55 protein-coding genes (1 of these 55 cut by a window edge) are annotated in these 57,508 nt (G+C 53.4%); 42 read left to right on the top strand and 13 right to left on the bottom strand.

Features of this window, described 5'->3' with window-relative positions:
- From Q4579_RS08445 to metF, 3 genes are all read left to right on the top strand, one after another.
- Positions 1 to 438, top strand: partial view of an O-succinylhomoserine (thiol)-lyase gene (locus Q4579_RS08445; RefSeq protein WP_303563214.1) — the end only. Its footprint begins 732 nt before the window's first position; 438 of the gene's 1,170 nt are visible here — the last part of the coding sequence; the start codon falls outside the window, past its left edge; the stop codon is at positions 436 to 438.
- Positions 435 to 2,840, top strand: coding sequence for a bifunctional aspartate kinase/homoserine dehydrogenase II (locus Q4579_RS08440; RefSeq protein ID WP_303563212.1), 2,406 nt, complete (start codon positions 435 to 437; stop codon positions 2,838 to 2,840). Before Q4579_RS08445 ends, Q4579_RS08440 begins: the two co-directional genes overlap by 4 nt.
- Positions 2,841 to 3,123: 283 nt before the next feature.
- Complete coding sequence (gene metF / locus Q4579_RS08435; protein WP_303563211.1) at positions 3,124 to 4,026, top strand: methylenetetrahydrofolate reductase; 903 nt, start codon at positions 3,124 to 3,126, stop codon at positions 4,024 to 4,026.
- 108 nt (positions 4,027 to 4,134) lie between these two features.
- Here the strand turns inward: metF and Q4579_RS08430 are convergent, their stop codons facing one another.
- Both Q4579_RS08430 and ppc read right to left on the bottom strand, forming a co-directional pair.
- Positions 4,135 to 4,707 (bottom strand): PadR family transcriptional regulator, encoded by a 573-nt coding sequence (locus Q4579_RS08430; protein ID WP_303563210.1) that lies wholly within the window; start codon positions 4,705 to 4,707, stop codon positions 4,135 to 4,137.
- A 364-nt stretch (positions 4,708 to 5,071) separates the two neighbouring features.
- Complete coding sequence (gene ppc, locus Q4579_RS08425) at positions 5,072 to 7,702, bottom strand: phosphoenolpyruvate carboxylase (protein ID WP_303563208.1); 2,631 nt, start codon at positions 7,700 to 7,702, stop codon at positions 5,072 to 5,074.
- A gap of 553 nt (positions 7,703 to 8,255) precedes the next feature.
- Here ppc and argC point away from each other — a divergent pair.
- The 4 genes from argC to argH all read left to right on the top strand — a co-directional run bounded on the left by argC (position 8,256) and on the right by argH (position 13,373).
- Entirely contained in the window at positions 8,256 to 9,269 is a 1,014-nt protein-coding gene (gene argC, locus Q4579_RS08420; RefSeq protein WP_303563206.1) for an N-acetyl-gamma-glutamyl-phosphate reductase, read from the top strand.
- Positions 9,270 to 9,295: 26 nt separating this feature from the next.
- The gene (argB, locus tag Q4579_RS08415) at positions 9,296 to 10,075 is read left to right on the top strand and encodes an acetylglutamate kinase (RefSeq protein WP_303563204.1); all 780 of its coding nucleotides are present in this window, start codon (positions 9,296 to 9,298) and stop codon (positions 10,073 to 10,075) included.
- Positions 10,076 to 10,218: 143 nt separating this feature from the next.
- Positions 10,219 to 11,427, top strand: a complete 1,209-nt coding sequence (locus Q4579_RS08410; RefSeq protein ID WP_303563201.1) for an argininosuccinate synthase — start codon at positions 10,219 to 10,221, stop codon at positions 11,425 to 11,427.
- A gap of 71 nt (positions 11,428 to 11,498) precedes the next feature.
- Positions 11,499 to 13,373 (top strand): argininosuccinate lyase, encoded by a 1,875-nt coding sequence (gene argH, locus Q4579_RS08405; protein ID WP_303563199.1) that lies wholly within the window; start codon positions 11,499 to 11,501, stop codon positions 13,371 to 13,373.
- 93 nt (positions 13,374 to 13,466) lie between these two features.
- On the opposite strand, the gene Q4579_RS08400 is transcribed toward argH, so the two are convergent.
- Together Q4579_RS08400 and Q4579_RS08395 are read right to left on the bottom strand one after the other, a co-directional pair.
- Positions 13,467 to 14,918, bottom strand: coding sequence for a dihydrolipoyl dehydrogenase (locus tag Q4579_RS08400; protein ID WP_303563198.1), 1,452 nt, complete (start codon positions 14,916 to 14,918; stop codon positions 13,467 to 13,469).
- Positions 14,919 to 14,995: 77 nt separating this feature from the next.
- Positions 14,996 to 15,724, bottom strand: a complete 729-nt coding sequence (locus Q4579_RS08395; RefSeq protein ID WP_303563196.1) for a glutathione peroxidase — start codon at positions 15,722 to 15,724, stop codon at positions 14,996 to 14,998.
- Positions 15,725 to 15,886: 162 nt separating this feature from the next.
- On the opposite strand from Q4579_RS08395, the gene oxyR reads away from it, so the two are divergent.
- Positions 15,887 to 16,786, top strand: a complete 900-nt coding sequence (gene oxyR, locus Q4579_RS08390) for a DNA-binding transcriptional regulator OxyR (protein WP_303563194.1) — start codon at positions 15,887 to 15,889, stop codon at positions 16,784 to 16,786.
- Positions 16,787 to 16,877: 91 nt separating this feature from the next.
- Here oxyR and Q4579_RS08385 read toward each other — a convergent pair whose 3' ends face one another.
- Positions 16,878 to 19,424 (bottom strand): penicillin-binding protein 1A, encoded by a 2,547-nt coding sequence (locus Q4579_RS08385; RefSeq protein WP_303563192.1) that lies wholly within the window; start codon positions 19,422 to 19,424, stop codon positions 16,878 to 16,880.
- Between the two features lie 143 nt (positions 19,425 to 19,567).
- On the opposite strand from Q4579_RS08385, the gene pilM reads away from it, so the two are divergent.
- The 9 genes from pilM (at position 19,568) to Q4579_RS08340 (ending at position 27,890) form a co-directional block, all read left to right on the top strand.
- A complete protein-coding gene (gene pilM / locus Q4579_RS08380) occupies positions 19,568 to 20,518 on the top strand; it encodes a type IV pilus biogenesis protein PilM (RefSeq protein ID WP_303563190.1) in 951 nt (316 codons plus the stop codon).
- Positions 20,518 to 21,075, top strand: a complete 558-nt coding sequence (locus tag Q4579_RS08375) for a PilN domain-containing protein (RefSeq protein ID WP_303563188.1) — start codon at positions 20,518 to 20,520, stop codon at positions 21,073 to 21,075. Before pilM ends, Q4579_RS08375 begins: the two co-directional genes overlap by 1 nt.
- Positions 21,068 to 21,703 (top strand): type 4a pilus biogenesis protein PilO, encoded by a 636-nt coding sequence (locus Q4579_RS08370; RefSeq protein ID WP_303563187.1) that lies wholly within the window; start codon positions 21,068 to 21,070, stop codon positions 21,701 to 21,703. Before Q4579_RS08375 ends, Q4579_RS08370 begins: the two co-directional genes overlap by 8 nt.
- Positions 21,694 to 22,125, top strand: a complete 432-nt coding sequence (locus Q4579_RS08365; protein WP_303563186.1) for a hypothetical protein — start codon at positions 21,694 to 21,696, stop codon at positions 22,123 to 22,125. The genes Q4579_RS08370 and Q4579_RS08365 overlap by 10 nt, the downstream gene beginning before the upstream one ends.
- Before the next feature lie 26 nt (positions 22,126 to 22,151).
- Positions 22,152 to 23,489 carry a type IV pilus secretin PilQ gene (locus Q4579_RS08360; protein ID WP_303563185.1) on the top strand — a complete coding sequence of 446 codons (1,338 nt, stop codon included), beginning with the start codon at positions 22,152 to 22,154 and terminating at the stop codon, positions 23,487 to 23,489.
- A 206-nt stretch (positions 23,490 to 23,695) separates the two neighbouring features.
- Entirely contained in the window at positions 23,696 to 24,214 is a 519-nt protein-coding gene (gene aroK / locus Q4579_RS08355; RefSeq protein WP_211646453.1) for a shikimate kinase AroK, read from the top strand.
- Between the two features lie 20 nt (positions 24,215 to 24,234).
- Positions 24,235 to 25,308, top strand: a complete 1,074-nt coding sequence (gene aroB, locus Q4579_RS08350; protein WP_303563184.1) for a 3-dehydroquinate synthase — start codon at positions 24,235 to 24,237, stop codon at positions 25,306 to 25,308.
- A 15-nt stretch (positions 25,309 to 25,323) separates the two neighbouring features.
- Positions 25,324 to 26,928, top strand: coding sequence for an AAA family ATPase (locus Q4579_RS08345; protein ID WP_303563183.1), 1,605 nt, complete (start codon positions 25,324 to 25,326; stop codon positions 26,926 to 26,928).
- Positions 26,929 to 27,062: 134 nt separating this feature from the next.
- The gene (locus Q4579_RS08340; protein WP_211646450.1) at positions 27,063 to 27,890 is read left to right on the top strand and encodes a Dam family site-specific DNA-(adenine-N6)-methyltransferase; all 828 of its coding nucleotides are present in this window, start codon (positions 27,063 to 27,065) and stop codon (positions 27,888 to 27,890) included.
- On the opposite strand, the gene Q4579_RS08335 is transcribed toward Q4579_RS08340, so the two are convergent.
- Positions 27,868 to 28,065 carry a DUF2970 domain-containing protein gene (locus Q4579_RS08335; RefSeq protein ID WP_303563181.1) on the bottom strand — a complete coding sequence of 66 codons (198 nt, stop codon included), beginning with the start codon at positions 28,063 to 28,065 and terminating at the stop codon, positions 27,868 to 27,870. The two genes, Q4579_RS08340 and Q4579_RS08335, sit on opposite strands and share 23 nt — an antisense overlap.
- A gap of 361 nt (positions 28,066 to 28,426) precedes the next feature.
- On the opposite strand from Q4579_RS08335, the gene rpe reads away from it, so the two are divergent.
- The 9 genes from rpe to Q4579_RS08290 all read left to right on the top strand — a co-directional run bounded on the left by rpe (position 28,427) and on the right by Q4579_RS08290 (position 39,217).
- A complete protein-coding gene (gene rpe, locus Q4579_RS08330) occupies positions 28,427 to 29,104 on the top strand; it encodes a ribulose-phosphate 3-epimerase (RefSeq protein WP_303563180.1) in 678 nt (225 codons plus the stop codon).
- Positions 29,105 to 29,106: 2 nt separating this feature from the next.
- A complete protein-coding gene (locus tag Q4579_RS08325; protein WP_303563372.1) occupies positions 29,107 to 29,784 on the top strand; it encodes a phosphoglycolate phosphatase in 678 nt (225 codons plus the stop codon).
- Positions 29,785 to 29,873: 89 nt separating this feature from the next.
- Entirely contained in the window at positions 29,874 to 30,878 is a 1,005-nt protein-coding gene (gene trpS, locus Q4579_RS08320) for a tryptophan--tRNA ligase (RefSeq protein ID WP_303563178.1), read from the top strand.
- A 236-nt stretch (positions 30,879 to 31,114) separates the two neighbouring features.
- Positions 31,115 to 33,463: an ExeM/NucH family extracellular endonuclease gene (locus Q4579_RS08315; RefSeq protein WP_303563176.1), complete on the top strand. Its 2,349-nt coding sequence runs from the start codon at positions 31,115 to 31,117 to the stop codon at positions 33,461 to 33,463.
- Between the two features lie 108 nt (positions 33,464 to 33,571).
- The gene (locus Q4579_RS08310; protein ID WP_303563175.1) at positions 33,572 to 34,162 is read left to right on the top strand and encodes an aminodeoxychorismate/anthranilate synthase component II; all 591 of its coding nucleotides are present in this window, start codon (positions 33,572 to 33,574) and stop codon (positions 34,160 to 34,162) included.
- A 378-nt stretch (positions 34,163 to 34,540) separates the two neighbouring features.
- The gene (locus Q4579_RS08305) at positions 34,541 to 35,758 is read left to right on the top strand and encodes an aspartate aminotransferase family protein (RefSeq protein WP_211646444.1); all 1,218 of its coding nucleotides are present in this window, start codon (positions 34,541 to 34,543) and stop codon (positions 35,756 to 35,758) included.
- Between the two features lie 139 nt (positions 35,759 to 35,897).
- Positions 35,898 to 36,914 (top strand): arginine N-succinyltransferase, encoded by a 1,017-nt coding sequence (gene astA, locus Q4579_RS08300; protein ID WP_211646443.1) that lies wholly within the window; start codon positions 35,898 to 35,900, stop codon positions 36,912 to 36,914.
- A gap of 17 nt (positions 36,915 to 36,931) precedes the next feature.
- Positions 36,932 to 38,389 (top strand): succinylglutamate-semialdehyde dehydrogenase, encoded by a 1,458-nt coding sequence (gene astD / locus Q4579_RS08295; protein WP_211646442.1) that lies wholly within the window; start codon positions 36,932 to 36,934, stop codon positions 38,387 to 38,389.
- 33 nt (positions 38,390 to 38,422) lie between these two features.
- Positions 38,423 to 39,217: a DUF1338 domain-containing protein gene (locus tag Q4579_RS08290; protein WP_303563172.1), complete on the top strand. Its 795-nt coding sequence runs from the start codon at positions 38,423 to 38,425 to the stop codon at positions 39,215 to 39,217.
- Between the two features lie 79 nt (positions 39,218 to 39,296).
- Here the strand turns inward: Q4579_RS08290 and Q4579_RS08285 are convergent, their stop codons facing one another.
- A complete protein-coding gene (locus Q4579_RS08285) occupies positions 39,297 to 39,506 on the bottom strand; it encodes a hypothetical protein (RefSeq protein ID WP_303563170.1) in 210 nt (69 codons plus the stop codon).
- A gap of 207 nt (positions 39,507 to 39,713) precedes the next feature.
- On the bottom strand, positions 39,714 to 40,346 hold the full coding sequence (crp, locus tag Q4579_RS08280; RefSeq protein ID WP_027250650.1) for a cAMP-activated global transcriptional regulator CRP: 633 nt from the start codon (positions 40,344 to 40,346) through the stop codon (positions 39,714 to 39,716).
- A gap of 274 nt (positions 40,347 to 40,620) precedes the next feature.
- Between crp and Q4579_RS08275 the strand changes: the two genes are divergently transcribed.
- From Q4579_RS08275 to Q4579_RS08265, 3 genes are all read left to right on the top strand, one after another.
- Positions 40,621 to 41,025, top strand: a complete 405-nt coding sequence (locus tag Q4579_RS08275; protein WP_211646439.1) for an OsmC family protein — start codon at positions 40,621 to 40,623, stop codon at positions 41,023 to 41,025.
- Positions 41,026 to 41,057: 32 nt separating this feature from the next.
- Positions 41,058 to 41,279, top strand: coding sequence for a YheU family protein (locus Q4579_RS08270; protein ID WP_303563168.1), 222 nt, complete (start codon positions 41,058 to 41,060; stop codon positions 41,277 to 41,279).
- 125 nt (positions 41,280 to 41,404) lie between these two features.
- Positions 41,405 to 42,274, top strand: coding sequence for a phosphoribulokinase (locus Q4579_RS08265; RefSeq protein WP_211646437.1), 870 nt, complete (start codon positions 41,405 to 41,407; stop codon positions 42,272 to 42,274).
- 59 nt (positions 42,275 to 42,333) lie between these two features.
- Here Q4579_RS08265 and Q4579_RS08260 read toward each other — a convergent pair whose 3' ends face one another.
- From Q4579_RS08260 to Q4579_RS08250, 3 genes are all read right to left on the bottom strand, one after another.
- Positions 42,334 to 43,311 (bottom strand): hydrolase, encoded by a 978-nt coding sequence (locus tag Q4579_RS08260; protein ID WP_303563167.1) that lies wholly within the window; start codon positions 43,309 to 43,311, stop codon positions 42,334 to 42,336.
- A gap of 209 nt (positions 43,312 to 43,520) precedes the next feature.
- The gene (locus Q4579_RS08255) at positions 43,521 to 44,006 is read right to left on the bottom strand and encodes a TIGR02444 family protein (protein WP_303563165.1); all 486 of its coding nucleotides are present in this window, start codon (positions 44,004 to 44,006) and stop codon (positions 43,521 to 43,523) included.
- Positions 43,993 to 45,921, bottom strand: coding sequence for an ABC transporter ATP-binding protein (locus Q4579_RS08250; RefSeq protein ID WP_303563163.1), 1,929 nt, complete (start codon positions 45,919 to 45,921; stop codon positions 43,993 to 43,995). Before Q4579_RS08250 ends, Q4579_RS08255 begins: the two co-directional genes overlap by 14 nt.
- A 248-nt stretch (positions 45,922 to 46,169) precedes the next feature.
- Here Q4579_RS08250 and kefG point away from each other — a divergent pair, with 248 nt between their 5' ends.
- From kefG to slyD, 4 genes are all read left to right on the top strand, one after another.
- The gene (kefG, locus tag Q4579_RS08245; RefSeq protein ID WP_303563161.1) at positions 46,170 to 46,739 is read left to right on the top strand and encodes a glutathione-regulated potassium-efflux system ancillary protein KefG; all 570 of its coding nucleotides are present in this window, start codon (positions 46,170 to 46,172) and stop codon (positions 46,737 to 46,739) included.
- Positions 46,729 to 48,534 (top strand): glutathione-regulated potassium-efflux system protein KefB, encoded by a 1,806-nt coding sequence (gene kefB, locus Q4579_RS08240; RefSeq protein ID WP_303563159.1) that lies wholly within the window; start codon positions 46,729 to 46,731, stop codon positions 48,532 to 48,534. The genes kefG and kefB overlap by 11 nt, the downstream gene beginning before the upstream one ends.
- A gap of 46 nt (positions 48,535 to 48,580) precedes the next feature.
- Complete coding sequence (locus Q4579_RS08235; protein WP_303563157.1) at positions 48,581 to 48,790, top strand: YheV family putative zinc ribbon protein; 210 nt, start codon at positions 48,581 to 48,583, stop codon at positions 48,788 to 48,790.
- Between the two features lie 91 nt (positions 48,791 to 48,881).
- The gene (gene slyD, locus Q4579_RS08230; protein ID WP_211646428.1) at positions 48,882 to 49,403 is read left to right on the top strand and encodes a peptidylprolyl isomerase; all 522 of its coding nucleotides are present in this window, start codon (positions 48,882 to 48,884) and stop codon (positions 49,401 to 49,403) included.
- A gap of 57 nt (positions 49,404 to 49,460) precedes the next feature.
- Here the strand turns inward: slyD and Q4579_RS08225 are convergent, their stop codons facing one another.
- Together Q4579_RS08225 and Q4579_RS08220 are read right to left on the bottom strand one after the other, a co-directional pair.
- Entirely contained in the window at positions 49,461 to 49,685 is a 225-nt protein-coding gene (locus tag Q4579_RS08225) for a SlyX family protein (RefSeq protein WP_303563156.1), read from the bottom strand.
- Complete coding sequence (locus tag Q4579_RS08220; RefSeq protein ID WP_303563154.1) at positions 49,682 to 50,683, bottom strand: hypothetical protein; 1,002 nt, start codon at positions 50,681 to 50,683, stop codon at positions 49,682 to 49,684. Before Q4579_RS08220 ends, Q4579_RS08225 begins: the two co-directional genes overlap by 4 nt.
- Positions 50,684 to 50,877: 194 nt before the next feature.
- On the opposite strand from Q4579_RS08220, the gene fkpA reads away from it, so the two are divergent.
- The 9 genes from fkpA to Q4579_RS08175 all read left to right on the top strand — a co-directional run.
- The gene (gene fkpA / locus Q4579_RS08215) at positions 50,878 to 51,696 is read left to right on the top strand and encodes an FKBP-type peptidyl-prolyl cis-trans isomerase (RefSeq protein ID WP_303563371.1); all 819 of its coding nucleotides are present in this window, start codon (positions 50,878 to 50,880) and stop codon (positions 51,694 to 51,696) included.
- 223 nt (positions 51,697 to 51,919) lie between these two features.
- Positions 51,920 to 52,642 (top strand): transcriptional regulator, encoded by a 723-nt coding sequence (locus tag Q4579_RS08210; RefSeq protein WP_211650032.1) that lies wholly within the window; start codon positions 51,920 to 51,922, stop codon positions 52,640 to 52,642.
- On the top strand, positions 52,639 to 53,031 hold the full coding sequence (gene tusD / locus Q4579_RS08205) for a sulfurtransferase complex subunit TusD (protein WP_303563153.1): 393 nt from the start codon (positions 52,639 to 52,641) through the stop codon (positions 53,029 to 53,031). The genes Q4579_RS08210 and tusD overlap by 4 nt, the downstream gene beginning before the upstream one ends.
- 16 nt (positions 53,032 to 53,047) lie before the next feature.
- Positions 53,048 to 53,401 (top strand): sulfurtransferase complex subunit TusC, encoded by a 354-nt coding sequence (tusC, locus tag Q4579_RS08200; RefSeq protein WP_303563151.1) that lies wholly within the window; start codon positions 53,048 to 53,050, stop codon positions 53,399 to 53,401.
- A gap of 21 nt (positions 53,402 to 53,422) precedes the next feature.
- Positions 53,423 to 53,713, top strand: a complete 291-nt coding sequence (gene tusB, locus Q4579_RS08195) for a sulfurtransferase complex subunit TusB (RefSeq protein ID WP_303563149.1) — start codon at positions 53,423 to 53,425, stop codon at positions 53,711 to 53,713.
- Between the two features lie 176 nt (positions 53,714 to 53,889).
- A complete protein-coding gene (gene rpsL, locus Q4579_RS08190) occupies positions 53,890 to 54,264 on the top strand; it encodes a 30S ribosomal protein S12 (RefSeq protein WP_004399892.1) in 375 nt (124 codons plus the stop codon).
- Positions 54,265 to 54,362: 98 nt separating this feature from the next.
- Positions 54,363 to 54,833 (top strand): 30S ribosomal protein S7, encoded by a 471-nt coding sequence (gene rpsG / locus Q4579_RS08185; RefSeq protein ID WP_211646422.1) that lies wholly within the window; start codon positions 54,363 to 54,365, stop codon positions 54,831 to 54,833.
- Between the two features lie 87 nt (positions 54,834 to 54,920).
- Complete coding sequence (gene fusA / locus Q4579_RS08180; RefSeq protein WP_303563147.1) at positions 54,921 to 57,017, top strand: elongation factor G; 2,097 nt, start codon at positions 54,921 to 54,923, stop codon at positions 57,015 to 57,017.
- Between the two features lie 105 nt (positions 57,018 to 57,122).
- Positions 57,123 to 57,508, top strand: a 386-nt coding sequence (locus tag Q4579_RS08175; protein WP_303563146.1) for a GTP-binding protein, incomplete at its 3' end; no start/stop codon positions are given.

The raw sequence follows: 57,508 nt of genomic DNA, 5'->3' as shown, positions 1-57,508 counted from the left end.
GGTGTCCGGACGCTGGTACCGCGGATGCGTTTACATGAAGAAAATTCAGCCCGCCTGCTGGCTTATCTGCAAACCCAGCCGCTGGTCGGACAAATTTATCATCCAAGCCTGGCGGATCATCCCGGTCATGACATTGCCGCAAAACAGCAGCAAGGGTTTGGCTCCATGCTGAGCTTTGAGCTGGCAGGGGACATGAAACAACTGGAAGTTTTTGTGGCGACCCTGAAGTTGTTTTCACTGGCTGAATCGCTGGGGGGAACAGAAAGTCTGATCGCGCACCCGGCCAGCATGACCCACAGAGCGATGTCGGACGAGGCACAACTGGCCGCTGGATTGCTGCCATCGCTGCTGCGTTTGTCGGTCGGGCTGGAAGATGCGGATGATCTGATCGCCGATCTGGATCAGGCGTTTGCCAAAGCGGCGGAGGCCGGTGCATGAGTCTTGAGCGTCAGTTACATAAATTCGGAGGCAGCAGTCTGGCGGATGCCGGTTGTTACCGGAATGTCGTCAATATCCTGCAGCAATATTCTCAGTCCGACGATCTGATTGTTGTATCAGCGGCGGGTAAAACAACGAACCGTCTGATTCAGTGGCTGGCCCAGCTGCCCAAGGATGGGCGTCTGGCGCATGAGAGTTTGCAGGATCTGCGGAATTTTCAGCAGCACCTGATTGAAGAGTTACTGGATGAAACGGCTGCCGATGACTTACTGACGTCTTTGCATCTTGAATTCAGTGAACTGGGGCAACTGACGGATCGCGACCTGACCCCGGCCCGGCAGGCATGGGTGCTGGGTCATGGTGAACTGTGGTCTTCCCGCTTGCTGGCTGCGCTCCTGACTCAGAAAGGCTTGGCCGCTCGTGCCGTGGATTCTCGTGTGTTTCTGCGGGCAGAGCGTGCCACACAGCCAGAAGTGGATCGCGGACGTTCATTGCCGTTATTGCAGAATGAACTGGCCCAGCACAGCGGTCACCGACTGGTGATCACCGGCTTTATGGCCAGTAATCAGGCCCGGGAAACGGTCTTGCTGGGCCGGAATGGCTCAGACTATTCCGCGACGGTGATTGGAGCACTGGCCGGGGTCAGCCGCGTGACAATCTGGAGTGATGTGGCCGGGGTATACAGTGCCGACCCGCGTATTGTCAGCGATGCCTGCTTGTTACCTTTGCTGCGGCTGGATGAAGCCGATGAGCTGGCTCGCCTGGCAGCACCGGTACTGCACAGTCGTACTCTTCAGCCTGTGGCACAAAGTGCCATTGACCTGACGCTGCGCTGTAGTCTGCAACCGGAATCCGGCTCCACACGGGTGGAACGGGTGCTGGCCTCTGGACGGGGGGCCAAGATTGTGACCTCGCTGGATGAAGTCTGCCTGTTGGAACTGTCGGTGACCCGGGCTCAGAATCTGCAGCAGATTGAAACTGAACTGAGTACGCTGTTGCCCCAGGCACAGGTGCAACCCCTGGCGCAGAGTGTCGAGGCGGACAAAGGGCAGATCCTGCTGGCATATACGGCGGAAATGGCGAATGGGGTGTTGTCTCTGCTCCAGGACAGCGGCTTGCATGCTGAAATCCGTCTGCGTGATGGTTTCACCATGGTCGCGGCAGTCGGTGCCGGCGTGGTGAATAATCCGGTGCACTGCCACGGTTTCCAGCAGCAGCTGAAAGGGCAGCCGGTGGAGTTTATTTCGGAAGCCGAATCGGGGCTGAGTCTGGTTGCGGTATTGCGGCAGGCGGATATTCCGGCGCTGGTTCAGCAAATTCATCAGAGCCTGTTTCAGGCTCAGAAACGGATCGGGATGCTGTTGTGCGGCCACGGCAATATCGGCAGCCGCTGGCTGGAGTTATTCGATGAAGAAAAGGTCGCGCTGGAAAAACGCCACGGGATGAGTTTTACCCTGATCGGGGTGGCTGACAGTCGTCGCTACTGGTTTGATCTAAAAGGTATTTCGCCGTCACAGGCACTGACGCAGTTTGACGTGGAAGCGGTCCCGGGAAGTGACTGGCTGCCACTGCTGACACAGCATGATTATGATGAGCTGGTGGTTCTGGATGTGACGGCCAGTCAGACACTGGCCGCACGCTACGCTGATTTTGCCGGTCATGGCCTGCATCTGATCACCGCCAACAAAGTGGCGGGGTCTGCACCGGGCGAGACTTATCGCGCTGTGGTGGATGCCTTTGAAAAGAGCAGCCGCCACTGGTTGTACAATGCCACCGTCGGGGCCGGGCTGCCGGTGAACCATACGGTGAAAGATCTACGGGACAGCGGGGACACCATCCTGGCTGTGTCGGGGATTTTCTCTGGCACTTTGTCCTGGTTGTTTCAGCAGTTCGATGGCAGCCTGCCATTCAGTCAGTTGCTGGAACAGGCATGGCAGCAAGGGTTGACGGAGCCGGATCCAAGGCACGATCTGGATGGCAGTGATGTCATGCGAAAACTGGTCATTCTGGCCAGAGAATCCGGCCTGGCATTAGAGCCGGAGCAAGTGAAGGTTGAATCGCTGGTGCCGGATGAACTGGCGGATCTGACGCTGGATGCGTTTTTCGAACAGAGCCAGATCCTCGATGAGCGGCTGCAATCGCGTTTGAGTAAAGCCCAGCGTGAAGGGAAAGTACTGCGCTATGTGGCGCGTCTGGATAAAAACGGCCAGGCCGTGGTCGGGCTGGATGCACTGGAGCCAGAGCATGCACTGGCGAATTTGCTGCCCTGCGACAATATCTTTGCGATTGAAAGTCGCTGGTATCGCGAGAACCCGTTGGTCATTCGCGGGCCGGGGGCTGGGCGTGATGTCACCGCAGGCGCTTTGCTGTCTGATCTGAATCGGTTGGCGAACCTGTTCTAAAATTTTCAGGTGATGAGATAGAACCAAAGGGCAGTATTCAACTGCCCTTTGTTGTTTTGAACTGAAGTGCTCAGGCCCCAGATGTCGCAGGCTGGTCGGGCGAATTTGCCTTCAGCGGCTGAACTTGAATAAACTGGGATTTGATGTTGAGAAAAATTCATGTTGGTTCAGTTGACATTAAATTGGTTACAAGACATCCTGTAGACATATAGACGTCTAAATGGTTATCTGGCGTCAGCGTTTTCAGGGAAGGCCACAGGCCGTTAGCAGGAAGGTTTCAATTATGGGTTATTCTTACGCCAGTCACTTAGATGCTTTAAACCAGAATATCGCCGATCTGAACGGTGCGATTAATGTGTCTTTTGAATTTTTCCCGCCAAGCACACCCGCCATGGAAGAAACGCTGTGGACTTCGATTCATCGCCTGAAAAACCTGAAGCCAAAGTTTGTTTCTGTGACTTATGGTGCGAACTCTGGTGAACGGGACCGGACGCACTCCATCATTAAAGACATCAAAGATCAGACGGGTCTGGTCGCTGCCCCGCATCTGACCTGTATTGATGCCAGCCGCGACGAGCTGCGCTCGATCGCCCGTGACTACTGGAAGAACGGGATCCGTAATATCGTTGCCCTGCGTGGCGACCTGCCGCCACAGGGTGGCAGACCGGACATGTTCGCGGTGGATCTGGTTCAGTTGCTGCGTGAAGAGGCTGATTTTGATATTTCTGTTGCCGCATACCCGGAAGTGCACCCGGAAGCGAAAAGCGCTCAGGCTGATTTGATTAACCTGAAGCGGAAAGTGGATGCAGGCGCGAGCCGTGCGATTACGCAGTTCTTTTTTGATGTCGAAAGCTACCTGCGTTTCCGCGATCGCTGTGTGGCTGCCGGAATTGATGTCGAGATTGTCCCTGGGATCTTGCCCGTGGTGAACATGAAGCAGGCCAAGCGATTTGCTTTAGCAAACAATGTGAAAATTCCCAACTGGATGGAGAAGCAGTATCAGGGGCTGGATGATGATTTGCTGAGCCGCCAGATGGTAGGGGCTAGTAATGCCATTGACATGGTCCGCGTCCTGAGTCGGGAAGGGGTGAAGGATTTCCACTTCTATACGCTGAACCGTGCTGAGTTGACCTACGCGATTTGCCACACCTTAGGTGTGCGTGCAGGCGATGAAGCCACCGCTTAAGCATCAATCGGATGGAAAAGAAAAAGCCGCATCATGAATGCGGCTTTTTTGTCTCTGTGGCCAGTTGGCAACGGTGCACGGATTTCCGGGATGGAAACCCGTGTTCGGTTACTCAGCGCTGAGTGACACTGCGCTGTCTGGGCCGTCGAGATCTTTCAGTTCAGTCAGCACTTCTTCTGCCCAGTCGATCCAAGCCTGACGGTTGTGGATACCACGGCGCAGGGTCAGACGATCCAGACGGGACTGGCGGTCCAACGCTTTGTAATTTGCAAAATGAACTTTTTCCAGTTCATGGTAGTGGTTCATCAGCGTGTGAGATTCTTCAATCAACGCTTCCAGTTGCTGTTGCATTGGCACTGAGTTGTGCACGCCGCAGACCAGCAGTTTGGCAGAGAATTCATCACGGATGGTTGGATTACGGGCTGGCTCCTGGAACCACTCAAAGAGTGCTTCTCGGCCCAGATCCGTAATGGAATAAACTTTACGGTCTGGTTTGCCTTCCTGAGGTTCGAGTTTACAGGTGACTTGATTGTTGGTGGCCATTTTGTTCAGCTCACGATAGACCTGCTGATGACTGGCTTTCCAGAAATAGCCGATACTGTGAGAGAACTCTTTTGTAATGTCGTAGCCGGTCGCGTCGCGCGAACTCAGCACGGTCAAAATGACGTGTGGTAGTGACATCTCTTCTATCCGTTAAAATACTTCAAAAAAATAAATCGACTGGGGTTACGTTACCCTGACGCTCTGAGGCGCTTTTATAATCGTATTGTTGCAGTGCCCAGTCGAGATCACATAGGATATCATCAATTGATTGACTGCAACCAGCAGAAGCATAAATATTCTGTGGTGAACAGTGAGCAATTAGTTATCTTGTGACGCCTGTCCAACTATTAGGACCTTGTGCATAGCAAAAAGTTTCCCTCAAAGTTGGTTCACTGCACTTCTATTGACCTTAGTTGAAATAAAAAATTTCAGGATGTCTTAAATACGAACATGAGAAACAGGCCACCTTGCGGTGGCCTGTTTGAGGAGATGTAGCGGGGGATTAACCTGTGTTACGCATCCCGGCGGCAATACCGGCAATTGTGACCATCAGGGCTTCTTCCAGCATTGGCGAGACTGTTTCCTGCTGCCGGGTCCGGTGTAAAAGCTCAGCCTGAAGCATGTTCAGCGGTTCAACATAGACGTTACGCAGACGGATGGATTCAGCGCCCCAGGGGTCCTGCTCCATCAGGTGATCGCTGTTCTCAACATTCAGAACTACCTTGATATCGCGCTGTAACTGGTCACGTAATTCTTGTCCCAGTGGCCAAAGATGCGCATCCGTCAGACGCTGATCATAGTATTCTGCGATCGGAATATTGGTTTTGCTATACACCATTTCCAGCATACCCAGTCGGGTTGAGAAGAATGGCCATTCATGACACATTTCGTCCAGCAGCTCGGCTTTCCCCTGATCGATGACATGCTGAATCGCTTTACCGGCCCCCAGCCAGGCGGGCAGCAGCAAGCGGTTTTGGCTCCAGGCAAAGATCCATGGAATCGCACGCAGGCTTTCGACGCCGCCTTGCGGATTCCGTTTTGAAGGTCGTGAGCCCAGTGGCAGTTTGCCCAGCTCCATTTCTGGCGTGGCTGCGCGGAAATAAGGCACAAAAGATTCATGGCCGCGAACCACCGAGCGGTAAGCCTCGCAGGACACATCAGACAGTTCATCCATCACATCACGCCATGCCTGCTTGGGTGCCGGGGGTGGCAGCAGGTTGGCTTCGAGAATGGCACTGGCGTAGAGATTCAGGCTGTTGACCGCCACATCCGGCAAGCCCAGCTTAAATCGGATCATTTCACCTTGTTCCGTGACACGCAGGCCGCCTTTGAGGCTGCGTGGCGGCTGAGACAGCAGAGCTGCGTGTGCCGGGGCACCGCCACGACCGATACTGCCGCCGCGACCGTGGAACAGGGTCAGTTCAACACCGGCGTCATCACAGACATTCACCAGCGCTTCCATGGCGCGGTACTGCGCCCAGCCTGCAGCAGTGACCCCTGCGTCTTTGGCGGAATCAGAATAGCCAATCATGACCATCTGGTGGTTCTGGATAAAGCCGCGATACCAGTCGATATTCATCAACTGCGTGATCACGGATTCGGCATTGTTCAGATCGTCCAGGGTTTCAAACAGCGGGCAGACATCAAGTCGGAAGGTGCAACCGGCTTCTTTCAGCAGGAGGTGCACCGCCAGCACATCGGATGCTGTGCGCGCCATGGAGATCACATAAGCGCCCAGCGCCTGACGCGGCTGCTGTGCAATGACACGACAGGTGTCCAGGACTTCCTGCACAGGTTCTGACGGTTCCCAATCGCGTGGCAGCAATGGCCGTTTTGAGGCCAGCTCGCGAACCAGAAACGCGACTTTGTCCTGCTCGCTCCACTGATCGTAATCACCCAATCCCAGATAACGGGTCAGTTCAGAGATCGCATTGGAATGACGGGTACTTTCCTGGCGGATATCAAGCCGGACCAGATGGACACCAAAGCATTGCACCCGGCGCAGCGTATCCAGCAGCAGGCCGTCGGCAATAATATTCATGCCGCATTCATGCAGCGAGCGGTAGCAGGCGTGCAGGGGTTGCCAGAGTTGTTCAACGTCCTCAAGAATGGCCAGCTTCGGCACATCTAGCCCTTTGATTTGTGCATCCAGCACATCCCGGGTCTGGGTCAGCAGGGTGCGCAGGCCTTTGACAATTTCACGGTAAGGTTCGTGCGCACCGTTCGCCAGTTCGCGGACTTCGTCGTTACATTCAACCATCGACAGTTCGCTCACCAGTTCCTGAATGTCGTTCAGGTACAGGTCTGCTGCTTTCCAGCGAGACAGGAGCAGAACTTCGCGGGTAATCGTCGATGTAACGAACGGGTTGCCGTCACGGTCACCGCCCATCCAGGAAGAGAATTTCACCGGTGCGGCATCAAGCGGCAGGCTTTCGCCCAGATGCTGGTGGAGTTTTTCATCAAACTGGCGCAGGAATTCCGGGACGGCTTCCCATAAAGAATTTTCGACCACAGCAAAGCCCCATTTGGCTTCATCCAGCGGGCTCGGACGTTGTTTTCGGATGACATCTGAATGCCAGGCTTGGGCGATCAGTTGTTCCAGACGGCGCTCTGCTTTTTGGCGCTCGCGGTGTGAGAGTTCGGTCAACTCCAGTTTGGACAGGCATTTGTTGATTTGCACCAGCTTGTGAATCATGGTGCGACGGGCAATTTCCGTCGGGTGAGCCGTCAGAACTAATTCAATATTGAGTTCACGCACGGCTTGCAGCGAGTCCAGTTCTCCGATTTTTTCATCATTGAGCTTGGCAAAGAGCGCGTCCATTTCATCCGGATTGCAGACCAGCTCTTCGCAATGGCGGGAAATGGTGTGGTACTGCTCGGCGATGTTGGTCAGATTCAGGAACTGGCTGAACGCGTGGGTGACGGGCAGCAATTGATCATCCGGCAGATTCTGCAGTTCGGTGATCAGCTTTTCCCGGTCATCACTGTTTCCGGCGCAGGCTGATTTTGACAGCTTGCGGATGGTTTCCACTTTGTCCAACAGCTCACTGCCATGGGCGTCCTTGATTGTGTTACCCAGCAAGTGGCCAAGCATACTGACATTGCTTTTTAACGCACTGTACTTTTCGTTCATATCGCATCCATATCGTAATTTTGTTACATCCAATCGCCAAGGCGTAACCCACAATCTAGCCTCCATTGGGGCGAAAGGTCAATAAGTCGGCTCTTTTTTGGCCAAAATCCACCCCTGAAGTTATGAATATGCAGGGAAAGCGTCTTAGTCCTGTAATTTACTTTCTATATCTTTACAGCCAGAGCGTGCGCTGAAACCGGGTTGAAGTCACGAAGGATACTTTTTTATTCGCCTTCTCTTGACACAAAATGCCAGAAAAGGTAAATATAAAAATTCAAAATAAATGAATAAAAATATCAATTCTGGCATTGGTGATGAATGACCAGTCAGCATTGTACAGAAACGCCGCTTTATCTTTAGACCAGAGGCAACAAGCAACCTTATGAACCAGGCAATGAACCACAAGCAGTATTCCTTCCGACGACGCTGAGTCTTGATTGCCTGGTGCCTCTGGCACCCTTCTTATTGCGCCTGCCCGGCGCCACGCACTGAAACATACAGCAGTTATATTTTCTAGATAGTGAATTTCACCACGATGACAACGGGATCCCACATGCTGAATACATCAATTATTGGGGCCAGCGGCTATACCGGTGCGGAACTGGCGGCCATGGTCCAGAAGCATCCGCAACTCCATTTGGCGGGTTTATATGTCTCTGAAAACAGTCTGGATGCCGGCAAACCTATCAGCGAATTACACGGGCAATTACGGGGCCAGGTGGACTTACCGCTTCAGCCGTTGGCGGATGTTGCTGCCGTTGCCAAATCTTCCGATATCGTCCTGTTAGCGACGGCACATGAGGTCAGTCATGATCTGGCGCCTATTTTCCTCGAGGCCGGTTGTCAGGTCTTTGATCTGTCCGGTGCTTTCCGGGTGAAAGGCGATGATTTTTATCCCCGGTACTACGGATTTACCCATCAGCATCCGCAATGGCTGGATAAAGCCGTTTATGGTCTGGCGGAGTGGCAGGCCGACGCCATCGCCAAGGCGCAGCTGGTGGCTGTCCCGGGGTGTTATCCGACGGCTTCCCAACTGGCATTGAAACCGCTGCTGGTGGCGGGTCTGGTAGATACGCAGCAATGGCCGGTGATCAATGCCGTCAGTGGCGCATCCGGTGCAGGTCGCAAAGCGACAATGGTGAATACGTTCTGCGAAGTCAGTTTGATGGCTTACGGTGTATTTACGCACCGGCATTTGCCGGAAATAGCAACGCACCTGGGCACAGATGTCATTTTTACCCCGCATCTGGGGAATTTTAAGCGCGGTATTCTGGCGACAATTACCGTCAAACTGGCGGAGGGGGTCACCCCGGAAGATGTCACGCAGGCCATGACAACTGCGTATCACCAACCCACAGAGCAGGCGGTGCGCTTACTGGGTAATCAGGCGGCACGTTTACAGGATGTGGTGAATACATGCTTTTGTGACATTGGCTGGCAGGTGCAAGGGCAGCATGTGATTCTGACGGCTGCGATTGACAATTTACTGAAAGGTGCGTCGTCTCAGGCGATGCAGTGCATAAATATTCGCAATGGCTTTGCGCCGTTAACTGCGTTGGTTGGCTAAGTTTGGCTGTTGAGAGGAGACCCACAATGGAACAGTCGCCGTTAGTGATCAAATTAGGGGGGGCTGTGCTGTCGTGCAGCGACACCCTGGAGAAAGTCTTTGGTGCCATCAGTGCCTATCAGGCGAAAGCAAACCGACCCCTGCTGTTGGTCCATGGTGGCGGTTATCTGGTTGATGACCTGATGAAACAACTGAATCTGCCGACTGTGAAAAAGCAGGGACTGAGGGTCACCCCGGAGGATCAAATCGGTGTGATCGCGGGTGCGCTGGCAGGGACGGCGAATAAGATGCTGCAGGGGCAGGCGCTCAAGTCGGGCGTGAATGCAGTGGGTCTGAGCCTGGCTGATGGCGGCTTATGTCTGGTGACTGAGCTGGATCCTGAGCTGGGTGCGGTCGGTAAGGCTGCGCCGGGCAACAGTGCGCTGGTTGCCAGCATCATGGCGGCGGGTTATCTGCCGATTATCAGCTCCATTGGCCTGACCGCTGACGGTGCACTGATGAACGTGAATGCCGATCAGGCGGCGGTAGCTGTCGCGGCAGCACTGGATGCGGAGCTGGTGTTGCTGTCCGATGTCAGCGGCGTGCTGGATGGCAAAGGTCATCTGATTGATTCGCTGAGTGAAGCTAAAGCCGACTCACTGATTCAGCAGGCGGTGATCACCGACGGCATGATCGTCAAAGTGAAAGCCGCATTTGAGGCTGCGAAAGGATTGGGCCGTCCGGTTGAGATTGCGGGCTGGCGGTATCCGGAAAAGCTTCAGGCGCTGTTTGAGGGAGCACAAATCGGGACCCGATTTGTGCTCTGAACCCGCAGAATTGCATCCGGACGCTGGCGCAAAAGCTGGGTTCGGATATAAAAAATGAACCGTTTTATTTTTATCGTTTGAACATCATGATTGATATCGCCTGACCGGGATGACCGTCGAGCAGGCAACGAAGGAGAGTAACAATGAGCAAGGTAAATAAAGTCGTATTAGCTTATTCCGGCGGTCTGGATACATCGGCCATCATCCCATGGCTGAAAGAGAACTATGACTGTGAAGTGGTCGCGTTTGTGGCGGATGTGGGTCAGGGTGAAGCCGAGCTGGAAGGCATTGAAGAAAAAGCACTGGCGTCCGGGGCTTCCGCTTGTTACATCGCCGACCTGAAAGAAGAGATGGTCAAAGACTACATCTATCCAAGCCTGAAAACCGGCGCGGTCTACGAAGGTAAATACCTGCTGGGTACATCCATGGCGCGTCCGATCATTGCCAAGGCTCAGGTTGAATGTGCACTGGAAGTGGGCGCGGATGCTCTGTGTCACGGTTGTACCGGGAAAGGGAACGACCAGGTGCGTTTTGAAAGTGCTTATGCCGCACTGGCGCCTCAACTGACGGTGATCGCCCCTTGGCGTGAGTGGGATCTGCGCAGCCGTGAAGCGCTGCTGGATTATCTGGCGGAGCGTCAGATTCCGACCACAGCAACCCTGGAAAAAATTTACTCCCGTGACGCCAATGCCTGGCACATTTCCACCGAAGGCGGCGTGCTGGAAAATACCTGGAATCAGTCCAATGAACTGTGCTGGGTCTGGACGAAAGATCCTGAAGAGGCACCCAACATGGCTGAACTGGTTTCAGTCGTCATTGAAAAAGGCGAAATTGTCGCGGTGGACGGCAAGGCCATGACACCGTATGAAGCGCTGGTGTATCTGAACCAGAAGGGTGCTGAGCATGGGGTTGGCCGGATCGATATCGTGGAAAACCGTCTGGTGGGCATCAAGTCCCGCGGCTGTTATGAAACACCGGGCGGCACCATCATGATGGAAGCCCTGCGTGCCGTCGAACAACTGGTGCTGGACAAGGATTCCTTTGAGTTCCGTGAAAGCATCGCACTGAAAGCTTCGCATCTGATTTACGATGGCCGCTGGTTTACACCGCTGTGCCGTTCGTTACTGGCTGCCGCAGATGAGCTGGCGCAGGATGTGAATGGTGAAGTGGTGCTGAAACTCTACAAAGGTCAGGTGACTGCGGTACAGAAGCGTTCACCGAACAGCCTGTACTCCGAAGAGTTTGCAACCTTTGGTGAAGATGAAGTGTACGATCACAGCCATGCGGGTGGCTTTATCCGCCTGTACTCGCTGGCCAGCCGTATCCGTGCACTGAACGAACAGAAAAAATAAATAACACAGCGCAAAGCGCATTACGAAAAGACATGTGAGCAACATCGGTCGTACAGGAAAGGAGAAGTACCATGGCACTATGGGGCGGACGTTTTAGTCAGGCAGCAGATACTCGGTTCAAGCAGTTTAATGATTCCCTGCGATTTGATTACCGCCTGGCGGAGCAGGACATCGTTGGCTCGGTGGCCTGGTCAAAAGCGCTGCGTCAGGTCGGGGTACTGACCGAGATGGAACAGCAGAAACTGGAACTGGCACTGAATGAGCTGAAACTTGCCGTGATGGAGGATCCGCAGCAGATCCTTCAGTCCGATGCTGAAGACATTCACAGTTGGGTAGAGCAGCAACTGATTCACCGGGTGGGCGATCTGGGTAAGAAATTACACACAGGCCGCTCCCGGAATGATCAGGTGGCGACTGACCTCAAGCTATGGTGCCGTCAGCAGGGACATCAGCTGCTGATGATGCTGGACCACCTGCAAAGCCAACTGACGACCGTTGCCCGCGAGCATCAGACCACGGTGCTGCCGGGCTACACGCACCTGCAACGGGCGCAACCTGTGACCTTTGCGCACTGGTGTCTGGCCTATGTGGAAATGTTTGAGCGGGATCATTCCCGTCTGAGTGATGCGCTGCAGCGGCTGGACACTTGTCCGCTGGGCTCGGGGGCGTTGGCCGGTACGGCTTATCCGATTGACCGGGAAGCGCTGGCCCACAGTCTGGGTTTCCACCGGGCAACCCGCAACAGTCTGGATTCGGTGTCGGACCGGGATCATGTCATGGAACTGCTGTCGACGGCGTCGATTTCCATGCTGCACCTGTCGCGGCTGGCAGAAGATATGATCTTCTATAACTCCGGTGAGTCGAACTTCATTGAACTGGCGGATACGGTTACATCGGGTTCTTCCCTGATGCCCCAGAAAAAGAATCCGGATGCCCTGGAACTGATCCGGGGCAAATGTGGTCGGGTGTACGGCTCGCTGGCCGGGATGATGATGACGGTCAAAGCTTTGCCGCTGGCCTACAACAAAGACATGCAGGAAGACAAAGAAGGGTTGTTCGATGCACTGGACACCTGGCATGAATGCATGGAAATGGCAGCGCTGTGCTTTGACGGCATCAAGGTCAATAAAGACCGGACGCTGGAAGCGGCAATGCAGGGCTATTCGAATGCCACCGAGCTGGCTGATTATCTGGTGGCGAAAGGCATTCCGTTCCGGGAAGCGCACCATATTGTCGGCGTGGCAGTAGTCGCGGCGATAGAAAGAGGCTGTGCGCTGGAAGAGTTATCGCTGGATGAGATGAAAGCCTTCTCGCCGGTGATTGACGCAGATGTGTATCCGATTCTGACCATTGAATCCTGTCTGGAAAAACGCTGCGCGCTGGGCGGTGTGGCACCAAATCAGGTCGACCATGCCATTGCTCAGACGGAGAAGCGCCTGTCGAAACGTCATGCGCCGGGGGTGAAAGTACGGGGGGCTCGTCTGACCGATCTGGATGCCATTGAAGGGATGGTGGCTTACTGGGCTGGGCTGGGTGAGAACCTGCCCCGTCCGCGGAACGAACTGGTGCGGGACATTGGCTCCTTTGCGGTTGCGGAGACGCAGGGGATCGTGACCGGTTGCGCGTCACTGTATGTTTATGATTCTGGCCTGGCTGAAATCCGCTCACTGGGGATCGAGGCCGGCTGGCAGCATCAGGGGCAGGGGAAGGCACTGGTACTTCATCTGCTTGAAAAAGCGAATCAGATGGCGATCAAGCGCGTCTTTGTGCTGACTCGAGTGCCGGAGTTCTTTATGAAGCAGGACTTTATTCCGACGTCAAAAGCCCTGTTGCCGGAAAAAGTAATGAAAGACTGCGATATGTGTCCGCGTCAGCATGCCTGTGATGAAGTGGCGCTGGAAGTCCGGCTGGATCAGCAGATGATTCCCAGTGTGAATGTGGCCTAACGACGGCAGGTTCAAAGATAAAAAAAGCGCCGGAGATCCGGCGCTTTTGCTTTCCCGTTGAGATTGGATGTTGCAGTGTCGTTGTGAGCTCGGTTAACAGCCCGGACCACAGTCCAGACAGTGTTTGATCATTTCCGGACCCAGATGCAGCTTGGCGTTTAAATCGCGCAGTGCGGTCCGCACCCCTTCTTCGATCACCGGATGGTAGAACGGCATGTCCAGCATCTGAGCAATCGTCATTTGATTCTGATGCGCCCAGCTGAGCAGGTGAGCCAGATGTTCCGCACTCGGGCCAATCATTTCAGCGCCGAGGTAGCGGCCGGTGCCATGCTCGCCATAGAGATTCAGGATCCCCTGATTGCGCAGCATCACCCGGGAGCGCCCCTGATTTTCAAAAGAAACCGTCCCGACTTCGTAGCAGCCACAGTTGCCTAAGCGCTGGTTAATCTCGCGGCGGCTTTCACCGACCATCGCAATTTGTGGTTCTGTAAAGACCACAGAAATCTTCGAGCGGCGGAGTCCGGCACGTATATCCGGGAATCGGCCAGCATTGTCACCGGCAATCCGACCCTGATCGGCGGCTTCGTGCAGTAAAGGCAACTGGTTGCTTGCATCTCCGGCAATAAAAATCGTATCGACCGAGGTTTGCAGCGTGAAGTGGTCCGCAACCGGCACACCCCGAGCATCCAGCGTGACACTGGTATTTTCAATGGCCAGTTTGTCGATGTTCGGACGGCGTCCGGTTGCTGCCAGCACATAGCTGAAATACTGGGTTTCCAGCACGCCGGATTTGTTGATGAACTGAATTTCAACTTCATCGCCGACACGCTTCATGCTCTCGACTTTGACATCGGCATCCAGATACAGCTCGTCGTTGAAGGTCTTATTGGCATACGACATGACTTCTTCATCGGTCAGCGGGCCAACCTGACCGCCCAGCCCAAAGATTTTCACGTCAACACCAAGACGGTGCAGGGCCTGTCCCAGCTCCAGTCCGATCACGCCTGGGCCAAACACAGCAACAGATGGCGGTAAGTCGTCCCATTCAAAGACATCATCATTGATGATCAGGCGGTCGCCCAGTTCATGCCACACCGCCGGGTAGGCCGGTCGAGAGCCGGTGGCAATGACGATCCGCTTCGCTTCAATACGGGTATGGCCGTCAACATCGAGGGTAGTGTCGTTCACGAATGTTGCGTAGCCGCTGATTTTATCTTCCGACGGAATTTCATCGACGCTTTCCAGCACGAAACCGACAAAGCGATCACGTTCGCGTTTCACGCGGTCCATGACTTCACGGCCGTTGATCTGAATCTCACCCTGAGGGTAAATGCCAAAGGCGGGGGCTTTTTCAATGTTGTGGACGCTTTCAGCAGCGGCAATCAAGAGTTTTGATGGCATGCAGCCCACGCGGGCACAGGTGGTACCGTAAGGGCCACCTTCAATCATGACAACACTGTCGGTGTGGGCTTTTGCTGCACGGTAGGCACCCAGGCCAGCCGTACCACCACCAATCACAGCAACATCAACAGTCAGGGTTTTCATTATCTTTCTCCAACGACAATCAGTTCTCAGGGCGGAATTTGGGGAGGAGCAGGGTGGTGTTCACCCTGCCGGTGGTCTTAAGCCAGGTAAGCTTCCAGCTCTTCGCTGCCACCAATGTGTTTTCCGCCAATAAATATCTGTGGCACAGTGCTCCGGCCAGAAATGGCGCGCAGGCTCACTGTCGTTGCATCTTTGCCCAGGACCACTTCTTCGAACTGAAGACCTTGGTCGATCAGGTTCTGTTTCGCTTTGACACAGAAAGGACAGCCAGGTTTTGTGAAAACTGTGATCGACTCCTGCAGTTTGTAGTCAGGGGCGATGTAGTTCAGCATGGTATCGGCATCAGAGACGTTGAACGGGTCGCCCGGCTCATCGTTTTCAATAAACATCTTAGAAACCACACCGTTTTTCACCAGCATGCTGTAGCGCCATGAACGGTCTCCGAAGCCCAGATCGTTTTTCTGAACCAGCATGCCCATGCCTTTGGTGAACTCGCCGTTTCCATCCGGGATGAAGGTGATGTTTTCTGCTTCCTGATCGGATTTCCAGGCATTCATCACAAAGGTGTCGTTGACGGAGACACACAGGATGTCGTCCACACCGTGGGCAGCGAACACGGAAGCCAGCTCGTTGTAACGTGGCAGATGGCTTGACGAGCAGGTTGGGGTAAATGCACCCGGCAGGCTGAACACCACAACGGTTTTATTGCTGAACAGTTCATCTGTGGTTACATCAACCCACTGATCGCCTTGACGGGTACGGAATGTAACTTGCGGGATGGTCATGCCTTCTTTCGATGTAAACATGTTGCGCTCCTGTTGGAAGTTTGGAATTTCAATATTATGTGGGACTTTTTTGTCTTGCCCCTGTCGATGTATGTAGTATGCGAAATACCAATTGATAGCTCCAATCGTTTGCTGTTATCTTATCAATCGTCAAATCCTATTAAATGTGACAGAGAGTGATACATGAACATCCGTGATCTCGAATATCTTGTGGCGTTGTCTGAACACCGGCATTTTCGTAAAGCAGCGGAAGCGTGCTTTGTCAGTCAGCCGACACTGAGTGGGCAGATCCGTAAGCTGGAAACTGAGCTGGGCGTTTCTTTGCTCGAGCGGACCAGCCGTAAGGTACTGTTTACGGATGTTGGATTAAATCTGGTGAATCAGGCGAAAAAGGTATTGCACGAGGTGAAGGTGCTGTCCGAGATGGCCAGCCAGCAAGGGGAAAGTATGTCCGGGCCTTTGCATATCGGTTTTATTCCAACGGTCGGGCCTTACCTGCTGCCACTCATCATTCCGGCGCTGAAGGCTGCGTTTCCTCAGCTCGAGCTGTTTTTGCATGAAGCGCAGACACAGGTGCTGGTGCAACAGCTGGATGAAGGGAAGCTGGACTGTATTATTCTCGCGGCGGTGAAAGAAAGTGAGCATTTTAAAGAACTGTCGCTGTACCACGAGCCGATGGTTCTGGCCGTGCCGGAAGGGCACCCGTGGTCTGGCCGGCCTGAGTTACCCATGAATGAGTTGAACGGACAAACTTTGCTGATGCTGGGTGACGGTCACTGTTTGCGGGATCAGGCGATGGGCTTTTGTTTTGCTGCCGGAGCGAAAGAAGACGGCAGTTTTAAGGCCACCAGTCTTGAGACCCTACGCAACATGGTGGCAGCCGGGAGTGGCATTACTTTACTGCCAAAGCTGGCAACCCCGAATACGAGCAAACGGGATGGCGTGTGTTATATCAAAGCCTGCGAGCCGGAACCTAGTCGGTTGATCACGCTGGCCTACCGCCCGGGCTCACCGCTGAGAGGTCGCTATGAACAGCTGGCTGAGCAGATCCGGCGGAGTATTACGGCGTATCTGGCGCCTTAAAAAGGCTGGCATTTCGGAAAAATCCCGGAGCTTTGCAGCACAAAAAAAGCGCGCCCAGAGGCGCGCTTTTGGTTTCAGTCAGTCACAGAGATCAGAACAATTCATCAGAACTGTCTTTTTCGAAGATACCGCTGTCGCCACCTTCACCGACATAGTCTTTCGGCTCAGTGCCCTGAATGAAGTATTCAAACATGGAGGTGTAGTCCGTTTGTCGGGTTAGCTTGCCGGTATCGCGGTCAATGCGAACCTGAACGATGTGCGGCGGAAGCTGTTTACGTTGCTCGGGAATGTCTTCCAGTGCTTTACCCATGAACCCAATCCATGCCGGTTGTGCCGTTTTTGCACCGGCTTCAGCGCCGGCAGTCTGGTCGCTATCAAGGTTCGGGTTGCGGCTGGTGCGGCCCAGTTCACGGCTGTGATCATCAAAACCGACCCAGGCAGTGGCCACAATGCCCGGTCCGAAACCTGTATACCAGGCATCTTTGGAGTCATTGGTTGTTCCGGTTTTGCCGCCCACGTCCCGGCGTTTTAATGCCTGTCCGCGCCAGCCCGTACCATTCCATCCGGTATCATGACGCCAGTCGCCGCCGCCCCAGATGTTGCTTTCCAGCATTTCACGAACCAGAAATGCGTTCTGTTCAGAAATCACCTGAGGTGCGACACGAATTTGCTGCAATTCGCTGGCATCGGCACTGCCTGTCGGGCCCAGTTCTTCCTCGCTGATGGCGATATCATGCATCACCGCGCGGCTTGCGACGACATGATTGCCCGCCAATTGCTCCTGACGCTGGCAATCGTCGTTACAGACCACATTCGGATGGGCCTGATACACCAGGTTACCGTAGGCATCTTCGACGCGTTCAATGAAATAGGGCTCGACAAAATAACCGCCATTGGCGAAGACTGAGAATCCCTGAACCATTTCCAGTGGTGTCAGGCTGCCAGCACCCAGTGCAATGGCTTCTGCGCGTGGCAGATCCTTCCGCTTAAAGCCAAAGCGGGTCAGATAGCTGATGGAGTCATCCAGTCCGACATCCTGCAGCACACGGACTGCCATGACATTCTTCGACTGAGCAAGACCCCGGCGCAGACGGGTCCAGCCGTCGTAAACTGGTGGTGAGTTTTTCGGGCGCCAGGCCGTGCCCATGCTGTGGTCGCGGCTGTCGATCGGCGCATCGTTCACCAGCGTGGCCAGCGTCATGCCAGAATCCAGACCCGCAGAATAGATGAATGGCTTGATGCTGGAACCCACCTGACGAATCGACTGTGTGGCACGGTTGAACTTGCTGTGGACGAAGTTAAACCCGCCCACCATGGCCTGAACGGCACCGTTATAGGGGGAGATGGCCACAAAGGCGGTATTCGCATCCGGGACCTGACTCAACACCCATTGCTCACCCTGATGCTGTACCCAGATCTGCTGACCGGGCTCAAGAATGTCTGTGGCCTTTTTCGGAGCCGCGCCCTGGCTGGAATCGGTGATAAAGCGGCGTGCCCACTTCATGCCGTCCCAGTTCAGTATCTGGTGCTGGCCGTCTTTGAGGAGGACTTCTGCTGTCTCGGCGTTCACCTGAAGCACGACGGCCGGATCCAGTTCACCATATGTTGGCTGTTTAGCCAGATGATCCAGAATTTTCTCTTCTTCCCAAGCGCTTTGCTCTGGCATCCAGAGTGTGGCGACAGCACCGCGGAAACCATGGCGCTGATCGTATTCCATCAAATTCTGAATGGCGGCCTGCTGTGCAGCGCGCTGCAGCTTCGGATGAACTGTGGTGTAGACCTTCATGCCAGAGGTGTATGCATCTTCACCATAGCGATCCACCATCCACGCACGGGCGCGTTCGGCAAAGTAAGGTGCATTGAGTTCAATTTCCGCACTGTGGTAGCGGGCAACAATCGGCTCGGCTTTGGCCTGTTCAAACTCGGCGCGGGTAATGTATTTCTCATCCAGCATCCGGCTCAGTACCACATTGCGACGCGTGGTCGCCCGATCCAGCGAATAAATCGGGTTCATGGTGGAAGGCGCTTTCGGCAGACCGGCAATCACCGCAATTTCACTTAAGGTCAACTGACTGATTTCTTTGCCGAAATAAACCTGAGCCGCAGCACCGACGCCGTAGGCACGGTAGCCGAGATAGATTTTGTTCAGATACAGCTCAAGGATTTCATCTTTGGTCAGCAGTTGCTCGATGTGCACTGCGATGAAAATCTCTTTGATTTTACGCATCAGCTTTTTCTCATTGCTGAGGAAAAAGTTTCGCGCAAGCTGCTGAGTAATGGTACTGGCGCCCTGCTTGGCACTGCCGGATGTGGCAACGACAAAAGCGGCCCGGGTAATGCCGATCGGGTCAATGCCCGGATGGTCATAGAAGCGGCTGTCTTCTGTGGCAATAATGGCGTGAACCAGCTGCGGAGGGATTTCATCCAGCGTCAGTGGGATACGTCGTTTTTCACCGAATTGGGAAATCAACGCACCATCGGCACTGTACACCTGCATGGGGGTCTGTAATTCAACATTTTTCAGCGTTGCTACGTCAGGGAGATCTGGCTTCAGGTACAGATAGAAACCAAAAATCGTACTGACTCCAAGAATGATGCAAATAATTGCAAAGATAAATAATCGCTTTATGAACTTCACTTGAGAATTCCCGTTACACCTTCGTTCGGCCAACCGCGCTATTTCAGTCAGTAGTATAAAGATAACTCAAAAAAATTTAACGCCGCCAAAGGTGTTTATTCGAATAATTTTGCCTTGTCGCTAACAGGGGAGCATACCACGCTATGTTGCACAAACCAGTCTGGACCGGAATCGATATTGATCACCATAGTGTAAAGGCGGTCGTGCTGAAGCAAAATAAAACGCAATTGATACTGTCTGCGTATGCAGAAGTCCCATTTTTTCCCGAAAACGAAACTGGACCGTCGTCCGCCGGCAGGCCCGTTGAGGATAGCGTTTACGGGGATGCCTTGTTGTCAGCCTTGCGTCAATTACGGACCTTGCTTCCAAAGCGAACCGGGCGTTGTGTTTTATCTATGTCGGATCAGGATGTCATCCAGCGGGAAATCACGGTTGAATCACACTGGGAGGAAGATTTAACGGGTCTTCTGATACAGGAGCTGGCTCGCGCGCTGGCCCTCGACCCAGAGGTTTTGTCGCTCGACTATTATCTTTTGTCCGGCGCAGAAGGAGAGGAACAGGACATGCGCTATCGGGTCTTTGCCGCCAGAAAGGTACGTGTTGAAACGATTTCCGGTCAGGCTAAAGCCGCAGGGTTTCACCCGACGGTGATGGAGTTGCAGGGCCGGGCATTACTCTGGTTGCTGAAATATCTGGCGGAGTCGCGGGCAGTGCCTGCCACGAAGCATCCGGCGTTGGTTTATCTGCATGAGCGGGGTTGGGAACTGGTGGCCAATCACCGTCACCCGGAACCATTCCATCGCCATGTTGCTGAGGGAGCAACGTCTGAAACGATCTTCCGGAATCTGCCCCATCATTTGGCGGCTGCTGGTGAAGACGGGCAGACTGAGTGTTCGCCCCTCTGGTTTGCCGGGCCGGGTCAGATCGCTGAGACATTGTCCGAGTCTGTCTCACCTGGTGGTCGCTCCGTTTCTCGTCTGACTCCGGCTCAGTTGTTTCCGTTTCAGTCTCCGGCGACCTTAGTGCAACTGCCGGAAGATGGACGCTGGTGCAGAGCTGCTGCCCTGGCGATCCGGGGGGCACTGGCATGTTGATGGCTGTCAATTTACTGCCCTGGCGGGCGATGCAGCAACGGGCGCACCGTCGCCGCTTTTACGGATGGGCCGGATGCGGCGTTGGAATGGCTTTTCTGATCTTGTGGGTGCTCTGGCTTGTGATGACCCGTCAGTATCAGGTTCAGCAGTCCAGTCATCAGAAGCTTGTACAGCAGTTGCAGGTTCTGGCACCTCAACTGGCACAGGTGGCCACGCTTGAGCAGGACATGGCGATGTATCACGACCGTCTGGAGCAGTTTTCTCAGTGGCATCATGACCGGTTTCCGTTGATCACCTTGCTGAATCAATTGCCGGTTTTACTCCCCGCGTCCGTTTATCTGGAGCGCCTGACGCTGACGTCGGGGCAGATCAAACTGGTGGCTCAGACGTCGGATGCAGCGGCAATCACACAATTTCTGTCACAGAGTGAAGCTGTGTACGGTCCTGGTTTGCTCCGGTTAAATTCGGTCGAGCGTCCGGGAGCTTTGGCGGGCGGGCAGCGCTTTTATTTGTCGATGGATTTACCGCCAACAGGACACGGGGTGGCTGATGAATGACTGGCGTGATCTGACGTTGGAAACTTTAGCGGACAGGCCCGCTCGTGATCAGCTGTGCTTTTGTCTGATCCTGAGTTTGGTGGTGCTGGGCTGTGGCGCTTACTGGTTGCTGATCCCACTGCGTGAGCAAACGCAGCAACTGGTGCTGACTGAAGCCGCGTCCACGGTGCAACTGAGCCAGGCTGTTGTCAGGGTGAATCAATTGCCGGGATTACAGGCACAGGCTGGCGCACTGGAAGCGCAATTCCAGCAGCAACTGAGACGCTTGCCGGACGAGGCCGGAATGGTCGGTGTGCTGAACCTGCTGCAACAACAGGCCCCTCAGATGGGTGTGCAATTGCAACACCTTCAGTGGGAGGCTATTGAAGCGCGGGACTGGTATCGCATTCAGCCACTGCAATTTGAATTCAGCGGCACCTATGACGCGCTGGGGCGTTTTTTGGCGACACTGGCGGCGCAGTCTTGGATCTTTGCTGTCCATTCATTGTCATTGCAAGCGGGTGATGGGGTGCATGGCCCGCTGATCCTGAAAGGTCGTGCGATCTTATACCGGGATGCGTCATCCACTCGGCATGTGGCGCAAACGGAGCCTCAGTCGGGTATTCAGGAGCCGTTCCCATGGCTATGAGGATCTGTGCGCTTTGCGTTCTTCTGGTCAGTTACTGGGCCTCAGCCTCTGTTTTCGTTCTGGCCGAAGCGCCGGTCTTCGAAGCTCACCCCGAACGCCGGATGTTTGGGGGGCCGGGGATTGCCGAATCTGATCAGGCCAGCGTCTGCGTGAAACCTGACGGGGAGAGCGGATACCGGATGCTGGGGAGCCTGCAGGATGAATCAGGCCGCTGGGCATTGGTACTGCACCGTTCGGGGCAATTGATGCGGGTGACCGCTGGGGATGCCTTAGACCCAAAGCGCCGGGTCATTGAAGTTACCCCTAAGCAAACGGTTGTTGAATGGCAGGAGCCCGCCGGCTGCGCAACACAACACCGCGAGACACTCCTGTTGCAAGACACGCTGTCTGTCTCCCGCGTTTTCACCCAGCCACCGTTGTAAATCCAATTTCAGGAACATCACTCATCATGCCTATCTATTGTATTTTGCTCGCCTTGATCTGGGGCGGCGGACTGATGCCGCTCTCTGCTGTTGCTGCGTCAGCGACGGCCGACTCAGCACATCAAAAACGGATCTCACTGAACTTTCAGGATGTGCCTGTCCGGCAACTGTTGCAGGTCATGGCGGATTACCAGCAGACCAACCTGATTGTGTCGGACGCCGTTCAGGGGAGTATCACGCTGCATTTAAAAGAAGTGGCCTGGGCACAGGCGATGGATCATATCTTACGCCTGAAGGGGCTGGCTTATGTCCGGCAGGAAAATGTCATGTTAGTGGCAACACCAGATGAGCTGGCGCATTATGCGATGGAAACACCGGAGCATCGGCTGACCGACAGCAATTCGTCCGCGCTGAATACGCGTGTGATACCTATCCGGTATGCGAAAGCAACAGAACTGGCCGATTTGCTGGCAGGCAAAGCGGGCCAGCCAAGCCTGCTGACTGCCTCGGGTGCGCTGCATGTCGATGACCGAACCAATGCATTGATTGTGAAAGATCAGGTGGAAAATCTGGAGAGTTTGCAGGGCATTATCACGGCGCTGGATCAGCCGGTCAGGCAGGTGCAAATAGAGGCCCGGATTGTCAGTATGAACGAAAGAGATATGTCTGATCTGGGTGTTCGCTGGGCCATGTCCGAGATACAGGGCGACCTCACGATCGGAGGCTCGATTGAGGCCAATCTTGCCACACTCAATCCGGAGGCGGGCTCCCCTGAGCTTCATGAACTGCTGAATGTGAATCTCGGCGCTCAGGCAGGTGCAGCCCGAATCGCTTTTCAGGTTGCAAAACTGGGGGATCAGTTGCTGGATCTGGAACTGTCCGCCTTACAGGCGGAAGACAAAGCCGAAATTATTTCCAGCCCCCGCCTGGTGACGACCAATAAGAAAATGGCCTATATTGAACAGGGCACAGAAATTCCGTATCTGGAAGCGGCTTCCAGCGGCGCGACTTCGGTGTCCTTTAAAAAAGCCGTGCTCAGCCTGATGGTGACCCCGCAAATCACGCCGGATGACAAACTGGTGCTGGATCTGGAAGTGACCCAGAACAAGCCGGGTGAGTCGGTGAATACCGGCACGGGGGAGGCGGTTGCCATCGATACACAACGGATCGGCACTCAGGTACTGGTAGAGAATGGAGAAACCATCGTGCTGGGCGGAATTTTTCAGCATCAGTTCAGTCAGTCGGTCCGCAAGGTCCCCTTGCTGGGGGATTTACCCTTGATCGGTACCTTGTTCCGGCAGACGATGGAGCGGGATGCACGGCGAGAGCTATTAATTTTTGTCACGCCAAAAATCCTGCGATAGCGAGGTGATACGCAGCCCACAGCGCTATCTGTTGCCAGAGATCACCCTCTTGACGGCGACTGGCTATTGCCAAACAGCTGTCAGTCCTGAGATAATTTTCGGTCTTATCACGAATGAAATGTGAGGAAGTTGGCGCCTCGGGCTTGTAAATCAAAAGCCTGTGGGCTTTTTTGTCTATTTTTTAACCGCGCGTATATTTGCTAAACATGGCTGAAAAACGAAATATTTTCTTGGTAGGCCCAATGGGAGCCGGTAAAAGCACCATTGGCAGACACCTAGCACAGCAGTTACATATGGAGTTTCTGGACTCAGATTCTGTGATCGAAGATCGAACCGGTGCTGATATCAGCTGGGTCTTCGATGTGGAAGGCGAGGACGGGTTCCGTGCCCGTGAAGAAGCGGTCATTGACGATCTCACGCAGGAGCAGGGTATTGTGCTGGCGACCGGGGGTGGCTCGGTGAAAAGCAAAGAGAGCCGGAACCGTCTTTCTGCCCGCGGTATTGTGGTGTATCTGGAAACCACCATTGAGAAGCAACTGGCACGCACACAGCGTGACAAGAAGCGCCCGCTGTTGCAGACAGATAATCCCCGCGAAGTGCTTGAAGCGCTTGCGCAGGAGCGTAATCCATTGTATGAAGAAGTGGCGGATTACGTCGTACGGACCGATGACCAGAGTGCAAAGGTCGTCGCCAATCAAATCATTAAAATGCTGGAAGAGCGTTAACTACGGAGACACAGCGAGCCATGGAGCGGATTACAGTTAATCTGGGTGAAAGAAGTTACAACATTTCAATTGGCACCGGATTACTGTCGAATCCGGACTATTTCTCCTCTGTGGCTGGTCGCCAGGTTGTGATCATCAGCAACGACACCGTTGCACCGCTTTATGCTGAGACACTGCAGGCCACGCTTCGCCCGTTGGCGAAAGATGTGGCCCTGCTGAATCTGCCAGACGGCGAACAGTACAAGAACCTCGATACCTTCAATCAAATCATGACCTTTCTGCTCGAAGGCAGTTATGGCCGTGATGTCGTGCTCGTTGCTTTGGGCGGCGGTGTTATTGGCGATGTGGTGGGTTTTGCCGCGTCCTGTTTTCAGCGGGGCGTCGACTTCATTCAGGTCCCGACCACGCTGCTGGCACAAGTTGATTCCTCTGTCGGCGGTAAGACTGCCGTGAATCATCCACTGGGCAAGAACATGATCGGGGCTTTTTATCAGCCTAAGGCCGTGGTGATCGACACCGATTGTCTGAAAAGCCTGCCTGCACGTGAATTTGCAGCCGGGATGGCCGAAGTGATCAAATATGGCGTGATTGTCGATCTGGATTTCTTTGAGTGGCTTGAAAAAAACATGGCGCAGCTGCGTGCACTGGAACCGCAAGCTCTGAGTCAGGCGATTGCCCGATGCTGCCAAATTAAGGCCGATGTGGTCGCGGCTGACGAGAAAGAGTCAGGTGTACGCGCGCTGCTGAATCTGGGTCACACTTTTGGTCATGCGATTGAAGCTGAGATGGGGTATGGTAATTGGCTTCACGGTGAAGCTGTTGCAGCCGGTACTGTTCAGGCTGCACAAACAGCCTGTTTGCTGGGACTGCTGACACCGGAGCAAGCGGCACATATTCGCCAATTGCTGGTGGCTGCGGACTTACCGGTTCAGGCACCGGAAACCATGACCTTTGACCATTATATCAAGCACATGATGCGGGATAAGAAAGTGTTGTCGGGCAAACTCAGACTGGTACTGCCAACCGGAATCGGTAGTGCTGAAGTGGTTGCTGATGTACCGCATGACCTCCTGCGTCAGGTGATCGAACCCTGATGTTGTAATTATTGCATGACGATAGCCGCTTCTTTGACGTCTCTGGATCTGGACAGCCAGATCCATCTCCTCTCCCGGGTACAGTTTCTGACCCGTTTTGGCTCCCATTTGATCCAAATCAGCGGCGATGAAGGGGCCGGTAAAACCTGGCTGGCCCAACGATATCTTGAACAATGGGCCGATGCCGATGGCAGCCAGGCCCGACAAGCGCTGCTGATGTGCCATCCGGCACAGCAAGATAATCAGCATCGCTCTATCTTGCTCAATCAGCTGATCCCCAATGCCGTGTTTAACGACACCGATCCCTTACAACAATCGCTGGAGCGGTTACTGGAAGGGAAGCCGGTTGAGCTATTGCTGGTGATCGATGACGCTCAGATGCTGAGTCCGGCGTTAATCGGGGAGCTCTGGGCATTGGTCACCAAGGCACAGTCGGCTGCAGACTGGCAGGTCAATGTACTACTCTTTAGTCAGACTGGTCGGTTAACCAAAGCATTACGTCAGGTTTCCCATGGGCAGGGGCAGGCGCCACTGGAGCTGGAAATTCCCCCGTTGTCCGAACCGGAAGTTCAGACATTTCTTGAGCTGGTGCTTTCCAGTCATTCTCTGGATGCCAATCAGCGACGGACACTTAAATCGCAGGCTGAACAGGTTCCCCCGACACCGGGTGCTCTGACTGCACTCAATCGCACGGAGGTCGAAAATATGGCTTCATCCTCGTCACGCACGTTTTCTCCCTTATCACTGCTGGCTGTTTTGCTGGCGCTGGTGATTGCTGGGGTCGTATTCTGGTATTTTCCCTCCGGGCAGGACGCTGCGCAGCAACGCGAGCCGGAGACGAATGAACCGGCACCAGTCGCCATGGATGAGGCGCTGGCCGAATCTGAGACGCAACTGCCGGAAGTCACAGCAGACACGACCCTTGTGGTGGATGAGGGGGCTCCTTCAGTCTTGGATACGTCCGAGACTGAAGTGTCAGAAGGTCTGCCGCAGGATACCGAGAGCGCAGACACCTTGCCGCCGCCGGTAGAATTTGAAGGGCTGACGGTTGGCCGATCCGGCGATACCGGTAAGCGGGTTGTGGTGCCGTCTGATCTCGTCGATGCCATGATCACCGAACAGGAAACCGGAGGCTCCGGTGAACAGGCGGTGGCAGGTAGTGCAGCGCTGAATGCCGCCATTCAGGAGGTAACAAATGCGCCGCCGGAAGTACAAGCTGAATCCGACACCGCGCCGGAAGTGACGGAAAACCCTGCGCCTGCACAAACGCAGGCGGAGACTGAACCTGTTGTACCTTTTGCCGCGTTGCAGGCTGCGATGCAGGCAGATAAAGAAACGCTGAAAGCGGTGAACAGCCGCCATTATGCGCTGCAACTTGCTGCCATGCATTCTCTGGAAGCGACCCGCAGTTTCCTGACTGAATACGGCATTCAGGAGATCGCCCAGGTGTATCAGACGCAACGTCAGGGTGTACGCTGGTACATTGTTGTCACCGGCGATTTTGCCACGGTGGCAGCAGCACGTCAGGCACAGTCGCAATTGCCGGATAAAGTGCAGGCTGTCCAGCCCTGGGTGAAGTCTTATACGCAGATTCATCGTGAAATCGACCGGCCACAGTAATCCGGACTGAATCCGCAGCAGGAATTCCACAGACAAGGGCGATAAATGCGCTCTAGCAGTAGGGGTCAGGTGAGAAATAGGTTACAATCCGCCACCTTTGCAAAAACAGTCGCTATGGGTGGTAGGTTAACCAAATGAAAAAGCAGCGTGCCTTTCTGAAATGGGCCGGAGGTAAGTTCTCTCTGGTCGAAGATATCAGACGACATCTGCCCCCTGCGCGTAAACTGGTTGAACCTTTTGTCGGAGCGGGTTCCGTGTTTCTCAACACGGATTATGAAGATTATCTGCTGGCCGATATCAACCCGGATCTGATCAATCTGTATAACGTGCTGAAACATGAACCTGAGCGTTACATTCAAGACGCGCAGGCGTTTTTCACGCCGGAATACAATCAAAAAGGCGCTTACCTGGCCATTCGGGAAGCCTTCAATCAGACTCAGGATCCTTATCAGCGTTCGCTGTATTTTCTGTATATGAACCGCCACGGCTTTAACGGCCTGTGCCGTTATAACAAAAAAGGTGGATTCAATGTGCCTTTTGGATCGTATAAGAAACCGTATTTTCCTGAAAAAGAGATGATTTTCTTTTCCGAAAAGGCGAAGAAAGCCACCTTTATCTGCGAAGGCTATCATCAGACATTTTCCCGGGCTCGTAAGGGGAGTGTGGTGTATTGCGATCCGCCGTATGCGCCGCTTTCAACCACAGCGAATTTTACCTCTTACGCCGGGAATGGTTTTAGTCTCGACGATCAGGCCGCGCTGGCAGATGTGGCAGAAAACACGGCAACACAACGCGGGATCCCGGTGCTGATTTCAAATCATGACACCACACTGACCCGGCGTTTATATCACGGGGCGGACTTGTCGGTGGTGAAGGTCAAACGAACCATCAGCCGCAACGGTAGTGGCCGGAATAAAGTCAACGAACTCCTGGCGCTTTTCAGCCCGCCGCCAGCTGACTGATCCCAACCAGAATCATCACAAACACCACGATGAAAACCACCCCTGCCAGAATGAACGGCAGGGCGCTGGGCTGGCTGAAATCCTGTTGCCGGTTCCGATCGGACTGCACACCAAACATGGCAGCAGCCACACTGCGAAAGACATTGTTCTTTTTGCGTGGAGAGGACTTGGTCATGGACTTTTCCCTGTTTGTGAAACCAACGCCTGAACTTCATTTCTTATAGCATAGCCGTCTCTGCGTTTTTATCCCGGACAAAAATCAATGGTGAAAGCGCAACAGAGCCTAATACCAATCGCAGTCAATCACTGGTCATCCTAGCTTGTTCAATTGTTCGATCACTGCGTTAAATTTTTTGATTGTAGAATAACTACTTATCTAAAAAGTTTGCCTTGTTCTCAAACATTTCCCCTGCGCTATTTCTGATCATTGACTGACTTTGATTGGTATAAGACATCCCGGCCCAGATCGGGTAGAATTTTGCCTCATATCCGCCTCGGTGAAGTCCGGGGAAACCAATTGAGTACAGAGGCTGAACATGACGGATTTTCTGATCGCTCCTTCCATTTTGTCTGCTGACTTTGCCCGCCTGGGTGAAGACGTTGAAAAAGTGCTGGCAGCGGGCGCTGATGTGATTCACTTTGACGTGATGGATAACCATTACGTCCCGAATCTCACGTTTGGCGCGCCGATCTGTAAAGCGCTGCGTGATTATGGCATCACTGCTCCGATTGACGTTCACCTGATGGTGAAACCGGTCGACCGGATTATTCCGGATTTTGCCAAAGCGGGGGCCACGATGATCACCATTCATGCCGAAGCGACAGAGCATTTGGATCGCAGCCTGCAGTTGATCAAAGACCACGGCTGTCAGGCCGGTGTGGTCTTTAATCCGGGCACGCCCCTGCATTATCTGGATCATGTGATGGATAAGCTGGACATGATTTTGCTGATGTCGGTGAACCCGGGATTCGGCGGCCAGTCTTTCATTCCGCATACGCTGGAAAAACTGCGCCAGGTACGCGAACGAATTGAAGCGTCCGGCCAGGCGATCCGCCTCGAAATCGACGGTGGGGTCAAGGTCGAAAATATTCGTGAGATCGCAGAAGCCGGTGCCGACATGTTTGTTGCAGGTTCGGCCATTTTCGGTGAACCGGACTATCAAGCTGTGATCGATGAAATGCGTGCCGAGCTGGCGAAGGTGAATCGCGGATGAAAATGAACAACATCAAGCTGATTGCATTCGATCTTGACGGTACGCTGCTCGACAGCGTGCCTGATCTGGCAGATGCCGCAGATAAAACCATGCAGGCACTGGGCCTGCCGGGCGTCACAGAAGCTCAGGTACAAGCCTGGATCGGGAACGGTGCCGAAATTCTGATTGGCCGTGCGCTGAGCCAGAGTATTGATTTAGACCCTGAACTGGACCCGGCTTTGCATCAGCGAGCGCTCGCGATGTTCAACCGCTTTTACCAGGAAGGCGGGCATCAGAAAACGATTTTGTATCCGGGAGTGAAAGAAACGCTGGAAGCACTGCATCAGGCGGGGATGCCGATGGCTATCGTGACGAACAAGCCGTTTCAGTTCGTGCCACATATTCTGGCAGAGTACGGCATCGATCATTATTTTGCCGATGTGATTGGTGGCGATACTTTCCCGAAAAAGAAACCGGATCCCTACGCACTGCACTGGCTGATGGAAAAACATTGCGTGAGTTGCAAAGAGATGTTGATGGTTGGCGACTCCCGGAATGATGTTCTGGCAGCACAGGCAGCCTCATGCTATGTTGTCGGCCTGACTTACGGCTATAACTATGGCCAGCCAATCAGCGACAGCAACCCGGATCGGGTGCTGACTCAGTTCAGCCAACTGCTGGATGTGGTGACTCTGAGCTGAGCCGGTCGAGTCCAATCATTTATTGTCATATCGTTTGTCCGGTGACAGGTGTTACCGGATAAGTTTAGGAAAAACAGGAATATCCCATCATGAGTAAACCCATTGTATTTAGTGGCGTACAGCCTTCCGGTGAGTTAAGTATTGGTAACTACATGGGTGCGCTGCGTCAGTGGGAACAAATGCAGGATGATTATAACTGCCATTACTGTGTGGTTGACCTGCATGCGATTACCGTGCGTCAGGATCCGGCTGCTCTGCGTGAAGCCACGCTGGATGCGCTGGCTCTGTGTCTGGCCGTGGGTGTCAGCCCGGAAAAGAGCACGCTGTTTGTTCAATCTCATGCACCGGAGCATGCGCAGCTGGCGTGGGTTCTGAACTGTTACACTCAGATGGGTGAACTGAACCGGATGACGCAGTTCAAGGACAAATCTCAGCGTCACTCAGAAAACATCAACGCGGGTCTGTTTTCGTATCCGGTACTGATGGCGGCAGACATTTTGCTGTATGGCGCACATCAGGTGCCGGTTGGGAACGATCAGAAACAGCATCTGGAGCTGGCGCGTGACATCGCAATCCGGTTCAATAACTTGTATGGCGATACCTTTATCGTGCCGGAACCTTATATCCCGCCGGTGGGTGCCCGCGTCATGAGCCTGCAGGATCCACTGAAGAAAATGTCCAAGTCGGACGATAACCGTAACAATGTGATTGGTCTGCTGGAAGACCCGAAAGTCATTACCAAGAAGATCAAGCGTGCGGTGACTGACTCTGAAGAGCCACCACGTGTGGTTTTCGACATTGAAAACAAGCCGGGTGTGTCAAACCTGATGGGCATTCTGTCGGGTGTGACGGGCAAGCCTCTGACCGATATTGAAGCGGAATACAGCGACAAAATGTATGGCCATCTGAAAAAAGATACCGCAGAAGCTGTGGTTGCCATGCTGGAGCCGCTGCAGGCCCGTTACCATGAATACCGCAACGATCGCGCACTGCTGGATCAGGTCATGAAGACAGGTGCAGAAAAAGCATCTGCCCGCGCCGCAGAAGTGCTGAAAAAAGTGTACGAAGCCGTTGGTTTTGTGAACCGCCCTTAACGCTCAGCTCACACTCAGCGAACAACTGTAAGCAGAAGGCATTGCCTTCTGCTTTTTTTATGCCCGTCGTGCACAATTTTATGAGGTTTCTTTTTGGAGCAAGATCACCAAAACGAAGCGTTTTAGTGCGTAAGCGACTTATTTGTAACCTTTGTCACATTCATGAGATGTATCTCTGCTAAATAATGCATGACTTTTTAGATATACCTCTCAATAAATGTAAAGGATTGCAGACAATGCTTCGTACCCAACTTTTGCCATTCGTCGCTGCCATGGGCTTTTTGCCTGTGCACGCGCTGGCGGACACCTTTAGCTGTGACGCGCAAACGCTGACCCCAATCTATGACATTCAGGGCGACGGACTGAAAAGCCCGATGATCCCGGAAGGCAAGTACACCAGCGATGAAGCGTATTTCGTTCGTGGTGTCGTGACGGCATCCACCCAGAGCCTGTATCAAGGATTTTTCTTACAGGACGCGGAAGGGGATGAGAATCCTGCAACCTCGGACGGTATTTTTGTTTATACCGGCGGTAAAGTCGCGGCAGATGTCCAGCCGGGCATGACCGTTTGCCTGCAAGCCAAAGTGAAAGAACATTACGATCTGACTCAGCTGGTGGCAGAACAAGGCAAAGTGCAAATTGAATCCTCAGGCGGGGTGCCGTCTCCGGTTGCCATTGAGCTGGAAGACGGAGAGCAGTTGGCCGATGCGATGGAACGCTATGAAGGCATGCGTGTGCGTCTGAACGAGGACAGTGATCTCAAAGTGACCCGTAACTTTGGCTTTGATTACGACTCTTACCGTAACAACATGGTGCTGTCGCACGAAGCGCCGCTGGTCAAACCGACACAGTTGCATGTGGCCGGCAGTGAAGCCGCCAAAGTGCTGGCTGCGGCGAACGACAAAAACCAGCTCTATATTGATACCGATGCCAAAGCTCCGGATGGGGTGATCCCGTATTTCCCGGGGCTGGATGCTGAACAGGGCTATATTCGCGTTGGCGATACAGTCGTGAACCTCGAAGGGGTGATTGGCTACAGTTATGGCGAATATCGCCTGATCCCGACCAATACGGTTTCAGCGGCTGACTTCATTCACACCAGTGACCGGACGGTCGCGCCTCAGGTGGTGCCGGATGCTCAACTGAAAGTCGCAAGTTTTAATGTCCTGAACTTCTTCACCAGTGACAGCGATATCGGCGGTCCGCTGAATGCCAGATGTAAAGATCAGGCCGATGCAGATGCGGCGAAAGGCTGTAACCGCGGGGCGAAAACTGAGGCTGATTTTCAGTTGCAGCGCACGAAGATTGTTAATGCGCTGGCGGCCATGGATGCAGATATCGTGGGCATCATGGAAATGGAAAACAATGGGTTTGCCGAAGACAGCGCGCTGGCAAACCTGGTGTCCACACTCAATGAAGCCTTCAATGATCCGGCGGACCACTACCGCTATATCACCATTGAGCAGGCTGATCTGTATCAGGGCAAATTCCTGGGCACAGACGCCATTACCGTGGCGTTGATTTATCGCCCGGCGAAAGCAGAGCCAGCTCAGGCTGCTCAGGTGATCCGAATGCCCAAGCAGCAACTGACCGGGACTAACCCGCAGGGTGAGTCAAAAGCGCTGGAAGTCTTCCAGCGCGACAGCCTGATGCAGTCTTTTACCGTGAAAGGGATCGACGATGCCAAACCGCTGACGGTGGTGGTGAACCATCTGAAATCAAAAGGCTCAGGTTGCTACGAAGATTGGATCAGCGGTGAGTATGATACCGATCCGGCGGATTTGCAGGGCCACTGTAATGCTTTCCGTGTCTCGGCGGCTATGGTGCTGTCGGATGCGCTGAAACATGTGGATGGCGACTTACTGGTGCTGGGCGATATGAACGCTTACGCCAAAGAAGATCCGATCCGAGTGCTGACAGACTACGCACCAGCAACAGCCTCGCGGAAAATTGTCTCTGCTTCCGGAACCTCCGTGGCCGGGAAAGTCCTGCATGAAACCGGCATTGAGGCCGGACCAGGCCTGGGTCTGGTGAATCTGGCGACTGAGGGTCATGACACACTGGCGTACTCATACAGTTATGACGGAGAGCTGGGCAGTCTGGACCATGCACTTGCCAATGCATCGCTGGCCGGGAAAGTGGCCGGGGTTGAAGAGTGGCACATCAACTCTGTTGAAAGTACGCTGTTTGAATATTCCGATCGTTACAGCGGTGATCTGGCGAAGTCACAGGGGCCTTATTCCGCATCGGACCATGATCCTGTGATTGTCAGCCTGAAATACCCACAGCCGGGGAACGCGGGTTTCCACCTGACCTTCAAAAACAAAAGTCTGCATCCGGTGTATCCGGTATTCAATCGCTGGTACTGGGACAGCACGCAGTTCTGGCTGATGCCGGGGCAGAAACGCCACTACCGTGAAGACAATCGTTTTCTGAATCATGTGGGTATTCATGCGGGCGACTCGGTGAGCCTGAGCTTGCTGGCCTACGGTGTGTTTGAAGTCCCATGTTCTTACACGCCACTGAAACTGAACGGGCGCCTGAAGGCGGTGTATAACGGTGTAAGCTGCCGGATGAAACACTAATATCAGTCGTTTCTGATGAGATAAAGGCAAGCCGGGCGCGATCCTGCTTGCCTTTCTCCCTCTCTGTTGCAAAATAGGGCGCCGTTTCACGCAGGGCAGGGACATTTTATGCTGTTAATCATCGATAACTACGACTCTTTTACCTACAACCTTTACCAGTATTTCTGTGAACTGGGCGAAGAGGTCAAAGTCGTGCGTCATGATGAGATTGATATTGACGGCATCGAAGCCTTGTCGCCGACCCACCTGGTGATTTCGCCTGGCCCCTGTACGCCGGATGATGCCGGGATCTCTCTGGCTGCCATCGAACATTTTGCCGGTCAGTTGCCGATTCTGGGCGTCTGCCTCGGCCATCAGTCGATTGCGCAGGTTTTCGGGGCCAAAGTGGTGCGTGCCCGCCAGGTCATGCATGGTAAAACGTCTCCCGTGATCCACACCAACCGCAGTGTTTTCTCCGGACTGAACAATCCACTTACCGTCACACGGTATCATTCACTGGTGGTCCAGCCGGATACTTTGCCGGATTGTTTCGAAATTACCGCCTGGACGGAACGGGACGGTGAACGCGACGAAATTATGGGAATTGCCCACAAAACCCTGCCGCTGGAAGGGGTCCAGTTTCACCCGGAAAGTATTCTCACTGAGCAGGGCCATCAGTTGCTGGCCAACTTCCTGAAACGCGCTGTATCGACAATCTGAATTTACGCGCAGGCCCTGTCAGATGGGGCCTCGCTAATGTCCGATTAGTTTGTCTAATGCCTGTTTTTGGCGGTTTTGTACTGTCTCACAAGCGCGATCAACGTCACTTTTCTCAACATTAACTGAATTATTTTTATCCGTTACCCGCCGCAAGCTTATGCAGTTGACCAAATCCTGAACAGGGGCATTCATTCCTACAGGGAAAAACACCTTTCCTGAAATTAGTCTTAATAACTTTTCCTTCATCGCGCATAAATATGTAACCGGAGTAGAAAACCATGAAGGTTACAGGACTGTAAAAAACATTTTCTGCTATTGGAATCGGTTAAAATTATGTAAATACTATGCGCAAAGCGATATACACAGAAGGAAAGTATGATGGCGACGGAACAAAAAGTAGGACGTCAAACCTTTGATGAGGTCATGGTGCCTTGTTACTCCCCAATGCAAATCATCCCGGTGAAAGGAAAAGGTGCCCGTGTGTGGGACCAGGATGACCGTGAGTACATCGATTTCGCCGGTGGTATCGCGGTGAGCTGCTTGGGTCATTGCCATCCGGTTATGGTGTCCGCCCTGAAAGATCAGGCAGACAAAATCTGGCACCTGAGTAACGTGATGACCAACGAGCCTGCACTGCGTCTGGCGAAGAAACTCACTGAAGTCTGTTTTGCTGAGAAAGTATTCTTCGCAAACTCTGGCGCAGAAGCCAACGAAGCGGCACTGAAACTGGCCCGTCGTTATGCTGCTGACAAATTTGGCCCGGAAAAAGATGAAATCATCGCCTTTAAACAAGGTTTCCACGGTCGTACTTTCTTTACCGTCACCGTGGGTGGCCAGGCGGCTTATTCCGATGGTTTCGGTCCAAAGCCTCAGGCAGTGACCCATTTGCCGTACAACGATCTGGAAGCGCTGGCAGCGCACATCTCTGATCGCACCTGTGCGGTCATGATGGAGCCTCTGCAGGGTGAAGGCGGGATTGTTTCTCCGACAAAAGAATTCATCCAGGGCGTACGTGAACTGTGTGACAAGCACAATGCACTGCTGGTTTTCGATGAAGTTCAAACGGGTAACGGTCGTACCGGTGAGTTCTACGCATATCAGGGGCTGGGCGTGACGCCGGATATCCTGAGCACCGCGAAATCTCTGGGGGGTGGTTTCCCGATTGGTGCCATGCTGACAACGACTGAGCTGGCACAGCACCTGAAGATCGGCACGCATGGCTCAACTTACGGTGGTAACCCGCTGGCCTGTGCCGTTGCAGAAGCCGTGGTCGACGAAGTGGCAAAACCTGAAGTGCTGGCTGGCGTGAAAGAGCGTGAGCAGTGGTTCCGTGAAGGCATTGAGAAAATCAATGCACAGTACCCGATTTTTGCAGAAGTGCGCGGTAAAGGCCTGCTGCTGGGTGCGGCACTGAACGAAGCCTGGCAGGGCCGTGCGCGTGATGTACTGCTGGCTGCGGGCGAAGAAGGTCTGATGGTCCTGGTTGCCGGCGCAAACGTCGTTCGTTTCACACCGTCGCTGGTGATTGAAAAATCGGATGTCGAAGAAGGCATGGCGCGTCTGGAGCGTGCAATCGCCAAGCTGTACAACCAATAAAAACAATGAGGGGCCGGTCGGATGCTGGTCCCGTCTTGACTGCCCCGGGCCTGTTCCCGGGGTCGTTGTTAGAAGAGCAAGAAAACTAGATATTCAGAGTTAGCAACCTGTGTTGCTACCTGCATCAGGAGGGAGTTCGATGCTGGTTATACGTCCGATTCAAAAAGCTGATTTACCTGCACTGATGACGTGCGCCGAAGAATCAGGCCACGGCTTTACATCACTGCCCGTGAATGAAGAGATCCTGAGTAACCGGATCGCTCATTCCGTTGACAGCTTTCATAAAGACGTCACTGTACCTGGCCCGGAAGGCTACCTCATGGTGGCGGAAGACACAGAGACAGGTGAAATTGCTGGAACCACAGCCCTGGAAGCGGCCGTTGGTCTGGACAATCCTTTCTATACGTATCACCTCAGCACGCTGGTCCATAATTCACATCATCTGGATGTGCATAAAGTGCTGAAGGTCCTGACATTTGGTAATGATTACACGGGTGTGAGTGAGCTGTGCACCTTGTTCCTGCGCCCGCAATGGCGTCAGGGCCTCAATGGGCGTTTACTGTCCAAGTGCCGTTTCCTCATGCTGGCAGAACATCGCCACCGTTTCGCAGACACTGTGATCGCTGAAATGCGGGGTGTCTCTGACGACAACGGCAATTCACCGTTCTGGGAGTGGCTCAAAGAGCACTTCTTCTCGATTGAGTTTACAGAAGCCGACTATCTGACCGGGATTGGCCGCAAAGAATTTATTGCCGATCTGATGCCAAAGCTGCCGATCTACGTCAACCTGCTGAGCAAAGAAGCGCAGGCGGTGATCGGTCAGGTCCACGACAACACCCGCCCGGCGCTGAAGCTGCTGGAAGCGGAAGGTTTTGTCAATCGTGGCTATGTGGATCTCTTTGACGCTGGCCCAACGGTTGAATGTGATGTTCGCCATATTGAATCTGTGCGGGCGTCGAAGCGCTGCACGGTTGAAATTGGTGAGCATCACAGCTCTCATGATTACATCATCAGCAATACCCGCTTTGCCGATTTCCGTGCGACGGTTGGCAAAGCCGCGTTGGATGGTGAGCGAAATCTGGCCATCATTTCTCCGGAAATGGCTCAGGTATTAGAAGTGAAAAACGGGGATCAGGTTCGCCTGATTGCCCAATAACTAGGGTGGAATACAAGATGACACAATGGATTGCAGGTAACTGGCAAGCTGGTCAGGGTGATGCGATGCAATCGCTCAACCCATTCAGTGGTGAAGTGATCTGGGAAGGCAAAAGCGCGACCGCCGAGCAGGTGGAGCAGGCCGTTGCCAGCGCCCGGGAAGCACTGATCAACTGGCGTAAAACCAGTCTGGCGGAGCGTCAGGCAGTTGTGGAGCGTTTTGCTGCCCTGGTGAAAGACAACAGCGAACATATTGCCCGCACGATCGCAGAAGAAACCGGGAAGCCTTTGTGGGAAACCCGGACTGAAGCGGGTGCCATGGTTGGTAAAATTGCGATTTCTCTGCGTGCTTACAACGAGCGTACCGGTGAGCGCGAAAAAGATGTGTCGGGCACCAAAGCGGTGCTGCGTCACCGTCCACTGGGTGTCATGGCGGTTTTCGGCCCTTACAACTTCCCGGGTCACCTGCCCAATGGCCATATTGTTCCGGCTTTGCTGGCGGGCAATACCGTGGTCTTCAAGCCTTCGGATCTAACGCCGAAAGTGGCAGAAGAAACCATCAAACTCTGGGAGCAGGCTGGTCTGCCTGCGGGCGTGATTAACCTGGTTCAGGGCGCTCGTGCGACTGGTGAAGCGCTGGCTCAGTCGAACGGCATTGATGGCCTGCTGTTTACCGGCAGTGCCAATACAGGTCACATCCTGCACCGTCAGTTTGCCGGTCAGCCGGGCAAGATGCTGGCGCTGGAGATGGGCGGTAACAACCCGATGGTGATCTCAAAAGATTACGGCGATCTGAAAGCGACAGTTTACACCATCATTCAGTCTGCCTTTATCAGTGCCGGTCAGCGTTGTACCTGCGCCCGTCGTCTGTACGTGCCTGAAGGCGCGGAAGGGGATGCGCTGATTGCCGCGCTGGTTGAAGCTGCCAAAGCCATTCATGTGGATGGCCCGTTTGCAGAACCACAGCCATTTATGGGCCCGCAGATTTCTGTGGTGGCCGCAGACAACATCATCGCAGCGCAGACGCGTCTGACGGAGATGGGCGGTGTGTCACTGCTGAAAGCGGAACGGGGTCAGGGTGCGATCGTGACACCGGGTATCATCGAAGTCAGCCAGATTGCAGAACTGCCGGATGAAGAGTACTTCGGTCCGCTGTTGCAGGTAGCGCGCTATACGGATCTGACTCAGGCGGTTGAGATGGCAAACAACACCCGCTACGGCTTGTCTGCCGGTCTGGTCTCGAACGATGACAGCGAGTGGCAGTATTTCATCGATCATATCCGCGCCGGTGTTGTGAACCGCAACCGTCAGCTGACGGGTGCCAGCGGTGATGCACCGTTTGGTGGCCCGGGGGCATCTGGTAACTTGCGTCCAAGTGCTTACTACGCGGCAGACTACTGCGCGTATCCGATGGCTTCTATGGAAGGAGAGGCAACCGAATTGCCTGCTCAGCTGTCTCCGGGAATCCAGCTATAATTTGCAAACCCGTATTTTCGAAGGAACCGCATCATGGAAAGAGTGGAAAAATTGTTTGATGCCCTGTGGCAGGACTTCACAAACCGTCTTTGCCCGTCGGCTGCACAGGTACATGATCTGTTGACAGAGGATGATCCGCTGCTCAACGATCATATCGCTCTGCGGACGTTTAATCTGCCGGGTGTGAGTCTGGATGTGCTGGCTGCACCTTTCATTGCGATTGGTTACAAGCCGTGTGGGACTTACCATTTCGAAAAGAAAAAGCTGTACGCTGAACATTTTGAGCATCCGAATCCGGCTGCACCGAAAGTGTTTATCAGTGAGCTGCTGGTGGGTCAGTGCTCTGCGGATCTGCAAAATACCGTGCGCAGTCTGGTGAAGCAAATTCCTCAGGGTGCGATGGATAACGGCAGCTTTCTCTACGGCGGTCGCTTGTGGGAGCTGGATTTTGCAACCTACGAGAAACTGGCGGAAGAGAGCGAGTACGCTGGCTGGGTTGCAGCACACGGTTATGGTGCCAACCATTTCACCGTGAGTGTGAATCAGCTGGAGCAGTTTACCGAAGTCTCTGCAGTGAACAGCCTGCTGCGCCACAATGGCTTCAGCATCAACACCTCTGGTGGTGAAGTGAAAGGAAACCCGGAAGTCATGTTGGAGCAGTCCTCGACCATGGCTGATCGAGTTGATGTTGCCTTTACGGACGGTGTCCGCACGATTCCGGGTGGCTTCTACGAGTTTGCCAAGCGTTATCCGCAGGCAGACGGAGAACTTTACCCTGGCTTTGTGGAAGCCTCGGCAGACAAGATCTTCGAAAGTACGAACATGTAACGGACTCTTGAAAAAGAAAACGTAATCAGCGGCCCCAGGGCCGCTGTTTTTTTAGCTGCGACAGAACAGAAACGGATGTTCAGTGCTGGCGATCCAGAGGCAGCATCCAATCATCTTCTCGTGCTGAAAGATCGGTCGGGCACACATCTGCCTCTTGCTCTAGCAGTTGGCGGGGCGATTGAAAGCCGGTCATTTCTACGGAAGAAGCAAGGAAGCGGCCCATGGTGATCACTGGGCGGGGAGGCAGTTGGCTGTGCTGTGCATTCGGGGCAAAACGTTCGATATCCATCTCGTCGCATCCACATCGGTCTGATATGCCAAATGTAGCAAGGGAGGAGAGGAAGGCAACCGGAATAATGTGATACGCCTAGAGAATCCGGATGCAACGCGAAGAGAGCCTCTGGCGTATAGCTTTCGGAAACAAAAAAAGCCGCCATGGCGGCTTTTTGAGTACTCACACTGATTGCATCATTTCAGGGGCTGCAGCCCCATTGGTTCAGCGAGTCCCGTAAACAACGATGGTTTTACCGTGGGCAGAAATCAGGTTCTGCTCTTCCAGCATCTTCAGGATGCGGCCAACGGTTTCGCGGGAACAGCCAACAATCTGACCGATTTCCTGACGGGTGATTTTGATTTGCATACCGTCCGGGTGAGTCATCGCATCTGGCTGTTTTGCCAGATTCAGCAGCGTCTGAGCGATACGGCCTGTGACGTCCAGGAAAGCCAGGTCGCCAACTTTCTGGCTGGTGACTTGCAGACGACGTGCCATCTGCGCAGAAAGACGCATCAGGATATCCGGGTTGACCTGAATCAGCTGACGGAATTTTTTGAAGGAAATTTCTGCTACTTCACAAGGGGTTTTCGCACGAACCCAGGCAGTACGCTCCTGGCCTTCTTCAAACAGGCCCAGTTCACCGATGAAGTCGCCCTGATTCAGGTAGGACAGGATCATTTCCTTGCCTTCTTCATCCTTGATCAGAACGGCCACGGAGCCTTTTACGATGTAGTAGAGGGTCTCTGCTTTCTCGCCAGCATGGATCAGTGTACTCTTTGAAGGGTACTTATGAATGTGGCAGTGAGAAAGGAACCACTCCAAAGTTGGATCTGTTTGCGGTTTACCTGGAACCATATTACTTACTTCCTCTGCAGTGTGTTGCCCAACGGCGTCATTCCTTGAATTGGGGTTGGGTAGAACAATACGATTGTTTGCCAACTAGCATATTCAGTCAACGGCTGGGCTGCAAGCGCATGTGAACATTCAGACCATGAGTTTAACTTTTTTCGTCACGCTTTGCTTGATATTGCGCGGGGATAAATGAACATTTTGGACACTTTACTGTGCACATGATCACACCGTTGTGACTTAGTGATTAAATCCGGTTTTTTGATGTAAGGAGTATTGCATGCAATCACGTGTTAAATGGGTAGAAGGTTTGACTTTCATTGGGCAGTCAAACTCAGGTCACAGTGTGGTGATGGACGGGAACGGCGGCAGCACCGCACCCAGTCCAATGGAACTGGTCCTGATGGCTGCAGGCGGCTGCAGCTCTGTCGATGTGGTCGACGGCCTGAAAACTGCCGGACAGGCGATTACGGCCTGTGAAGCGCAGATCAGTTCAGTTCGCCGCGAGCAGGCGCCGCGTTATTTCACATCTGCAAACCTGCACTTTGTGGTCACGGGTCATGATCTGGACGAAGCGGCCGTGGCGAAAGCTGTGGGAGAGTCGCTGGAAAAATACTGCTCTGTCTGCCTGATGCTGGGCAAAGGCGTGGCATTGACCCATTCTTATGAAATTGTTGCGGCTTAAATGCCGCGAACGGTGAATATCAGGTAAGTTGTATGATCATTCCCTGGCAAGAGATCGACCCGGACACCCTGACCAATCTGATTGAACATTTTGTGCTGCGGGAAGGGACGGATTACGGCGTGCGTGAGCTGAGTCTTGAGCAGAAAGTGAACCGGGTCCGGCAGCAACTGGCGTGTGGCGAGGCAGTCATTATGTACTCTGAATTACACGAAACCGTGGATATCAAGCTGCGTCGGACACTGCATTCAGAATAAATGTGTGAAACTGAAACCGGCGTCAGAAAACGGAAGCTGACGCCGGAAGACAGGCCCTTGAAACTTGACGGCTTTCAATTGCCCTGTTAATAACTGTTCCGTTTGGATAAACGACAAGGTATGTCATGTCTGCAAAACACCCGATTATTGCAGTAACAGGTTCTTCCGGTGCAGGGACGTCCACCACTTCTGAAGCCTTTCGCAAGATGTTCAATATGCTGAACATTCATGCGGCCTGGCTGGAAGGGGATAGTTTCCATCGTTTTACCCGCCCGGAAATGGATGTGGAAATCCGCAAAGCGAAAGAGCAGGGTCGCCATATCAGTTACTTTGGCGGTCAGGCGAATGATTTTGCGTTACTGGAAAACTTTTTCCGTCAGTATGGTGAAGATGGCAGCGGCAAATTCCGCCGCTATCTGCACACCTTTGATGAGGCCGTTCCCTACAATCAGATGCCGGGGACATTCACGCCCTGGCAGGATTTGCCGGAAAACACAGATCTGCTGTTTTACGAAGGACTCCACGGTGGGGTCGTCGATGGGGATGTGAATGTCGCCCAGCATGTGGATCTGCTGATTGGCATGGTGCCCATTGTTAACCTGGAATGGATCCAGAAGATTGTGCGGGATACGCGCGATCGGGGCCACTCCAGAGAAGCGGTGATGGAATCAATTGTCCGGTCGATGGACGATTACCTGAACTACATTACCCCGCAGTTCTCCCGTACCCATATTAACTTTCAGCGTGTACCGACGGTGGATACCTCGAACCCGGTCAGTGCGAAAGCCATTCCCAGCCTGGATGAGAGCTTTGTGGTGATCCGCTTTCGCGGCATCAAGAATGTGGACTTCCCCTATCTGCTGGCGATGATTCAGGGCTCATTTATGTCCCGTCATAATACGCTAGTGGTGCCGGGCGGTAAGATGAGCTTCGCGATGGAGCTGATTATGCGGCCGCTGATCCAGCAACTGATTGATACCGGGAAAATTGGTTAAATTATTGCGATTCGATCCCGCTGCTCTGAAAACGCCTGAGTCTGTGCTCAGGCGTTTTTTTATGCACAGGGATTGAGCCGGGTCTGAAACCAGGCCGGGACCGTGTGATCCAGCCAGAACGCAGGGGCTCGCCAACTGCCACTGATAAAGCCGACATGGCCGCCGTATTGAGTCAGATGATAGTCGATATGTGCTGGTAAGGGCGCTGTCGGGATCACGGCCTTGGTCATGAAGGGATCATCCGCTGCATGGATAATCCGCAGGGGCGTTTCCACCCACGCCAGTTTGCCCAGTCCGCTGCAGCGCTGGTAATAATCGGCTGCATTGGAAAAGCCGTGAAGCGGGGCGGTGACGGTATCATCAAACTGCCTCAGAGAGCGAATCCCGCTGATTTGGGCGGGCTGAAAGGGCAGCGTATCAGGCAGTGCGGCGATTTTCTTCAGCATGTTTCTTTTCATTGAACCCAGCAGATAGCGCTGATACACCCGTGAAAAACCCTGTTCGATCCGGGCTGAACAGGCGGCGAGATCCAACGGGGGCGAAATGACCTGCGCGGCAGTGAGTTCGGATTGTGCACCGGTTTCAGCCAGATAGTTCACCAGCATGTTCCCGCCCAGAGAGACACCGACGGCCAGCAAGGGATGGCCGGGAAATCGCTCACGCACATGGCGGATAAAGAAAGCCGCATCACTGGTTTCCCCCGAATGATAACTGCGGGCCTGACGGTTGATTTCACCGCTGCACCCCCGGAAGTGCATGATCACGCCCAGCCAGCCCTGTGCTTTTGCAGCAAAGAGCAAGCTGTGGGCATAAGGGCTGTGTAAGCTGCCTTCCAGGCCATGGAACAGAATCAACACGGGTTGCCCGCTGGGGTGACGGGCCGGATCAGCAGTCCAGGCCAGATCAAGAAAATCATCATCCGGCGTCATCAGCCGTTCTGTGACCGGGCGGAACAGGATCTTCCGTCGCATGATGCGGGGCAGAATTGTCTGGAGGTGGGCATTACGCAGACCGGCTGCAGGCTCAAAAAGATTCATCTGGTTCTCCAACATCAGAGCGGGAAGTCCGGAAACGGATCCTGTGCCAGCAGTTCAGCTAGCAAGCTCAGGCCCTGTTCAAGTGTATCATGGCTTTGCGGGGCGCTGACTGAATCAGGCAAAAGCCCGGCGAATCTTCAATCTGGCGATGGGCGCCCTGACTGCCGGGTGTGTGGTGATGATCTGGTAAGTCAGCCTTGAACTGCGGGTCAGGCTGCGTCAGTGCCGCGAATTGCCTCAGTCAGGCTGGCTGCAGCCAGTCGAACGCAGTACTGGCCCAGATTATCGGCAGGCGGGGGCAGGGCCGCCCGTGCTTGCTGAGTCTGCTGATTCAGACATTGGATCAGATCCTCCTGCTGATTTTGTTCCAGCAGGAGTTCAAAATCCAGCATCTGCTGATAACCGGCCGCATCCAACTGAGGTTTCAGCGCGCGTCGCAGGCGGCGGTAGGCAGACAACTGCGTATCGGTCGCTGACAGGGTCTGCTCCAGCTGACGCATTTCCGTGGTCGACAATGCAAACTGCTGGGTGTCGAGCCAGTGGAGCAAGAGTGCCAGATTGACGTTTCCGGTAAAACGGTCCTGCAGCGCAAGACAGGCGTCACTCACGCCAGCCTGACTATAATGCTGCAGGCAGAAGCGCCAGAACTGATCGGCCTGAAAACTTTGTTTTGTTCGATGATCAGACGTTGGCATTGAATTCCTGCTCCATGCTTTCTAATTGTTCCTGGAGTTCCATCCAGGTCATCTCTACGTCTTCCAGCTCACTTTTTGTCTGGCTTTGTTCCTGCAGTGCCTGATTCAGCCGGGCTTTGTTGTCGGCTTCGTAAATCGAGCTGTCTGACAATGCCGCTTCGGCCTGAGCCAGTGCTTTGCCGAGTGCTTCCATCCGCGCATCAAGCTTGTCGATTTGCTTGCGCAGAGGAGCCGTTTGTTTACGGAATTCAGCTTCCAGGCGCTTTTGCTCCTTGCGGGAGGCGGCGCTGTTGTCTTTGCTGGCTGATTCCGGTTTGGCTGCCTGCTGTTCACGGCGCTCATTGCGCTGTTGTTCCGTCAGCCATTTGTGGTAATCGTTCAGATCGCCATCAAAAGGTTCAGCCTTGCGATCATGCACCAGATACAGGTCGTCCGTTGTCACACGCAGCAGATACCGATCGTGGCTGACAATGACCATGGCACCTTCAAAGGACTGCAGTGCCAGCGTCAATGCCTGACGCATATCGAGATCCAGGTGGTTGGTCGGTTCATCGAGCAGCAGCAGGTTGGGCCGCTGCCAGACAATCAGCGCCAGCACCAGCCGGGCTTTTTCTCCGCCGGAAAACGGGCCCACCAAATCCAGTGCTTTGTCGCCTTTGAAACCAAAGCTGCCGAGGTAATCACGCAACTGCTGCTCTGTCGCTTCCGGCGCCAGACGGTTCATGTGTTGCAGCGGCGTTTCGTCCAGCCGCAAGGTTTCCAACTGATGCTGGGCGAAATAGCCAATTTTAACACCCTGCGAGTAAGTGAGATCACCTGCCTGAGGCGACAGTTCGCCTGATAGCAGTTTGATCAGGGTCGATTTACCGGCGCCGTTACGGCCCAGCAGACCAATGCGGCTGCCCGGCACCAGATTCAGGCGAATCTTATCGAGAATCTGGACGTCACCGTATCCCGCCGCGACCTGATCCATCATGATAATCGGGTTGGGCAGCGAATCGGGCTCACGGAATTCAAAACTGAACGGGTTATCAAACTGCGCTGGCAGCACTTTCTCCATCCGCTCCAGCGCCTTAATTCGGCTCTGTGCCTGACGGGCCTTGCTGGCTTTATAGCGGAAGCGATCGATATAGGACTGCATGTGTGCCATCTGCTTTTGCTGCTTCTGGTACATCGACTGTTGCAGGATCAGTTTCTCGGCGCGCTGATTTTCAAACGACGAGTAGTTACCGGTGTATTCATTCAGGCGCTGATTTTCAACATGGATAATGCGTCCGACGACCGGATCGAGGAAATCACGGTCGTGGGAAATCAGAACCAGCGTGCCACGATAGTTCTGCAGCCATTTTTCCAGCCACAGCACGGCATCCAGATCCAGGTGGTTGGTCGGTTCATCGAGCAGGAGCAGATCAGAGCGGCACAGTAGCGCCTGCGCCAGGTTGAGTCGCATCCGCCAGCCACCGGAAAACTGGGTCAGATTCCAGTTCATCTGTTCCTGAGAGAACCCCAGACCATCCAGCAGCTCAGCAGCCCGGGCTTTGATACTGTATCCGCCAATGGCATCCAGTTTGTCGTGCAGCAGGGCAACTTTGTTGCCGTCGTCGGCTTGCTCGGCAGCCAGCAATGACTGTTCCAGCTGGCGGTATTCGCGATCGCCGTCGATCACATATTCCAGCGCCGGTCGTTCAAGTGCCGGTGTTTCCTGAGCCACCCAAGCCAGCTCCCAATGGGATGGCACACTATGCTGGCCGGCATCGACACTCAGTTCGCCTTTGATCAGGGCAAATAAGGTGGATTTACCACAGCCATTCTTACCGACCAGGCCGACTTTATCGCCTGGGTGAATGGTTGCAGTTGCTTGATCCAGCAGGATGTTTCCGCCCCGCAGCAATTGAATATCAGAAAAGGTGATCATCGCCTGTTACTACCGGCTGAAGCCGCTCCACAACAAATGGGTTACTGGGGCGGCAGTCTATAACAAACTGCGTTGAACTGCGAACAGGTGCAGCACTGTCGGGCAGTGCGATGCGAATTTTGCCATTGATTTCTCAGTAAAAGGGGAATCTCAGGAAATATGCGCCCATGGCCGCAATAATTCGGTATGATGCTTGAACGAGCCCGGTCAGGCTCACCAGATGACTCAGGGACATGAGGATCAGGCCGATGGAACAAGCCCCACCACGTATTCTTCTGATTTATGCGCACCCGGATCCGGATGCGTCTGTCGCCAACAAAGCCATGCTATCCGCAGTGGCAAATCTGCCACATGTCACGTTTCACGACCTCTATGGCAAATATCCTGATTTTTTTATTGATGTGTCGTTTGAGCGCGCTTTGCTGGCGCAACACGACATTCTGGTCTTTCAGCATCCGCTTTATATGTATTCCTGCCCGGCACTGTTGAAGGAATGGATTGATGTCGTGCTCAGTAAAGGATTCGCGCATGGTGACGGCACGGCCACAAAGGGGAAGTACTGGCGATCGGTGATCACCACAGGCGGTGCGGCCGAAGCTTACACACCGGACGGTTACAACCGCAGCAGTGTGGCGGATATCCTCAAGCCCTTCGAATTAACGGCAGAACTCTGCCAGATGCACTGGTTGCCGCCACTGGTTCTGCACTGGGCCAGAAGGATCCCGGCGCAGGAACGACGTGAACATGCGCAGCTGTACCGGGACTGGCTGATGGATCCTTTGAGTGAGACCGGTAAGGAGGTTCAGCATGGCGTCTGATGTGTTAAGTGCCAGTGTGGTTTTTCTGGCCGCCGCTGTGGTGGCTGTTCCTGTCGCGCAGCGGCTGGGACTGGGATCGGTACTGGGCTACCTGCTGGCCGGGATTGGGATTGGTCCCTGGGGGCTGGGACTGATTGATGATGTGGATGAAGTGCTGCACTTTTCGGAATTCGGGGTGGTGCTGCTGCTGTTTCTGATTGGTCTGGAGTTGAACCCCCGAAAGCTCTGGCAGATGCGGCAGCCGATTCTGGGCTTAGGCGGCAGCCAGGTGGTGCTGACCAGCCTGGTGATTGCCTCCGTCGTGCTGTTGTGTGAATCCCTGATTGGTCCGTTGGACTGGCGGGTTGCTCTGGTGATCGGCATGGGGCTGGCATTGTCGTCGACCGCCATTGCGCTGCGGGTGATTGAAGAGCAGGGCATTGGCCGCTCCGATACCGGGCAGTCCGGATTTGCCGTGTTGTTGTTTCAGGATATCGCGGTCATTCCGATGCTGGCATTTCTCCCTTTACTGGCTGGCAGTGAAGGGGGCGGCTGGCTCGATTTGGGTGCGATGATTGCCGGAATTGTGGTGTTGCTGGTCGGTGGACATTTTCTGCTGCGGCCTTTGTTCCGTTGGGTGGTGATGTCCGGGGTGCGGGAACTGTTTACCGTGACCGCATTGCTTTTGGTCATTGGCATTGCGCTGGGGATGGAAACACTGGGGCTGTCGATGGCATTGGGCACTTTTTTAGCAGGTGTGTTGCTGGCAGAAAGTGAGTATCGGCATGAGCTTGAAATTGCCATCGAACCTTTTAAAGGTTTACTGCTGGGGCTATTTTTCATCTCGGTCGGGATGGCCGTCAACCTGGGGTTGCTGTTGAAATTCCCGCTCCAGATTCTGGCTGCGGTGGTGGCTCTGGTGGTCGTGAAGGGATTACTGTTGTACCTGCTGGCCCGGCTGTTTGGCATTCAGGCCAAATCCCGCAGTCAGATGGCCGCGATTTTGAGTCAGGGCGGTGAATTTGCCTTTGTTCTCTTTACCGCAGCGCGTAGTGAAGGTCTGCTCAGTGCTGAGCTGACCGGTTTCCTGCTGGTGGTGGTGAGTCTTTCCATGATGACCACACCACTGATACTGCGGCTGCAGGAGAAATGGTTTATTCGTACCTTCATAGCGGAAGCTGGGGATGAGCCTGCGTCGGATGTGATTGACCGCGAGCCCCGGGTGATTATTACTGGATTTGGTCGATTTGGCCAGGTGGTCGGACGATTGCTGTTTGCCAATAAGATCCGGGTGACGATACTGGAACGGGATCCCGGTCAGATCCAGTTTCTGCGTAAGTTCGGCTATAAGGTGTATTATGGCGATGCAACGCAGCTCGATCTTTTGCGTGCGGCCGGCGCCGAGAAAGCAGAAGCCATTGTTATCTGTACGGACAGCCCGGAAGAGGTCATGCAGGTGGTGGCATTGTGCCAGCAGCATTTTCCGCGATTGAAAATTCTGGCGCGGGCCCGGAGCCGGGTGGAAGCCCATCAGTTGCTCAGTCACGGGGTTGATCGCTTTTCCCGGGAGACCTTTGCCGGAGCGTTGGATCTGGGACGCCAAGCGCTGATTGCGCTGGGAATGCACCCGTATAAAGCCAAACGTGCGGAAGCTCATTTTCGTAAACTGGATACGACAGCCTTACGGGATTTGTTACCGCAGCATTCTGAGGATGTGCATCTGGCGACCCGGGCCAAGGAAGCACGCAAAGAGCTGGAAGAAATTTTTGATCGGGAGATGCGCGGCGAGCGCGAGCGGCATAACGGCTGGGACTGATCCAGCCTGAAGTGAGAAAATTCCAGGCAGTTGAAGGAAGGGAACCATGACGAAGAAACGATTTATTGCCGGTGCGGTTTGCCCGGCCTGTCAGCAGCAGGATACGTTACGCTGGTGGCTTGAAAATGACGTGGAGAAGGTGGAATGCGTTGCCTGCCAGCATACCGACACCCGTTTGCCGAAGTCGGTTGAAGACAGCAAACATGTTGCAGGCACAGCGGAAGCGCAGGTGATCGGTATTTTCAAGCCAGAATAAATGATGGCGGAATCTGCGAACAGGGTTGGCGTCCGGCAGGGCAGATCCGTTATCATTACAGGTTAACCCCATGCTCAAATTCGGAGTAAACATGAAAGTCGCTAAAGACACCGTAGTAAGCCTGGCTTACCAAGTGAAAACCGAAGACGGCGTTGTTGTTGATCAGTCAACCTCAGATGCACCGTTGGATTACCTGCACGGCCACAACAACCTGATCGTTGGTCTGGAGAAAGCCCTGGAAGGTCGTGAAGTTGGCGACAAATTCGAAGTGACTGTTGGTCCGGAAGAAGCTTACGGTGAGCACCATGCAGAAATGGTTCAGCGTGTTCCTGCTGAAGTGTTCCAGGGTGTTGACGAAATCACTGTGGGTATGCGCTTCCTGGCGGATACGGATCAGGGCCCGATTCCAGTGGAAGTGACTGAAGTTGACGGTGACGAAGTGGTTGTCGACGGCAACCACATGCTGGCTGGCCAGACGTTGACCTTTGATGTGGAAATTATGGCAACACGTGCTGCAACGGAAGATGAAGTTGCTCACGGTCATATCCATCAGGAAGGTGGTCATGACCATGATCACGACCATGAAGGCGGTTGCTGCGGACATGACCACTAAGTCATGACGGGAAAACGGGAAGCTCAGGCTTCCCGTTTTTGTCACTGTGAATTGAACTCAGTAATGGGGCGGTGGTGTTTCTTCACTCTCGCTGGCCATCTGAGACACTTGCCCACTTTTGACTTTTCCAACCAGATATCGCATCTGAACCTGCATTTTGTCGATCAGGAACTGCTGTTGTGTCAGCGCCTCATTGAGCTCATCAATGGTCTGCTCCTGAAAAGCCTGTTTCATTTCCAGCTCATCAATCTGTGCCTGGAGCTTCATTTCGATTTCTGTCATTTTTCGCTGTCTGCTGTGTCGTTGGGGCTGAACCAGTCCTGCGCGATCCCGGCCGAGCTGGCAGAACGGACATCACCTTCCGGTGTAATGGCCACATCATACACTACCGCAGACCCCGGACGCTCGTTTTCTTGTACGGCTGCCTGCCAGTAGCCTTGCCGCTCTCCTGTTGCGGTCTGCCACAGTTCTACCCGGCGGGATGGGGTGCCGGTTGCCAGCAGTTCACCGCTATCGGAGAAACGGGCGCTGGAGAAATTCTGCTGTCTCAGACGAATCTTTAAAGCCGTCTGCTGTTGTCCGTTTGTCAGATCCCAGATAAAGGCATCGTTCCCGCTGTCTGCCGTCATGGCCAGTTTTCCGTCACGTTGCAGGCTGACCCGGTTGACCCTTAACGCATGATCGAACCGATAAATGATCTGCCCGCTTTCGGTATCCCATAAATAGGCATGCTTATCGTCGCCGCCAGACAAGGCGTAGTGACCATTGGGAGCCAGCGCGACTGCATTTACTTTTTCCCGATGGGCGAGGAACTCCAGCCGTCTGCCGTTGCCCAAGTGGACGTATAAAGCTTTACCGTTTGAGAGCGCGAGCAGGACCTGCTGACCATCATTGGCAATAGCGGCATCCCGGATGACGGCATCTGAGACAGACCAGAGTCCTTTGGCTTGTCCCCAGGCCAGATCCCAGACGGCAAAGTTCTGTGCGGTTGCGGTGATCGCAAAACGTTGATTGTCGGAAATTGCGCTGTTTGTCACGTTTGTGTGATTTGGATCTTGAGAACCTAAATCCGCTAACTTTTTGTTTTGCTGAAGATCCCAGAGCACGATACCTTGTTGGGCTGAATAAAATAATGCGAAGCGACCATCCCGGCTCAGGCTGAATGTGGTTGCACCGTCAGCCGCCAGGGTCCAGCGCTGACGTTCCGGCCCTGAAATATCACATCCCGAAAGGGTAAACAGTGCCAGGATGAATGTGACTGTAAATAAAGTTTGACGCATGTTCTAAACTTTCCGTATTTCTTTCTGGGGTGCCGGATAAAAATCCGACAGAACCTTGAGCGTTGTGACTCAAGGTAAGAAAAAATTTGGTATTAGTATATTGATATGGCATGGTTTTAACACAGCTGTGAAAAACCATGCATAAAATTAAGAGCTTAGACTCTGAATAAATGGAGAGATACATGAAACCAGTTCTGAAACCAGTTCTGAAAATGTCTGCACTGGCAGCAACAATTTTGCTGGCTGTTGGCTGTCAGGATGAGAAAACTTCGGCACCGGCGGACACTGCAGCGCCCGCTCAGGTTGAGCAGACGGCAGCAGAGTCGGCCCAAGCGTTTGATTCTGAAGACCAGAAAGCGGCTTACGCGATTGGTGCGTCCCTGGCGCAATATCTGTCTGCCAATCTGGAGCAGCAAAAAGAGCTGGGTCTGGATCTGAAAAAAGAAGATGTGCTGGCAGGTGTGAGTGATGTCTTTGCCGGCAGCAGCCGTCTGTCTCAGGACGAGACGCAACAAGCGCTGCAAGAGCTGGATAAGCGCGTTTCTGACATGATGCAGGCGAAAGCGAAAGAAGAAGCAGCAAAGAATACCCAAGCTGGTGATGATTTCCGCGCTGAGTTTGAAAAGCAGGAAGGCGTGAAGAAGACTGAGTCTGGTCTGCTGTATCAAGTGGAAAAATCAGGTGAAGGTGAGCAGCCAAAAGCGACCGATACCGTTCAGGTTCACTATAAAGGAACGCTGGTTGACGGCACCGAGTTCGACAGCTCTTATAAACGCGATCAGCCAGCAACATTCCCGCTGAATCAAGTGATTCCGGGCTGGACGGAAGGTGTTCAGCTGATGCAAGTGGGCTCGAAGTTCAAGTTTGTGATCCCGCCAGAGCTGGCTTACGGTTCTCAGGCAAACCCAAGCATCCCAGCGAACTCTACGCTGGTGTTTGAAGTGGAACTGCTGGATATCATCCAGCCGGATCAAGACGCAGAAGCGACAGCTGGCGCGCACAACCACGAATAATCCGCAGAACACTGAATTGTGACTGCAAGAAGCCCGGCGCATCTATCGCCGGGCTTTTTTCGTTGTTCAGCCAGCAATTTTATGCATTTGAATTTTCATTTTGTGAAGACCTGTATTCATATTCTGATAAACTTGCAAGCAAGAATTGAAATTTCCCCCGTTTCGTTGAATCGCAGCGCGACTGCTGTGTGAAGAGACGGGCGTGAGCAAGGAAGACAGGAAAGTGGTATCGACAGATAACTTTGGCTCAGAAGTCATGGTGGAAAGTGACTTAATTGAAACCCGGACCTTCACCGAGCACGACTTTGCCATTTTACGTTCATACGAAGCCGTGGTAGATGGTCTGGCCGCATTGATCGGCCCGTTTTGTGAAATCGTGCTGCATTCGCTGGCCGATTTGAATACATCCGCAATCAAAATTGCCAATGGTGAAAATACGGGTCGTAAAGTGGGTTCGCCAATCACCGATCTTGCATTGCGGATGCTGCGTGATATTGAAGGTTCGGAACGAAACTTCTCCCGGGCTTACTTTACCCGCGCCAAGGGTGGGGCACTGATGAAATCCATCACCATTGCGATTCGCAATGCGGATGACAATATCATTGGACTGCTGTGTATCAACGTGAATCTGGACGCCCCTTTTTCTCAGATCTTGCAATCTTTCATGCCGACCGATGAAGCCAAACAGGCGGCTTCCAGTGTGAATTTTGCCAGTGACGTCGATGAGTTGGTGGATCAGACTGTCGAGCGAACCATTGAAGAAATTAATGCAGACAAGAATGTCTCGAACAATGCCAAGAACCGTCAGATCGTGATGGAGCTGTACGACAAAGGTATTTTTGATATTAAAGACGCCATCAACCGGGTGGCGGACCGTTTGAATATTTCTAAGCACACGGTGTATCTCTATATCCGCCAGCGCAAAACTGAGGACGGCGAAAAATGAGCCTGACTTTTGCTCTGGTGGTGGACGGCCCGGCATACGGGACGCAAAACGCCCGCAGCGCTTATCAGTTTGCGCAGGCTGTCGTTGCCGCCGGGCATCAGCTTCAGCGGGTGTTTTTTTATCAGGATGGTGTGCACAACGGTTCGGCGCTGACCGCGCCAGCTTCTGATGAGTTCGACCTGTTGCGTGCCTGGCAGCAACTCGGGCGTGAGCATCAGGTCGAGTTACAAACCTGCGTGGCAGCCGCGTTACGTCGTGGGGTTGTCAGTGAGCAGGAAGCACTTCAGAACAGCCTGCCGGGGAATAATCTGGCTGAAGGTTTTGAGCAGGCTGGGTTGGGCGGGCTGGCAGAAGTCCTGCTCAGTGCAGATCGTGTCATTCAGTTTTAACGACTTCGGAATGTTTATGTCTATCGGATTTGTGTTTCGCTCCGTCCCTCACGGCCAGAACAGTGGTCGGGAAGGGTTGGATGCCGTGCTGGCCACTTCAGCTTACAGTGAAGCGTTGCAATTGTTCTTCATCGGCGACGGTGTCTGGCAACTGGTGAAAGGGCAGCAAAGTGACGCCATTCTGAGCCGTGAATACAGCGCTGCCTTTAAAATGCTGTCTTTATATGACATTGAGGAGATCTTCGTTTGTGGGGAATCTCTTGACCAGCGTGGCCTGAATGAAGATGACTTGCTGATTGACGCAGAGCGGTTAACTCCGGTTTCCCTGCAAACGAAATTACACCGCTGCCAGAAACTTCTGAGCTACTAAATCCTTCGCACCGAGGCGTTTATGCTACACATGGTCTTTTCATCTCCCTTTCAGAATCGTTCCCTGCAGCAATGTGAGGCTCAGCTTCAGCCCGGAGATGAAGTGTTGTTGCTGCAAGATGCTGTGGTTGCGGCGGTATCGCCGGACCAGCTTGATACGATTACCGCACAGGGGATTCCTGTCTATGCGCTGGCGTCCGATTTGATGGCCCGGGGATTGGCGGCTCGTGTCAGTGAAGCTGTGACTGTGATTGATCATCAGGAATTCGTTGAACTGACGGTGCGCCATCCCAATAGTCTGAAATGGGCCTGATCCCGGTCTGAGACAGGCTTGAACCGCCTTGAAACAGCTGATTAAGAAATGATCATTGCTGTGATCGCTGTATAGATCTTGACACCTTATATCGCGACGCCTAAAATTTCGCGTCCTCCTGTTGTTGGGAGGCGGATTTTTCACCTTTACGAAAGTAAATAATCAGGAGCTATTTAATGGCAACTATTAACCAGCTGGTACGCAAACCACGTGCAAAGCAAGTTGTTAAAAGCAACGTGCCTGCGCTAGAAGCGTGTCCACAAAAGCGTGGTGTATGTACTCGTGTATACACTACTACTCCTAAAAAACCTAACTCCGCACTGCGTAAAGTATGTCGTGTACGTCTGACCAACGGTTTTGAAGTGACTTCATACATCGGCGGTGAAGGCCACAACCTGCAAGAGCACAGTGTTGTTCTGATCCGTGGTGGTCGTGTTAAAGACCTTCCAGGTGTGCGTTACCACACTGTTCGTGGTGCACTTGACTGTGCAGGCGTTAACGACCGTAAACAAGGTCGTTCTAAGTACGGTGTGAAGCGTCCTAAGTCTTAATGGAATCCGTTAAGTAAGGCCAAACACTAAATTAATTGTAATTTTGAAAAAACTGAAAAGTTTTGGATAAAACCTGAAGAAGACAACGGAGAATTTCCATGCCACGTCGTCGCGTAATTGGTCAGCGTAAGATCCTTCCAGATCCTAAATTCAAATCTGAATTGCTGGCAAAATTCGTCAACATCCTGATGGTTGACGGTAAGAAATCTACTGCAGAAAAAATTGTTTACACTGCACTGGATACAATGGCAGAGCGCTCTGGTGAAGAGCACCTGTCTATTTTTGAAAAAGCTCTTGAGAACGTTCGCCCAGCGGTAGAGGTTAAATCTCGCCGTGTTGGTGGTTCAACTTACCAGGTGCCAGTAGAAGTACGTCCAGTACGTCGTAATGCTCTGGCTATGCGTTGGTTGGTTGAAGCTGCGCGTAAGCGTGGTGAAAAATCTATGGCGGGTCGTCTGGCTGCTGAAATGCTGGATGCTGCTGACAACAAAGGTTCTGCTGTTAAGAAACGTGAAGACGTTCACCGTATGGCAGAAGCGAACAAAGCGTTCGCACACTACCGCTGGTAATTTCATTATTAGCGAATGGGCGCAGCAGGCTTGGCCTGCTGCGCCCGTACCATTTTCTAAGGTTCACCTTAGTAAGAGGATTCAACCGTGGCTCGCAAAACTCCTATTGAGCGTTACCGTAACATCGGTATCTGCGCTCACGTAGACGCCGGTAAAACAACCACGACCGAGCGTATCCTGTTCTACACAGGTCTTTCCCATAAAATTGGTGAAGTACACGACGGTGCCGCTACCATGGACTGGATGGAGCAGGAGCAAGAGCGTGGGATCACCATTACCTCTGCTGCCACCACAACCTTCTGGCGTGGTATGGACGCTCAGTTCCCTGAGCATCGCATCAATATCATCGACACCCCAGGACACGTTGATTTCACTATCGAAGTAGAGCGTTCCCTACGCGTACTTGATGGTGCAGTGGTTGTTTTCTGCGGCTCATCCGGTGTCGAACCCCAGTCTGAAACTGTATGGCGTCAGGCTGATAAATACGAAGTGCCACGTATGGTCTTCGTCAACAAGATGGACCGTGCGGGTGCTGATTTCCTGCGCGTGATTGAGCAGATCAAGAACCGTCTTGGCGCAAATCCGGTACCAATTCAACTGAACATTGGTGCGGAAGAAGAATTCAAAGGTGTGATCGACCTGATTAAAATGAAAGCGATCAACTGGAATGAAGCCGATCAAGGCATGAGCTTCACTTATGAAGAGATTCCAGCTGACCTGCAGGATCTGGCCGACGAGTGGCACACTAATCTGGTGGAGTCAGCGGCGGAAGCGACCGAAGAGCTGATGGACAAGTACCTGGAAGAAGGCACGCTGTCTGAAGCTGAAATCAAAGCCGGTCTGCGCCAGCGTACGCTGAACAACGAGATTGTTTTGGCGACCTGTGGTTCTGCATTTAAAAACAAAGGTGTCCAGGCGGTCCTGGATGCAGTCGTTGAGTTTTTGCCATCGCCAACGGAAGTGAAATCTATCCGTGGTGAGGACATGGACGGGAACGAAGTGAAACGTCACTCCAGCGATGATGAACCATTTGCTGCACTGGCGTTCAAGATTGCGACTGACCCATTCGTGGGCACGTTGACCTTTATGCGCGTTTATTCGGGCGTTGTGAATTCAGGCGATACCGTCTACAACACCGTGAAAGATAAGCGTGAACGCTTTGGTCGTATCGTACAGATGCACTCCAACAAGCGTGAAGAAATCAAAGAAGTTCGAGCTGGCGACATCGCGGCAGCGATTGGTCTGAAGAACGTGACCACGGGGGATACCCTGTGCGATCCGGATCATAAAGTGGTTCTGGAGCGTATGGAATTCCCTGAACCGGTCATTCAGATTGCTGTTGAACCAAGGTCGAAAGCCGACCAGGAAAAAATGGGGATTGCGCTGGGTAAACTGGCGGCAGAAGATCCATCTTTCCGGGTAGAAACCGATGAAGAATCCGGCCAGACCCTGATTTCAGGGATGGGTGAGCTTCATTTGGATATCATCGTTGACCGTATGAAGCGTGAGTTCAGCGTAGAATGTAACGTTGGTAAACCTCAGGTTGCTTATCGTGAGACTATCCGTGGTAAAACGGAAGTGGAAGGTAAGTTCGTACGTCAATCTGGTGGTCGCGGCCAGTACGGTCACGTCTGGCTGAAGATTGAACCTTCAGAGCCGAATGCTGGCTTCGTCTTTGTTGACGAAGTTGTCGGTGGTACGGTACCGAAAGAATATATCGGTGCAGTTGCCAAAGGTATCGAAGAGCAGATGAAAAATGGTGTGCTTGCCGGTTATCCGGTATTGGACGTCAAAGCGACGCTGTTCGATGGTTCTTACCACGATGTTGACTCGAGCGAAATGGCGTTTAAGATCGCCGGTTCTATGGCGTTCAGGAAAGGTGCTCTTGAGGCACAACCTGTGATCCTTGAACCTATGATGAAAGTTGAAGTAACCACACCGGAAGACTGGATGGGTGATGTCGTGGGTGACCTGAACCGTCGCCGCGGCATTATCGGTGGTATGGATGAAGGTCCTGCTGGACTGAAAATGATCCGTGCTCAGGTTCCGCTTTCCGAGATGTTCGGTTACGCAACGGATCTTCGTTCTGCAACGCAAGGTCGCGCATCCTATTCGATGGAGTTCAGCGAATATGCTGAAGTTCCGAAGAATATCGCCGACGGTATCGTCGCTGAGCGTGGCTAAACATCAGCAGAAATATTGCGTCAACTTCGGTTGGCGCATAAAATACAACTTCTGACGCGTCCCACCAGTCAGTGGGGCGAATCACAACTAGGAAGGAACACGATCGTGTCTAAAGAAAAATTTGAACGTACGAAACCGCACGTTAACGTTGGTACTATCGGCCACGTTGACCACGGTAAAACAACTCTGACTGCTGCAATCTGTACTACTTTGTCTAAAGTATACGGCGGTTCTGCGCGTGACTTCGCATCTATCGATAATGCGCCAGAAGAGCGTGAGCGTGGTATCACAATCTCTACTTCTCACGTAGAGTACGATACTCCGACTCGCCACTACGCACACGTTGACTGCCCAGGACACGCCGACTACGTGAAAAACATGATCACCGGTGCTGCTCAGATGGACGGTGGTATCCTGGTTGTTGCTGCGACTGATGGCCCAATGCCACAAACGCGTGAGCACATCCTGCTGGGTCGTCAGGTTGGTATCCC

It is taken from the genome of Photobacterium sp. 1_MG-2023, assembly GCF_030547945.1.
Classification (GTDB): domain Bacteria; phylum Pseudomonadota; class Gammaproteobacteria; order Enterobacterales; family Vibrionaceae; genus Photobacterium.
Note: the sequence above shows the minus strand (reverse complement) of the source record. Positions and strands in the feature narration are given on the sequence as shown.

Coding starts and splice junctions, on each gene's coding strand:
- kefB (WP_303563159.1), top strand. CDS start 46,729: ATGGCGTCTGATGTGTTAAGTGCCAGTGTGGTTTTTCTGGCCGCCGCT.
- Q4579_RS08220 (WP_303563154.1), bottom strand. CDS start 50,683: ATGCGTCAAACTTTATTTACAGTCACATTCATCCTGGCACTGTTTACC.
- Q4579_RS08325 (WP_303563372.1), top strand. CDS start 29,107: ATGAACAACATCAAGCTGATTGCATTCGATCTTGACGGTACGCTGCTC.
- rpsG (WP_211646422.1), top strand. CDS start 54,363: ATGCCACGTCGTCGCGTAATTGGTCAGCGTAAGATCCTTCCAGATCCT.
- Q4579_RS08440 (WP_303563212.1), top strand. CDS start 435: ATGAGTCTTGAGCGTCAGTTACATAAATTCGGAGGCAGCAGTCTGGCG.
- slyD (WP_211646428.1), top strand. CDS start 48,882: ATGAAAGTCGCTAAAGACACCGTAGTAAGCCTGGCTTACCAAGTGAAA.
- Q4579_RS08275 (WP_211646439.1), top strand. CDS start 40,621: ATGCAATCACGTGTTAAATGGGTAGAAGGTTTGACTTTCATTGGGCAG.
- Q4579_RS08285 (WP_303563170.1), bottom strand. CDS start 39,506: ATGGATATCGAACGTTTTGCCCCGAATGCACAGCACAGCCAACTGCCT.
- astA (WP_211646443.1), top strand. CDS start 35,898: ATGCTGGTTATACGTCCGATTCAAAAAGCTGATTTACCTGCACTGATG.
- Q4579_RS08360 (WP_303563185.1), top strand. CDS start 22,152: ATGCCTATCTATTGTATTTTGCTCGCCTTGATCTGGGGCGGCGGACTG.
- Q4579_RS08340 (WP_211646450.1), top strand. CDS start 27,063: ATGAAAAAGCAGCGTGCCTTTCTGAAATGGGCCGGAGGTAAGTTCTCT.
- aroB (WP_303563184.1), top strand. CDS start 24,235: ATGGAGCGGATTACAGTTAATCTGGGTGAAAGAAGTTACAACATTTCA.
- Q4579_RS08310 (WP_303563175.1), top strand. CDS start 33,572: ATGCTGTTAATCATCGATAACTACGACTCTTTTACCTACAACCTTTAC.
- Q4579_RS08225 (WP_303563156.1), bottom strand. CDS start 49,685: ATGACAGAAATCGAAATGAAGCTCCAGGCACAGATTGATGAGCTGGAA.
- argC (WP_303563206.1), top strand. CDS start 8,256: ATGCTGAATACATCAATTATTGGGGCCAGCGGCTATACCGGTGCGGAA.
- Q4579_RS08365 (WP_303563186.1), top strand. CDS start 21,694: ATGGCTATGAGGATCTGTGCGCTTTGCGTTCTTCTGGTCAGTTACTGG.
- Q4579_RS08370 (WP_303563187.1), top strand. CDS start 21,068: ATGAATGACTGGCGTGATCTGACGTTGGAAACTTTAGCGGACAGGCCC.
- argB (WP_303563204.1), top strand. CDS start 9,296: ATGGAACAGTCGCCGTTAGTGATCAAATTAGGGGGGGCTGTGCTGTCG.
- Q4579_RS08250 (WP_303563163.1), bottom strand. CDS start 45,921: ATGATCACCTTTTCTGATATTCAATTGCTGCGGGGCGGAAACATCCTG.
- kefG (WP_303563161.1), top strand. CDS start 46,170: ATGGAACAAGCCCCACCACGTATTCTTCTGATTTATGCGCACCCGGAT.
- pilM (WP_303563190.1), top strand. CDS start 19,568: ATGTTGCACAAACCAGTCTGGACCGGAATCGATATTGATCACCATAGT.
- Q4579_RS08315 (WP_303563176.1), top strand. CDS start 31,115: ATGCTTCGTACCCAACTTTTGCCATTCGTCGCTGCCATGGGCTTTTTG.
- metF (WP_303563211.1), top strand. CDS start 3,124: ATGGGTTATTCTTACGCCAGTCACTTAGATGCTTTAAACCAGAATATC.
- tusD (WP_303563153.1), top strand. CDS start 52,639: ATGAGCCTGACTTTTGCTCTGGTGGTGGACGGCCCGGCATACGGGACG.
- Q4579_RS08400 (WP_303563198.1), bottom strand. CDS start 14,918: ATGAAAACCCTGACTGTTGATGTTGCTGTGATTGGTGGTGGTACGGCT.
- Q4579_RS08430 (WP_303563210.1), bottom strand. CDS start 4,707: ATGTCACTACCACACGTCATTTTGACCGTGCTGAGTTCGCGCGACGCG.
- tusB (WP_303563149.1), top strand. CDS start 53,423: ATGCTACACATGGTCTTTTCATCTCCCTTTCAGAATCGTTCCCTGCAG.
- aroK (WP_211646453.1), top strand. CDS start 23,696: ATGGCTGAAAAACGAAATATTTTCTTGGTAGGCCCAATGGGAGCCGGT.
- Q4579_RS08260 (WP_303563167.1), bottom strand. CDS start 43,311: ATGAATCTTTTTGAGCCTGCAGCCGGTCTGCGTAATGCCCACCTCCAG.
- Q4579_RS08255 (WP_303563165.1), bottom strand. CDS start 44,006: ATGCCAACGTCTGATCATCGAACAAAACAAAGTTTTCAGGCCGATCAG.
- Q4579_RS08410 (WP_303563201.1), top strand. CDS start 10,219: ATGAGCAAGGTAAATAAAGTCGTATTAGCTTATTCCGGCGGTCTGGAT.
- tusC (WP_303563151.1), top strand. CDS start 53,048: ATGTCTATCGGATTTGTGTTTCGCTCCGTCCCTCACGGCCAGAACAGT.
- Q4579_RS08305 (WP_211646444.1), top strand. CDS start 34,541: ATGGCGACGGAACAAAAAGTAGGACGTCAAACCTTTGATGAGGTCATG.
- rpe (WP_303563180.1), top strand. CDS start 28,427: ATGACGGATTTTCTGATCGCTCCTTCCATTTTGTCTGCTGACTTTGCC.
- ppc (WP_303563208.1), bottom strand. CDS start 7,702: ATGAACGAAAAGTACAGTGCGTTAAAAAGCAATGTCAGTATGCTTGGC.
- Q4579_RS08290 (WP_303563172.1), top strand. CDS start 38,423: ATGGAAAGAGTGGAAAAATTGTTTGATGCCCTGTGGCAGGACTTCACA.
- rpsL (WP_004399892.1), top strand. CDS start 53,890: ATGGCAACTATTAACCAGCTGGTACGCAAACCACGTGCAAAGCAAGTT.
- trpS (WP_303563178.1), top strand. CDS start 29,874: ATGAGTAAACCCATTGTATTTAGTGGCGTACAGCCTTCCGGTGAGTTA.
- Q4579_RS08345 (WP_303563183.1), top strand. CDS start 25,324: ATGACGATAGCCGCTTCTTTGACGTCTCTGGATCTGGACAGCCAGATC.
- Q4579_RS08235 (WP_303563157.1), top strand. CDS start 48,581: ATGACGAAGAAACGATTTATTGCCGGTGCGGTTTGCCCGGCCTGTCAG.
- crp (WP_027250650.1), bottom strand. CDS start 40,346: ATGGTTCCAGGTAAACCGCAAACAGATCCAACTTTGGAGTGGTTCCTT.
- argH (WP_303563199.1), top strand. CDS start 11,499: ATGGCACTATGGGGCGGACGTTTTAGTCAGGCAGCAGATACTCGGTTC.
- Q4579_RS08335 (WP_303563181.1), bottom strand. CDS start 28,065: ATGACCAAGTCCTCTCCACGCAAAAAGAACAATGTCTTTCGCAGTGTG.
- Q4579_RS08375 (WP_303563188.1), top strand. CDS start 20,518: ATGGCTGTCAATTTACTGCCCTGGCGGGCGATGCAGCAACGGGCGCAC.
- Q4579_RS08270 (WP_303563168.1), top strand. CDS start 41,058: ATGATCATTCCCTGGCAAGAGATCGACCCGGACACCCTGACCAATCTG.
- astD (WP_211646442.1), top strand. CDS start 36,932: ATGACACAATGGATTGCAGGTAACTGGCAAGCTGGTCAGGGTGATGCG.
- Q4579_RS08395 (WP_303563196.1), bottom strand. CDS start 15,724: ATGTTTACATCGAAAGAAGGCATGACCATCCCGCAAGTTACATTCCGT.
- Q4579_RS08265 (WP_211646437.1), top strand. CDS start 41,405: ATGTCTGCAAAACACCCGATTATTGCAGTAACAGGTTCTTCCGGTGCA.
- oxyR (WP_303563194.1), top strand. CDS start 15,887: ATGAACATCCGTGATCTCGAATATCTTGTGGCGTTGTCTGAACACCGG.